Origin of the sequence: Arthrobacter mobilis (genome assembly GCF_012395835.1) — a bacterium.
Taxonomy (GTDB): Bacteria; Actinomycetota; Actinomycetes; order Actinomycetales; family Micrococcaceae; genus Crystallibacter; species Crystallibacter mobilis.
In genome coordinates, this window is sequence record NZ_JAAZSQ010000002.1 from 241,015 (window position 1) to 298,449 (window position 57,435).

General features: G+C 69.5%; 52 protein-coding genes and 1 pseudogene (1 of these 53 only partly in view). 36 read left to right on the forward strand and 17 right to left on the reverse strand.

The window, feature by feature from the left end:
- The 6 genes from HGG74_RS21355 to mgrA form a co-directional block, all read left to right on the forward strand.
- On the forward strand, positions 1-1,267 hold a 1,267-nt coding region (locus HGG74_RS21355; protein WP_246262609.1), incomplete at its 5' end, for a glycogen debranching protein.
- Positions 1,264-3,612 carry a malto-oligosyltrehalose synthase gene (treY, locus tag HGG74_RS03655; protein WP_168484980.1) on the forward strand — a complete coding sequence of 783 codons (2,349 nt, stop codon included), beginning with the start codon at positions 1,264-1,266 and terminating at the stop codon, positions 3,610-3,612. The genes HGG74_RS21355 and treY, both read left to right, overlap by 4 nt.
- Positions 3,609-5,363 carry a malto-oligosyltrehalose trehalohydrolase gene (treZ, locus tag HGG74_RS03660; RefSeq protein ID WP_168484981.1) on the forward strand — a complete coding sequence of 585 codons (1,755 nt, stop codon included), beginning with the start codon at positions 3,609-3,611 and terminating at the stop codon, positions 5,361-5,363. Before treY ends, treZ begins: the two co-directional genes overlap by 4 nt.
- Positions 5,364-5,409: 46 nt before the next feature.
- Positions 5,410-6,945, forward strand: a complete 1,536-nt coding sequence (locus HGG74_RS03665; protein ID WP_168484982.1) for a bifunctional ADP-dependent NAD(P)H-hydrate dehydratase/NAD(P)H-hydrate epimerase — start codon at positions 5,410-5,412, stop codon at positions 6,943-6,945.
- Between the two features lie 103 nt (positions 6,946-7,048).
- Positions 7,049-8,512: an aldehyde dehydrogenase family protein gene (locus tag HGG74_RS03670; RefSeq protein ID WP_168484983.1), complete on the forward strand. Its 1,464-nt coding sequence runs from the start codon at positions 7,049-7,051 to the stop codon at positions 8,510-8,512.
- A gap of 45 nt (positions 8,513-8,557) precedes the next feature.
- Entirely contained in the window at positions 8,558-9,649 is a 1,092-nt protein-coding gene (gene mgrA / locus HGG74_RS03675; protein WP_168484984.1) for an L-glyceraldehyde 3-phosphate reductase, read from the forward strand.
- Here the strand turns inward: mgrA and HGG74_RS03680 are convergent.
- On the reverse strand, positions 9,641-10,102 hold the full coding sequence (locus HGG74_RS03680) for a DUF3817 domain-containing protein (RefSeq protein ID WP_168484985.1): 462 nt from the start codon (positions 10,100-10,102) through the stop codon (positions 9,641-9,643). The genes mgrA and HGG74_RS03680 overlap by 9 nt on opposite strands.
- 121 nt (positions 10,103-10,223) lie before the next feature.
- Here HGG74_RS03680 and HGG74_RS03685 point away from each other — a divergent pair, with 121 nt between their 5' ends.
- From HGG74_RS03685 to argA, 3 genes are all read left to right on the forward strand, one after another.
- Positions 10,224-10,889 carry a TetR family transcriptional regulator gene (locus HGG74_RS03685; protein WP_168484986.1) on the forward strand — a complete coding sequence of 222 codons (666 nt, stop codon included), beginning with the start codon at positions 10,224-10,226 and terminating at the stop codon, positions 10,887-10,889.
- 2 nt (positions 10,890-10,891) lie between these two features.
- Positions 10,892-13,474 (forward strand): MMPL family transporter, encoded by a 2,583-nt coding sequence (locus HGG74_RS03690; RefSeq protein ID WP_168484987.1) that lies wholly within the window; start codon positions 10,892-10,894, stop codon positions 13,472-13,474.
- Positions 13,475-13,617: 143 nt separating this feature from the next.
- The gene (argA, locus tag HGG74_RS03695; protein ID WP_210258740.1) at positions 13,618-14,979 is read left to right on the forward strand and encodes an amino-acid N-acetyltransferase; all 1,362 of its coding nucleotides are present in this window, start codon (positions 13,618-13,620) and stop codon (positions 14,977-14,979) included.
- A 79-nt stretch (positions 14,980-15,058) separates the two neighbouring features.
- On the opposite strand, the gene HGG74_RS03700 is transcribed toward argA, so the two are convergent.
- Positions 15,059-16,402 carry a family 4 glycosyl hydrolase gene (locus tag HGG74_RS03700; protein ID WP_168484988.1) on the reverse strand — a complete coding sequence of 448 codons (1,344 nt, stop codon included), beginning with the start codon at positions 16,400-16,402 and terminating at the stop codon, positions 15,059-15,061.
- Between the two features lie 71 nt (positions 16,403-16,473).
- On the opposite strand from HGG74_RS03700, the gene HGG74_RS03705 reads away from it, so the two are divergent.
- The 6 genes from HGG74_RS03705 to tsaD are packed head-to-tail and all read left to right on the forward strand — an operon-like array spanning position 16,474 to position 21,818.
- Positions 16,474-17,616: a carbohydrate kinase family protein gene (locus HGG74_RS03705; protein WP_168484989.1), complete on the forward strand. Its 1,143-nt coding sequence runs from the start codon at positions 16,474-16,476 to the stop codon at positions 17,614-17,616.
- Entirely contained in the window at positions 17,613-18,839 is a 1,227-nt protein-coding gene (alr, locus tag HGG74_RS03710) for an alanine racemase (protein ID WP_376766115.1), read from the forward strand. The genes HGG74_RS03705 and alr overlap by 4 nt, the downstream gene beginning before the upstream one ends.
- 32 nt (positions 18,840-18,871) lie before the next feature.
- On the forward strand, positions 18,872-19,453 hold the full coding sequence (gene tsaE, locus HGG74_RS03715; RefSeq protein WP_312856744.1) for a tRNA (adenosine(37)-N6)-threonylcarbamoyltransferase complex ATPase subunit type 1 TsaE: 582 nt from the start codon (positions 18,872-18,874) through the stop codon (positions 19,451-19,453).
- A gap of 45 nt (positions 19,454-19,498) precedes the next feature.
- Entirely contained in the window at positions 19,499-20,197 is a 699-nt protein-coding gene (tsaB, locus tag HGG74_RS03720; protein ID WP_168484991.1) for a tRNA (adenosine(37)-N6)-threonylcarbamoyltransferase complex dimerization subunit type 1 TsaB, read from the forward strand.
- 29 nt (positions 20,198-20,226) lie between these two features.
- Positions 20,227-20,742: a ribosomal protein S18-alanine N-acetyltransferase gene (rimI, locus tag HGG74_RS03725; protein WP_168484992.1), complete on the forward strand. Its 516-nt coding sequence runs from the start codon at positions 20,227-20,229 to the stop codon at positions 20,740-20,742.
- Positions 20,739-21,818, forward strand: a complete 1,080-nt coding sequence (tsaD, locus tag HGG74_RS03730) for a tRNA (adenosine(37)-N6)-threonylcarbamoyltransferase complex transferase subunit TsaD (RefSeq protein WP_168484993.1) — start codon at positions 20,739-20,741, stop codon at positions 21,816-21,818. The genes rimI and tsaD overlap by 4 nt, the downstream gene beginning before the upstream one ends.
- Before the next feature lie 132 nt (positions 21,819-21,950).
- Here the strand turns inward: tsaD and HGG74_RS03735 are convergent, their stop codons facing one another.
- Complete coding sequence (locus HGG74_RS03735) at positions 21,951-23,099, reverse strand: glutamate--cysteine ligase (protein WP_168484994.1); 1,149 nt, start codon at positions 23,097-23,099, stop codon at positions 21,951-21,953.
- Between the two features lie 92 nt (positions 23,100-23,191).
- Between HGG74_RS03735 and HGG74_RS03740 the strand changes: the two genes are divergently transcribed.
- Both HGG74_RS03740 and HGG74_RS03745 read left to right on the forward strand, forming a co-directional pair.
- Positions 23,192-24,862 carry a glycoside hydrolase family 3 protein gene (locus tag HGG74_RS03740; protein ID WP_312856724.1) on the forward strand — a complete coding sequence of 557 codons (1,671 nt, stop codon included), beginning with the start codon at positions 23,192-23,194 and terminating at the stop codon, positions 24,860-24,862.
- 279 nt (positions 24,863-25,141) lie between these two features.
- Entirely contained in the window at positions 25,142-25,645 is a 504-nt protein-coding gene (locus HGG74_RS03745; RefSeq protein ID WP_168484996.1) for an LGFP repeat-containing protein, read from the forward strand.
- A 25-nt stretch (positions 25,646-25,670) separates the two neighbouring features.
- Here the strand turns inward: HGG74_RS03745 and HGG74_RS03750 are convergent, their stop codons facing one another.
- Positions 25,671-26,894 carry a class I SAM-dependent methyltransferase gene (locus HGG74_RS03750; RefSeq protein ID WP_168484997.1) on the reverse strand — a complete coding sequence of 408 codons (1,224 nt, stop codon included), beginning with the start codon at positions 26,892-26,894 and terminating at the stop codon, positions 25,671-25,673.
- Positions 26,895-27,079: 185 nt separating this feature from the next.
- On the opposite strand from HGG74_RS03750, the gene HGG74_RS03755 reads away from it, so the two are divergent.
- The 7 genes from HGG74_RS03755 to HGG74_RS03785 all read left to right on the forward strand — a co-directional run bounded on the left by HGG74_RS03755 (position 27,080) and on the right by HGG74_RS03785 (position 33,126).
- Positions 27,080-28,435, forward strand: a complete 1,356-nt coding sequence (locus HGG74_RS03755; RefSeq protein WP_168484998.1) for an MFS transporter — start codon at positions 27,080-27,082, stop codon at positions 28,433-28,435.
- Positions 28,436-28,523: 88 nt separating this feature from the next.
- Complete coding sequence (locus HGG74_RS03760; protein ID WP_168484999.1) at positions 28,524-29,171, forward strand: GntR family transcriptional regulator; 648 nt, start codon at positions 28,524-28,526, stop codon at positions 29,169-29,171.
- A gap of 108 nt (positions 29,172-29,279) precedes the next feature.
- A complete protein-coding gene (locus tag HGG74_RS03765) occupies positions 29,280-30,074 on the forward strand; it encodes a carbon-nitrogen family hydrolase (protein ID WP_168485000.1) in 795 nt (264 codons plus the stop codon).
- 20 nt (positions 30,075-30,094) lie between these two features.
- On the forward strand, positions 30,095-30,772 hold the full coding sequence (locus HGG74_RS03770; RefSeq protein ID WP_168485001.1) for a DUF2848 family protein: 678 nt from the start codon (positions 30,095-30,097) through the stop codon (positions 30,770-30,772).
- A 5-nt stretch (positions 30,773-30,777) separates the two neighbouring features.
- Positions 30,778-32,241, forward strand: coding sequence for a 4-hydroxyphenylacetate 3-hydroxylase family protein (locus HGG74_RS03775; RefSeq protein WP_168485002.1), 1,464 nt, complete (start codon positions 30,778-30,780; stop codon positions 32,239-32,241).
- Positions 32,242-32,243: 2 nt separating this feature from the next.
- Complete coding sequence (locus HGG74_RS03780; protein WP_168485003.1) at positions 32,244-32,609, forward strand: cupin domain-containing protein; 366 nt, start codon at positions 32,244-32,246, stop codon at positions 32,607-32,609.
- A complete protein-coding gene (locus tag HGG74_RS03785; protein WP_205761255.1) occupies positions 32,602-33,126 on the forward strand; it encodes a flavin reductase family protein in 525 nt (174 codons plus the stop codon). The genes HGG74_RS03780 and HGG74_RS03785 overlap by 8 nt, the downstream gene beginning before the upstream one ends.
- Positions 33,127-33,241: 115 nt before the next feature.
- Here HGG74_RS03785 and HGG74_RS03790 read toward each other — a convergent pair whose 3' ends face one another.
- A complete protein-coding gene (locus HGG74_RS03790; RefSeq protein WP_168485004.1) occupies positions 33,242-33,418 on the reverse strand; it encodes a hypothetical protein in 177 nt (58 codons plus the stop codon).
- Between the two features lie 86 nt (positions 33,419-33,504).
- Positions 33,505-33,642, reverse strand: coding sequence for a hypothetical protein (locus tag HGG74_RS03795; protein ID WP_168485005.1), 138 nt, complete (start codon positions 33,640-33,642; stop codon positions 33,505-33,507).
- Positions 33,643-33,880: 238 nt separating this feature from the next.
- Here HGG74_RS03795 and HGG74_RS03800 point away from each other — a divergent pair, with 238 nt between their 5' ends.
- The gene (locus tag HGG74_RS03800) at positions 33,881-34,519 is read left to right on the forward strand and encodes a maleylpyruvate isomerase N-terminal domain-containing protein (RefSeq protein WP_205761257.1); all 639 of its coding nucleotides are present in this window, start codon (positions 33,881-33,883) and stop codon (positions 34,517-34,519) included.
- Here the strand turns inward: HGG74_RS03800 and HGG74_RS22220 are convergent.
- The 4 genes and pseudogenes from HGG74_RS22220 to HGG74_RS03815 form a co-directional block, all read right to left on the reverse strand.
- Positions 34,508-34,879 carry a molybdopterin-binding protein gene (locus HGG74_RS22220; protein WP_376766118.1) on the reverse strand — a complete coding sequence of 124 codons (372 nt, stop codon included), beginning with the start codon at positions 34,877-34,879 and terminating at the stop codon, positions 34,508-34,510. The two genes, HGG74_RS03800 and HGG74_RS22220, sit on opposite strands and share 12 nt — an antisense overlap.
- Positions 34,880-34,954: 75 nt before the next feature.
- Positions 34,955-35,662 (reverse strand): annotated as a pseudogene (locus tag HGG74_RS22225) (molybdopterin-dependent oxidoreductase); the annotation flags it as partial.
- 32 nt (positions 35,663-35,694) lie between these two features.
- Positions 35,695-36,459, reverse strand: coding sequence for a Crp/Fnr family transcriptional regulator (locus HGG74_RS03810; protein ID WP_168485006.1), 765 nt, complete (start codon positions 36,457-36,459; stop codon positions 35,695-35,697).
- Positions 36,456-38,396 carry an aconitate hydratase gene (locus HGG74_RS03815; RefSeq protein WP_168485007.1) on the reverse strand — a complete coding sequence of 647 codons (1,941 nt, stop codon included), beginning with the start codon at positions 38,394-38,396 and terminating at the stop codon, positions 36,456-36,458. The genes HGG74_RS03810 and HGG74_RS03815 overlap by 4 nt, the downstream gene beginning before the upstream one ends.
- A 157-nt stretch (positions 38,397-38,553) precedes the next feature.
- On the opposite strand from HGG74_RS03815, the gene HGG74_RS03820 reads away from it, so the two are divergent.
- Positions 38,554-38,931: a VOC family protein gene (locus HGG74_RS03820; protein WP_168485008.1), complete on the forward strand. Its 378-nt coding sequence runs from the start codon at positions 38,554-38,556 to the stop codon at positions 38,929-38,931.
- A 37-nt stretch (positions 38,932-38,968) separates the two neighbouring features.
- On the opposite strand, the gene HGG74_RS03825 is transcribed toward HGG74_RS03820, so the two are convergent.
- Genes HGG74_RS03825 through HGG74_RS03840 form a run of 4 tightly spaced genes read right to left on the reverse strand, consistent with a single transcriptional unit; the run spans position 38,969 to position 42,759 of the window.
- Positions 38,969-39,727: an iron ABC transporter ATP-binding protein gene (locus tag HGG74_RS03825; RefSeq protein WP_168485009.1), complete on the reverse strand. Its 759-nt coding sequence runs from the start codon at positions 39,725-39,727 to the stop codon at positions 38,969-38,971.
- Complete coding sequence (locus HGG74_RS03830) at positions 39,724-40,737, reverse strand: iron chelate uptake ABC transporter family permease subunit (protein ID WP_312856725.1); 1,014 nt, start codon at positions 40,735-40,737, stop codon at positions 39,724-39,726. Before HGG74_RS03830 ends, HGG74_RS03825 begins: the two co-directional genes overlap by 4 nt.
- Positions 40,730-41,797 carry an ABC transporter permease gene (locus tag HGG74_RS03835; RefSeq protein ID WP_168485011.1) on the reverse strand — a complete coding sequence of 356 codons (1,068 nt, stop codon included), beginning with the start codon at positions 41,795-41,797 and terminating at the stop codon, positions 40,730-40,732. The genes HGG74_RS03830 and HGG74_RS03835 overlap by 8 nt, the downstream gene beginning before the upstream one ends.
- A 20-nt stretch (positions 41,798-41,817) precedes the next feature.
- A complete protein-coding gene (locus HGG74_RS03840; RefSeq protein WP_168485012.1) occupies positions 41,818-42,759 on the reverse strand; it encodes a siderophore ABC transporter substrate-binding protein in 942 nt (313 codons plus the stop codon).
- A 351-nt stretch (positions 42,760-43,110) separates the two neighbouring features.
- Here HGG74_RS03840 and groES point away from each other — a divergent pair, with 351 nt between their 5' ends.
- Both groES and groL read left to right on the forward strand, forming a co-directional pair.
- Complete coding sequence (gene groES / locus HGG74_RS03845) at positions 43,111-43,407, forward strand: co-chaperone GroES (RefSeq protein ID WP_168485013.1); 297 nt, start codon at positions 43,111-43,113, stop codon at positions 43,405-43,407.
- A 60-nt stretch (positions 43,408-43,467) separates the two neighbouring features.
- Complete coding sequence (gene groL / locus HGG74_RS03850; protein WP_168485014.1) at positions 43,468-45,078, forward strand: chaperonin GroEL; 1,611 nt, start codon at positions 43,468-43,470, stop codon at positions 45,076-45,078.
- A gap of 102 nt (positions 45,079-45,180) precedes the next feature.
- Here the strand turns inward: groL and HGG74_RS03855 are convergent, their stop codons facing one another.
- Positions 45,181-45,381, reverse strand: coding sequence for a hypothetical protein (locus HGG74_RS03855; protein ID WP_168485015.1), 201 nt, complete (start codon positions 45,379-45,381; stop codon positions 45,181-45,183).
- 248 nt (positions 45,382-45,629) lie between these two features.
- Between HGG74_RS03855 and guaB the strand changes: the two genes are divergently transcribed.
- Entirely contained in the window at positions 45,630-47,138 is a 1,509-nt protein-coding gene (guaB, locus tag HGG74_RS03860; RefSeq protein WP_168485016.1) for an IMP dehydrogenase, read from the forward strand.
- Positions 47,139-47,224: 86 nt separating this feature from the next.
- Here guaB and HGG74_RS03865 read toward each other — a convergent pair whose 3' ends face one another.
- On the reverse strand, positions 47,225-49,378 hold the full coding sequence (locus HGG74_RS03865; protein ID WP_168485017.1) for a DNA/RNA non-specific endonuclease: 2,154 nt from the start codon (positions 49,376-49,378) through the stop codon (positions 47,225-47,227).
- Positions 49,379-49,413: 35 nt separating this feature from the next.
- Complete coding sequence (locus tag HGG74_RS03870; protein WP_168485018.1) at positions 49,414-50,628, reverse strand: S8 family peptidase; 1,215 nt, start codon at positions 50,626-50,628, stop codon at positions 49,414-49,416.
- 117 nt (positions 50,629-50,745) lie between these two features.
- Here HGG74_RS03870 and HGG74_RS03875 point away from each other — a divergent pair, with 117 nt between their 5' ends.
- The 7 genes from HGG74_RS03875 to guaA all read left to right on the forward strand — a co-directional run.
- Positions 50,746-51,966 carry a BtrH N-terminal domain-containing protein gene (locus tag HGG74_RS03875; protein ID WP_168485019.1) on the forward strand — a complete coding sequence of 407 codons (1,221 nt, stop codon included), beginning with the start codon at positions 50,746-50,748 and terminating at the stop codon, positions 51,964-51,966.
- A 4-nt stretch (positions 51,967-51,970) separates the two neighbouring features.
- The gene (locus HGG74_RS03880) at positions 51,971-53,110 is read left to right on the forward strand and encodes a GuaB3 family IMP dehydrogenase-related protein (RefSeq protein ID WP_168485020.1); all 1,140 of its coding nucleotides are present in this window, start codon (positions 51,971-51,973) and stop codon (positions 53,108-53,110) included.
- 22 nt (positions 53,111-53,132) lie between these two features.
- The gene (locus HGG74_RS03885) at positions 53,133-54,857 is read left to right on the forward strand and encodes a glycerol-3-phosphate dehydrogenase/oxidase (protein ID WP_168485021.1); all 1,725 of its coding nucleotides are present in this window, start codon (positions 53,133-53,135) and stop codon (positions 54,855-54,857) included.
- A 7-nt stretch (positions 54,858-54,864) separates the two neighbouring features.
- A complete protein-coding gene (locus HGG74_RS03890) occupies positions 54,865-55,365 on the forward strand; it encodes a PTS sugar transporter subunit IIA (protein ID WP_168485022.1) in 501 nt (166 codons plus the stop codon).
- 71 nt (positions 55,366-55,436) lie between these two features.
- A complete protein-coding gene (locus HGG74_RS03895) occupies positions 55,437-56,276 on the forward strand; it encodes an SURF1 family protein (RefSeq protein WP_168485023.1) in 840 nt (279 codons plus the stop codon).
- A 20-nt stretch (positions 56,277-56,296) separates the two neighbouring features.
- Positions 56,297-56,782, forward strand: a complete 486-nt coding sequence (locus HGG74_RS03900) for a DUF3817 domain-containing protein (protein ID WP_168485024.1) — start codon at positions 56,297-56,299, stop codon at positions 56,780-56,782.
- Positions 56,783-56,906: 124 nt separating this feature from the next.
- Positions 56,907-57,435 carry the 5' end (the start) of a glutamine-hydrolyzing GMP synthase gene (gene guaA, locus HGG74_RS03905; protein ID WP_168485192.1) on the forward strand. 1,037 nt of this gene lie beyond the right edge of the window, so the window shows 529 of its 1,566 coding nt (coding positions 1-529); the start codon lies at positions 56,907-56,909; the stop codon falls past the right edge of the window.

Here is a 57,435-nt window from a genome sequence, read left to right on the forward strand (position 1 = left end):
CGGCAACTCGCTGAACGTCCGAAGCCCGCATTCGCTGCAGCTGCTGATGGACTCGCTGCGCTACTGGGCCACGGAAATGCATGTGGACGGCTTCCGCTTCGACCTGGCCTCCACCCTGGCCCGCGAGTTCTACGACGTGGACCGGCTCTCGTCCTTCTTTGAAATGGTGCAGCAGGACCCGGTGGTTTCCCAGTGCAAGCTCATTGCCGAGCCCTGGGACGTGGGGCCCGGCGGCTACCAGGTGGGCAACTTCCCGCCGCTGTGGACCGAGTGGAACGGCAAGTACCGGGACACCGTGCGCGACTTCTGGCGCGGCGAGCCTGCAACGCTGGGGGAGTTCGCCTCCCGGATCACCGGCTCCGCGGACCTCTACGAGGACACCGGGCGCCGGCCTTTCGCCTCGATCAACTTCGTCACCGCGCACGACGGTTTCACGCTGCGGGACCTGGTTTCCTACAACGAGAAGCACAACGAGGCCAACGGCGAGGACAACAACGACGGCGAGTCCCACAACCGGTCCTGGAACTGCGGGGCCGAGGGGCCCACCGACGACGAGGCGGTGCTGGCGCTGCGGGCCCGCCAGCAGCGCAACTTCCTGGCCACCCTGCTGCTTTCCCAGGGCGTGCCGATGATCTCCCACGGGGACGAGCTGGGCCGGACCCAGCACGGCAACAACAACGCCTACTGCCAGGACTCGGCACTGACCTGGATCCACTGGGACGAGATGGACCAGCCGCTGCTGGAGTTCGTGGCCGCGGTGAACAAGCTCCGCGCCGAGCACCCCACGTTCCGCCGCCGCCGGTTCTTCGACGGCCGCCCGGTACGGCGCGGCCAGGGCGAGGCCCTGCCGGACATCGACTGGCTGGGCACCGACGGGCTGCCGATGCAGCCCGAGGACTGGGACTCCGGCTTCGGCCGGTGCATCGGGGTCTTCCTCAACGGCCAGGGCATCCGCGGAATGAACGAGCGGGGCGAGCGCATCACGGATGTGAACTTCCTGGCGTACTTCAATGCCCATGACGAGGAAGTGGTCTTCGTGCTGCCGCCCAAGGAGTACTCCCCGAAGTGGGATGCGGTGATTGACACCGCGGGAGAGTATGCCGAGTCGGAGCCGCACCAGGCCGGCCGGAAAATCACCCTCCAGGCCAAGTCCATGGTGGTGCTCCGGGCGTACCAGGAACCCGAAACCGAACCGGACCACTCGGTGGCCGCCTCGCTTGCGGCACTGGCGGGCAACACGGTCGTGACCCCGAAGCCGGCCAAATGAGGACCCCGCGTTCGACCTACCGGCTGCAGATCCGCCCGGAGTTCGACCTGTTCGCCGCCGCCCGGCTGGTGCCCTACCTGCAGCAGCTGGGCGTGGACTGGGTCTACCTGTCCCCGATCCTGACGTCCGAGCCGGGATCGGACCACGGCTACGACGTCACCGACTTCACCACCGTGGATCCGGCCCGCGGCGGTGCGGCGGGACTGCAGGCGCTCTCGGAAGCAGCCCACGCGGCAGGCATGGGCGTGCTCGTGGATATCGTGCCGAACCACATGGGGGTGGCCACTCCGGCGAACAACCGCTGGTGGTGGTCCCTGCTGGCCGAAGGCCGCGGCAGCCGGTATGCCGAGGCCTTCGACGTCGACTGGGACGCCGGCGGCGGCAGGATCCGGCTGCCGGTGCTCGGTGACGGCCCGGACGAGCTGGACCAGCTGGAACTGGTGCGCGACGCCGGCACCGGCGCTGAACTGCGCTACTACGACCACCGGTTCCCGGTGGCCGCAGGTACCGCCGATGACGGCGCCGGCGCCCGCGAGGTGCACGACCGGCAGCACTACGAACTGGTGAACTGGCGCCGGGCCGACGCCGAGCTGAACTACCGACGCTTCTTCGGCGTCAATTCGCTGGCCGGGGTGCGCGTGGAGGTCCCCTGGGTGTTCGAGGAATCCCACGCCGAGATCAAGCGCTGGTTCGACGAGCGCCTGGTCGACGGGCTGCGGATCGACCACCCGGACGGCCTGGCGGATCCTGCCGGGTACCTGGAGCGGCTGCACGAGCTGACCGGCGGCGCCTATGTGCTCGTGGAGAAAATCCTCGAACCGGGCGAGCAGTTGCCCGAACGCTGGCGCTGCCAAGGCACCACCGGCTACGACGCGCTCGCCGACGTGGACCGGCTGTTCACGGACGAGGCCGGCTGCCGGACGCTCACCGATGCGGCACAGCTGATGCCCTACCGGCAGATGATCCACGGCACCAAGCGGATGATCGCGGACGGGCTGCTGCACTCCGAGGTCCAGCGCCTGACCCGGCTGGTACCGGCCTCCGCCGGACTGGACCGGGGAACGGCCGCGGACGCCCTGGCTGAACTGCTGGCCTGCTTCCCGGTCTACCGCAGCTACCTGCCCGACGGCGCCGGCTACCTGGCCGAGGCGGCGGTGGCCGCGCGCATCTACCGCCCGGACCTGGCACCGGCCATCGCGGCCCTGCTGCCGCTGCTGGACCCGATCCACCACGGATCCGGCGCGGAGCCGGGCGGGCTGACGGAACTGGCCGTGCGCTTCCAGCAGACCTCGGGCATGGTGATGGCCAAGGGGGTGGAGGACACCGCGTTCTACCGCTATACCCGGCTGACGTCGCTCAACGAGGTAGGAGCCGACCCGTCCCACTGTGCACTCGAACCCTTCGCGCTGCATGCCGCGCTCATCCGGCGCCAGCAGGAACGGCCGCTGGCCATGACCGCGCTGAGCACGCACGACACCAAGCGCAGCGAGGATACCCGCGCACGGATCAGCGTCCTCTCCGAGATGCCGCAGGACTGGATCGGGACCCTCCGGCAGCTCGAGGACGCCGCGCCGCTGGGGGACCGGCCGCTCGCGGACCTGCTGTGGCAGGCCCTTGCCGGCGCCTGGCCGCTGGACGCGGAGCGTGCGCACGCCTACGCCCTCAAAGCCGCCCGGGAGGCCGGCGACAGCACCCGGTGGACGGACCCGGACGAGGACTTCGAGAAACGGCTGGCCAGCGCCGTCGACGCCGCCTGCGGCGACACGGAGGCGAACCGGATCCTGGCGGAGCTGGCCGCCCGGCTGCAGCAGGCCGGCTGGACCAACTCGCTCTCCGCCAAGCTCGTCCAGCTCGCCATGCCCGGCGTGCCGGATGTCTACCAGGGCACCGAGTTCTGGGACCACTCGCTGGTGGATCCGGACAACCGGCGGCCGGTGGACTTCGAGGCCCGCCGCGAAGCCCTGGCCCGCCTCGACGCCGATGCCGGCACCGGTGCCATTCCCGGGATCGACGCCGGGGCCGCGGCCAAGATGCTGGTGGTCTCGCGCGCGCTGCGGCTGCGCCGCGACCGGCCGGAACTGTTCACCGGCTACGAGGCGGTGGCCGTCCGCGGCCAGGCCGCGGACCATGTCTTCGGCTTCGACCGCGGCGGCGCCGTCGTCCTGGCCACCCGGCTGCCGCTGGGACTGGAACACGGCGGCGGCTGGCACGACACCGCCGTCGTCCTGCCGGCGGGCAGCTGGCGGGATGAGTTGACCGGGCAGGCATTTGCCGGCGGTCACCAGGCAGTATCCGGGATATTCGCGCAGCTGCCGGTGGCGCTGCTGGCCAGGGAGGATGCATGAGCACTGACTTCGCTGTATGGGCACCGAGGGCCGGCCGGGTGGACCTGGCGGTCGGATCGGACGGCCGCAGGCTGCCGCTGGAAGCTTCCGGGGGCGGCTGGTGGCGGCTGCCCGGCGCGGCAGCCGGGGGCCTCCCGGCGGGCGAACTGGATTATGGCTACAGCATCGACGGGTCCGACCCGCTGCCGGATCCGCGCTCGCGCCGCCAGCCCGAGGGCGTGCACAAGCTCTCGCGCACCTTCGACCCGTCGGCGCACCGCTGGCAGGATGCCGGCTGGCGCTCGCCCGGGCTGCACGGCAGCGTCATCTACGAACTGCATGTCGGCACCTTCACCCCGGAAGGGACCTTGGACGCCGCGGCCGGGAAACTGGAGTACCTGGCCGGGCTGGGGGTGGACTTCGTCGAACTGCTGCCGGTGAACGCCTTCAACGGCACCCACAACTGGGGCTACGACGGCGTGCTGTGGTTCGCGGTGCAGGAAACCTACGGCGGTCCGGCGGCGTACCAGCGCTTCGTCGACCAGGCGCACCAGCACGGCATCGGCGTCATCCAGGACGTGGTCTACAACCATCTCGGCCCCAGCGGGAACTACCTGCCGCAGTACGGGCCGTACCTGGCCGCCAACAGCGTGAACACCTGGGGCGACAGCGTGAACCTGGACGGGCCGGGCTCGGACGAGGTGCGTGCCTACATCCTGGACAACCTGCGGATGTGGTTCCACGACTACCACGTGGACGGCCTGCGGCTGGACGCCGTCCACGCCCTGCACGACGAACGTGCCGTGCACCTGCTCGAGGAAGCCGCCGCGGCCACGGACGACTGGGCCCGCCAGCTGGACAAGCCGCTGTTCCTGATAGCCGAATCGGATATGAACAACCCCCGGCTGCTCGAACCCCGCACGGTCAACGGCTACGGGCTGGCCGCCCAGTGGAGCGACGACTTCCACCACGCCGCGCACGTGAACCTGACCGGCGAAACCCAGGGCTACTATGCGGACTTCAATTCGCTGGCGGCGCTGGCCAAGGTGCTGAGCGGGGGGTTCTTCCACGACGGCAGTTATTCCTCCTTCCGCGAACGGCACCACGGCCGGCCGATCAATTCCACGCGGGTCGGCACGCACCAGCTGGTGGTCTGCACGCAGAACCATGACCAGATCGGCAACCGTGCCGCCGGGGACCGGATCACCGCGCACCTGGATTACGGTTCGCTGGCCGTCGCCGCCGTGCTGACCCTGGCCTCCCCGTTCACCCCCATGCTGTTCATGGGGGAGGAGTACGGCGCCTCCACGCCCTGGCAGTTCTTCACGTCCCATCCCGAGCCCGAGCTCGGAGAAGCCACGGCCCAGGGCCGGCTGAAGGAGTTCGAGCGGATGGGCTGGGACCCGGCAACCGTCCCCAACCCGCAGGACCCTGCCACCTTCGCCCGTTCGAAGCTGGACTGGGCCGAGGCCGAACAAGGCGACCACGCCCGGCTGCTGGAGTTGTACCGGGAACTGATCGCGCTGCGCCGCAAGACCCCGGAACTGACGGATCCCGATTTCACCGCCACCACGGTGGACTTCGACGAGGACGCCCGCTGGCTGGCCCTGCACCGCGGGGCCGTCACCGTGTGCCTGAATTTTGGTGCCGGGTCGCAGCACCTGGGGCCCGGGGTCGGCGAGATCCTGCTGGCCACCGATGACGGGATCCAGATGCGGGACGGAGGAGTGCAGCTGCCCGCGAAATCGGCAGCGATCCTGCGCCGGCAGTGACATCCGCCCCGGCCGTCCGACCCACTCGGCCATCTGGAGGAAAACCATGATCAGGGCCTGGACCGGAACCCAGATCCGGGCCGCCGAAGCACCGTTGCTGGCTGCAGGCCAGGGCCCGGACCTGATGCAGCGGGCCGCGCACGGGTTGGCCAATGCCGTCGTCCGCGAACTCATCCGGCGCCGCGGCAAGGTCTACGGCTCCACCGTCGCGGTGCTGGCCGGCAGCGGCAATAACGGCGGTGACGCGCTGTACGCCGCAGCCGCGCTGGCCCGGCGCGGGGCCCGGACGACGGCGGTGCTCACCTCCGTGCGGTGCCATGCCGAGGCGCTGGCCGCCTTCCGGCATGCCGGCGGCAGAATCCTGCCGGCGGGCGGTGACCGTGACGGCCTGGCCCGCGAGTTCGCGACAGCCGACGTGCTGGTCGACGGCATTCTGGGAACCGGTGCTTCCGGCGGGCTGCGCGGCGAGGCCCGCGCGCTCGTTGCCGCCCTGCAGAAGCAGCTGGACAGGGCCGGGACGGCCGGCGGCGGCCCGCTGGTCGTGGCCTGCGATCTGCCCAGCGGTGTGGACGCGGACACCGGACAGCTGCACGAACCGGTGCTGCGCGCCGACCTCACCGTCACCTTCGGCGGCGCCAAGCTCGGACTGCTCGCGGACCCCGGTGCCGGCGCCGGCGGCCGGGTGCGGACGGTGGACATCGGGCTCGGCCCCTGGCTGGATGGACCGGCGCTGTGGCAGCTGGAACCGGAGGACGTTCCCGCGCTGTGGCCGGTCCCGGAACGCGCCGGCCACAAATATACCCGCGGGGTCCTGGGCATCGCCGCCGGTTCGGCCAGTTACCACGGAGCGGCGCTGTTGGCGGCTCAGGCGGCCGTTGCGACCGGCGTCGGCATGGTCCGCTACCTCGGACCCTCCGCCATCTGCAGCCAGCTGAACCTGCTCGTTCCCGAGGTGGTCTGCGGCACCGGGACCGTGGGGCAGAACCGCTCCCAGGCCTGGCTGGTCGGCCCGGGCGCCACCGGGGACCCGGAGCAGGCGCAGCGGGCCCTGGATGCCTTCGGGACCGGTTTGCCGGTGGTGGCCGACGCCGGGGCGCTGGACCTGCTCCCGGACGGGCTGGGGCCGCACGTGGTGCTGACCCCGCACGCCGGGGAACTGGTCAGGATCCTCGGCGCCCAGGGCGTGCAGGCAGCCAGGGAAGACATCGAGGCCTCGCCGGCCGAGTACGCCCAACTCGCCGCCGGGCTGACCGGGGCAACGGTGCTGCTCAAGGGCGCGGCCACGGTGGTTTCCTCGCCCAACGGAACGCTGTTCAGCCAGGACAATGCCACCGCCTGGATGGCCACCGCCGGCAGCGGGGACACGTTGGCCGGCATTCTCGGCGCGCTCGCGGCGACGGTGCGTCCGGAGGCCCTGGACCGGGCCGGCATCGCCGGGCCGGACCATTTCGCGGCGGTCGCGGCACTGGCCGCCCTGGTGCACGGGCTGGCCGGCAGCACAGCGGCCGCCGGCGGGCCGGTTTCGGCAGGGGCCATCGGCAGGTCCGTCCCCGCGGTGGTGCGTGCGCTCCTGGCCGGGTGAAGGCCGGCGGCGTCCGCGGTCTGCCATGAACGGGGCCGCTGGCCACCGGAGGATGCTGCGGCTACTGTGGGTTCCGTCCGTCGACGAACAGCGGAGGTTGTCCATGACCATCACCCGAGACCTGATTATCAACGGCAAGCACGTGCCCGCCGCATCCGGCAAGACCACCGAGGACCTCAACCCCTATACCGGCACCACCTACGCCACCGTGGCCGCTGCCGGCACGGAGGATGTGACCCGCGCGGTGGATGCGGCCGACGCCGCGGCGGAAGCATGGGCTGCGGCCCCGCCGTCGGCCCGGGCCAGGATTTTCCTCAAGGCGGCGGACATCCTCGAGTCCAGGACCGACGAAGGCGCGGCCCTGATGGCCCAGGAGGTCGGCGGTGTCCGGCCGTGGGCCGAGTTCAACCTCCACCTGGCAGCGGACATCATGCGTTCGGCGGCCGCCGCGACCACGGCCCCCCAGGGCGAAGTGCTTGCGACGAACCTGCCGGGCAAGTACTCGCTGGGCCTGCGCCAGCCCTTTGGCGTGGTGGCGGCGATCTCGCCGTGGAACGCCCCGTTCATCCTGGGCACCCGGGCCATCGCGATTCCCCTGGCCGTGGGCAACACCGTGGTGATGAAGCCGAGCGAGGACGCGCCGCTGTCCTGCGGTCTGTTCATCGCGGACGCCCTGCTGGAAGCAGGCATCCCCGAGGGCGTGCTGAACGTGGTGACGAACGCGCGCGAGGACGCGAACGAGGTCGTGGGCGCCCTGATCTCGGACAGCCGCGTCCGCTGCGTGAACTTCACCGGCTCCACCAAGGTCGGCAGGATCATCGGCACGCTGGCGGCGCAGAACCTCAAGCCGGCGGTCCTGGAACTTGGCGGCAAGAACTCCCTGGTGGTACTCAAGGACGCGGACATCGAGTATGCCGCCAGCGCGGCGACCTTCGGCGCCTTTATGAACGCCGGACAGATCTGCATGTCCGTGGACCGCGTGCTCGTGGACCGGGCCGTTGCCGATGACTTCACCGCCCGCTTCACCGAAAAGGTGGCCAAGCTGCCCACCGGGGACCCGAATGATCCCCGGACCTTCATCGGGCCGCAGGTGAACCAGGCAGCGGCGGACCGGCAGTACGGGCTGATCGACGACGCAGTGGCCAAGGGCGCCACCGTCACCACCGGTGGGCAGCGGCTGCAGAACGCGGTGGTGCCGGCCACCGTGCTGACCGGGATCACCGATCAGATGCGGATCTTCGAGGAGGAAATCTTCGGCTCGGCGACCACAGTGCTGCCGGTGGACGGGCCCGAGGAAGCGGTGCAGCTGGCCAACAACACGAACTACGGTCTGACGGCCGGGGTTATTACCGAGAACCTCTCGGAGGGCATCGAAGTGGCCCAGCGGCTGCGTACCGGAATTGTGCACGTCAACGACCAGCCGGTGGCGGATGAGCCGATGGCGCCGTTCGGCGGGATCAAGGAATCCGGCTACGGCAAGTTCGGTGGCCAGGCCGGGATCAACTCCTTCACCGAACTGCGCTGGGTCACGGTCCAGCACAAGGGCCACGCACAGTACCCGTTCTAGGCACCGGCCCGAAAGCCAGGAGCGAACGAAAAACAGGAGGAACGCATGTACCAGGCAGCTCAGGACCGCTACGGACAGATGCCCTACCGTCGGGTGGGCCGCAGCGGCCTGCAGCTGCCGGCGGTGTCGCTGGGACTCTGGCACAACTTCGGGGATGACAAGCCGTTCGAGGTCCAGCGCGCGGTGCTGCGGCGTGCCTTTGACCTGGGCGTGACGCACTTCGATTTGGCCAACAATTATGGTCCGCCCTATGGCTCGGCGGAGCGGAACTTCGGCCGGCACCTGGCGGAGGATTTCCGGCCGTACCGGGACGAGCTGATCATCTCGACGAAGGCCGGGTACGACATGTGGCCGGGCCCGTACGGGAACTGGGGCTCGCGGAAGTACCTGCTGGCCAGCCTGGACCAGTCGCTGGCCCGGATGGGGCTGGACTATGTGGACATCTTCTACAGCCACCGGCCGGATCCGGACACCCCGCTGGAGGAGACCATGGGGGCACTGGATACGGCGGTACGCTCGGGCCGGGCGCTGTATGCGGGCATTTCCACCTACACCCCCGCGCAGACCCGGGAGGCAGCCAGGATCATGCGCGGCCTGGGCACGCCGCTGCTCATCCACCAGCCCTCCTATTCGATGCTCAACCGCTGGGTGGAGGAGGGCAGCCCCAGCCTGCTCGAGGTTGCCGAGGAGGAGGGCATGGGCGTGATCGCCTTCTCCCCGCTGGCGCAGGGCCTGCTGACGGACCGCTACCTCGATGGCGTCCCGGAGGATTCGCGGGCGGCGGCCGACAAGTCCTTCGTCCCGGAGTGGCTCTCCGAACAGAACCTGGGCCGGGTGCGCGGGCTGAATGAGCTGGCGGCCGCCCGCGGGCAGTCGCTGGCCCAGCTGGCCATTGCCTGGACCCTGCGCGGGCTGCGCCGCGGCGTTCCGGTCGCCTCTGCCCTGATCGGCGCCTCCAGCGTGGAGCAGCTGGAGCAGAACCTCGCCGCGGTGCGCAAGCTCGACTTCACGCCGGCCGAGATCGAGGCCATCGACCGGTTTGCCGTCGAGTCCGGTATCGATCTGTGGCGGCAGCCGCCGGACCAGGACGATGCTCGAGGACCCGCTGCCGCGCAGCGGACACAGCCGTTAGGTTAGCCAGGTATCGGGCGGGCCGAGGAACAGCAGGAAGCCGAACACGGCCGCCACCCCGGCGAGCACGACGGCCAGAGCCGGGACGGGATGGCGCAGCACCCACGCCTGCGCCAGCTCGAGCGGGCCGCGCGGCGCCTCGCCGCCGTCGGCCAGCCGCCAGCCGCCGTTGAGCAGGCCCCGCCGGTCCAGCATTTTCTCGACAGGAACAGTGGCGTAGGGGACCACGGCCGAGGCCAGGGCCAGCAGTCCCGTCCCCGCGGACCACTTCTGGTTGACCCAGATGAAGCAGGTGGACGCCACGTAGCAGAGGAAGACGAAACCGTGCAGCCCGCCACCAATGCTGACCCCGGTTTCGGTGGTGTGCGTGACGTACTTGAGGAACAGGCCGAGCAGCAGCAGCGTCCAGGTGGCGGCCTCGGCCAGCGCGACGGCGCGGAACAGGGTGCGGGGAGACATTGACGTCCTCGGATCGGGATCAAGAGCCGCCTCCACGTTACCGGGTGCCGCGCGCATCTGGTAAATCCTTGCATCCGGTGCATCTTTGCATCCAGTGCAAGCTTAGGGCTAGGCTGGCCGCATGCCCGAACCCCAATCTCCGTCCCGGCCCCGCGGACAGCAGGCCGGCGGCCGGCGGGAGCTGAACCGGCGCGCCACCCGTGAGGCGATTTCCGCGGCGGCGCTGCGGCTGTCCCGCGAGCACGGCCCCGGCGGCTACACCGTGGATACCCTCGCGGAGGAGGCGGGCATCTCCCGCCGCACCTTCTTCAACTATTTCCCCTCCATCGAGGCGGCCGTCACCCAGCCGGTGGAGGACTTCCTGGACCGCGCCTTCGCCCGTCTGTACGAGCGCCCCGTCGAGGAGCCGATCATGGACGCGGTGCTCGCTGCCCTGGGCTCGGACGTGGGGCAGGAGGAACTGGCCCTGCTCTGCGAGGTCTACGCCATGGGCTTGGCCGATGAGCAGCTGGAGCGGATGCAGCTGTGGCTGTGGAACAAGGCCCAGCAGAAGCTCGAAGAAGGCCTGCGCGCCCGCCTGCCCCAGGACAGCAGCGGACTGCTCATCGACGCGCTGGCCGGTTCGCTCATCGCCTGCGCGAAGGCCGCCACGCGGCGGGCATCGCTGGACGCCCCTCCCGGCCAGGGGCCTGACCCGGCGGCCTTCCATGACCTGCTCCTGGCCTCGCTCGGTCTGCTCCGGGCCGGCTTCAATACCAACGGATTCACGACCCTCAAGGACATCTGACCATGGCCTCCTGGCTGTATTCCCTCGGCACACTTGCCGCCCGCAAGCGCTGGTGGTTCATTGCCGCCTGGCTGGCCGTGATGGTGGCCGTCGGCGGCTCGGTGGCGGCCTTCGGCGGCACCCTGACCAACAGCTTCACCATTCCCGGCACCCCTGCCCAGCAGGTGCTGGACCGGCTCAAGACGGACCTGCCCGAATCCTCCGGCGGCCTGGGCACCATCGTGTTCAGGACCGAGGACGGCAGGCCCTTCAGCGACCACCACCAAGCCGCCGTCGAAAAGATCGCCGGCCAACTCGCGGACCATGCGGCGGTCAAGTCCGCCACTGATCCGTTCGAACTGCAGTCGGCACTGGATGATGCCCCGGAACAGATCGCCGTCGGCGAAGCGGAACTGAAGCAGGCCAGGCAGCAGCTGGCGGACGGCCGTGCCGCCCTGGACGCAGCCAAGGCCCGGCTGGAGCCGGCCAGGATCCAGCTGCAGACGGCCCGGGCCCAGGCAGCCCAGCTCGAGGCTGCCGGCCAGCCGGCGGTGGCCGAACAGCTCCGGGCCCAGCTGCGCCCTGCAGCCGCCCAGCTGGCGGCCGCGGAGGCCGAGCTGGCCAGGCAGGAGCGCAAGCTTAAGGACGGCCAGGCCGGGTACGACGACGGTGTCGCGGAGCTGGCCTCGGCGAAGACCCGGATGCAGTCCTCGGAGGGCGTCCGCTTCGTGTCTGCCGCCGGCGACGTGGCCTTCATGCAGGTGTCCTTCGAGCAGTCCATGATGGAGGTCTCCAAGGAGGACCGCGCCGCCGTCCAGCACATCGCCGAGGACGGACTGGTGCCGGGGCTGCAGGCCGAGTTCAGCAAGGACATTGTCGAGGACATCTCCCAGCTCTTCGGCGCTGCGGAAATCATCGGCATCGCAGTCGCCGCCGCAGTACTGGTCATCATGCTCGGTACGCTCGTTGCGGCCGGCCTGCCGCTGCTGATGGCGGTCGTCGGCGTGGGCGTCGGGGTGGGCGGCACCATCGCCCTCTCCGGCGTAGTGGAAATGAGCAGCATCTCCCCGGTGCTGGCCCTGATGCTCGGCCTGGCGGTGGGCATCGACTACTCGCTGTTCATCGTCAACCGGCACCGGACCCAGCTGCTGGCGGGCATGCCGCTGGCCGAATCCATCGGCCGTGCCACCGGCACCTCGGGCAATGCGGTGCTGTTCGCCGGCCTGACCGTCATCATTGCCCTGGCCGCGCTCGCGGTGCCCGGGATTCCCTTCCTGACCGTGCTCGGCCTGGCCGGCGCGGCGACCGTGGCCGTGGCGGTCCTGGTGGCCCTGACCCTGACCCCGGCGCTGCTGGCGGTGATCGGCAGCCGCATCCTCTCCCGGCGTGCCTGGGCCAAGGCATCCGCCCGTGCTGCTGCGGCCGCTGGCGACGGCGGTGCTTCCGGCACGGCCGCGCCGAAGCGCAGCTGGGGCCGGGCCATTACCCGGCATCCCTGGCTGGCGCTGCTCGTCGGTGTCGCGCTGCTGGGCGCCATGGCCCTGCCCGCTGCCGAACTGCGGCTGGGGCTGCCCGATGGCAGCTCGGAACCGGCCGATTCCACCGCCTATCGTGCCTACACCCAGCTCGGGGAGAACTTCGGCGAGGGCATCAACGGCCCGCTGATCGTCGTGGCTGACCTGCCCGCGGGGCTGGATGCCGCCGGGCAGGACAGCACGCTGCTGAAGCTGTCCCGGGAACTGCGCGGCATGGAGCACGTCACCGCCGCCATCCCGGTCGGCACCAGCGAGGACGGCACCACCGCGGCGCTGCAGGTGGTCCCCGACGGCGGGCCGGCGGCCGGGAGCACCGAGGAGCTGGTCCACGCGCTGCGGGCCGAGGCTGGCGCCCTCTCTGCGGCCGCCGGCGTCGAATCCGTGGCGGTCACCGGGCAGCCGGCCATGCAGATCGACGTCTCCGACCGCTTGGCCGAGGCCATGCCGGTGTACCTGGCCATCGTCATCGGGCTGTCGCTGGTGCTGCTGCTGCTTGTCTTCCGCTCCATCCTGGTGCCCCTGCTGGCCACCGCCGGGTTCCTGCTCTCGCTCGGGGCCAGCTTCGGCGCTGTCGTGGCCATCTACCAATGGGGCTGGCTCGCGGGCATTTTCGAAGTGCACGATCCGGGCCCGATCCTCAGCTTCCTGCCGATGATCCTGATCGGGGTGCTGTTCGGCCTGGCCATGGACTACCAGATGTTCCTGGTTTCCGGCATGCGCGAGTCCTACGCCCACGGCGAGGACGCCCGGGCCGCGGTGGTCAGCGGCTTCAACCACGGGGCCAGGGTGGTGACGGCGGCTGCGGTCATCATGGTCTCGGTGTTCGCCGGCTTCATCTTCTCGCACCTGACCATGGTCCGGCCCATCGGGTTCGCGCTGGCGCTGGGCGTGCTGCTCGATGCGTTCGTGGTCCGCATGACGCTGATTCCGGCGGCCATGCACCTGTTCGGCAAGGCGGCCTGGTGGATGCCGAAGTGGCTGGACCGGATCCTGCCTGACGTGGATGTGGAAGGGGCAAAGCTGGCGGCTAACGCTCCGCAAGCGCCCGAACCCGTCCTCGCGCACCAGTGACGCAGCAGGGGTCCCCGTCCGAGCCTGCGAGGACGGGGCCGCTGCGGAACGGACGCAGCAGGGGTCCCCGTTCGAGCCTGCGGGGACGGGGCCGCTGCGGAACGGACGCAGCAGGGGACTCCGGACGGAAATATACTGGGCCGGTGGATTCCGCCCCTTTCGTTGCCGACGTCCCCGCCGCCGTGCCTGCCGTGTCTGAGGACAAGGCAGGCTTCGTGGCCTGGCTGCGTGCGGTCGCCCCGTACATCCATGCCTTCCGCGGCCGGACCTTCGTCGTCGGCGTCCCCGGCGAGCTGATCGAAGCCGGCCGGCTCAATGCCCTGGTGCAGGACCTGAGCCTGCTGCACGCGATGGGCATGCGGATCATCGTGGTGCACGGGTCGCGTCCGCAGGTCAACGCGCAGCTGCGGCTGCGTGGACTTCAGACGCAGTACGCGGACGGGCGCCGCATCACCGACGCGGCCGCCCTTGAGTGCGCCAAGGAGGCAGCGGGCGAGCTGCGCCTGGATATGGAAGCGGCGTTTTCCCAAGGCCTGCCGAACACACCGATGGCCCACGCCTCGATCCGCGTGGTCTCAGGCAACTTCGTGGTCGCGCGCCCGGTGGGCATCGTCGGCGGCGTGGATTTCCAGCACACCGGCGTGGTACGCAAGATCGACACCGGCACCGTCCGGCTGGCGATCGACGCCGGAGCCATCGTGCTGCTCTCGCCGCTGGGCTATTCGCCGACCGGCGAGGCCTTCAACCTGAGCATGGAGGACGTGGCCTCCAGCACCGCCGTCGCCCTCGGCGCGGACAAACTGGTCCTGCTTTCCGAGTCGGCAGGCGTCCCGGGGGCTTCCGGCGAGGTGCTGAGCGAAATTTCCGAGGCGGCAGCCCAGGCCCTGGTGGAGGCCGGCGGGCTGCCCGGATCCCTGGCCTTCCAGCTCCGCCACGCCCTGCGCGCCTGCGAAGGCGGGGTGCCCCGCGCCCACATCATTCCCCAGGGGCTCGACGGCAGCGTCCTGCTGGAGCTGTTCCGGCACGAGGGCGTGGGCACCATGCTGGTCAAGGAGACCCTGCAGGCGCTGCGCGAGGCGACCAATGACGACGTCGGCGGCATCCTGGCGCTGATCCGCCCGCTGGAGGAGGACGGCACGCTGGTCCGGCGCGACCGCTCGCTGATCGAGCGGGAGGTGGGGAACTTCACCGTCATTGAGCACGACGGCGTGATCTTCGGCTGCGCGGCGCTGTATTCGTTTCCGGAGGACGGGATCGGCGAAATGGCCTGCCTGGCGGTCAACCCCACGGCCCAAGGCAAAGGCGACGGCGAAATGATCCTGCAGCGCATCGAGCAGCGGGCCCGCGCGGCCGGGCTGAAGCAGCTGTTTGTGCTGACCACCCGCACCATGCACTGGTTCCTCAAGCGCGGCTTCGTGGAGGGTTCCGTGGACCAGCTGCCGCTGGCCCGGCAGAACCTGTACAACTGGCAGCGCCGTTCCCGCGTGCTGATCAAGGACCTTTAGCCCGCTGCCTGCGGCGACGCCGTTGCCGTGCTGTGGCTGTGGACCCGGGTGGGAACACCGGTTGCCGCAGCGCGCCCGGTCACGACCACTGGTAGCCGTGGGCCTGCTCGTAGGCCTCCAGCAGGCGGATGGAAATGTGCGCCGAGGCGACCAGCGGGTGGATCATGAACGCACGCAGGGCCGCGTCCCGGTCCCCGTGGCCGCCCTTGATGACTTCCCGCTCCACCGCCTTGAGCTGGCTCATGTAGCCGGTTTCGTGCAGTCCCAGCGGCTTGGCCGGCAGCGCGCGGGCGCCGCCGCCGTCCACCACGGCGGGAACCTCCACGACGGCGTCGGCCGGCAGCTGCGGGAAGGTGGCCCCGTTGCGCACGTTCAGGATCAGTTCCGTGCGGGCCCCGGTCAGCAGCGCGCGCATGACATCCAGGGCCACCTGCTCGTAGCCGCCTGCGTCGTCCGCGATGTGCCGGGCCTCGCCGTCCACCCTGGCCTCGGCCAGGTAGCCCTCCTCCCGGGCGCGCCGGGCCGCCTCCCACTCGCGGAACGGTTGGTCCGAGCTGCGCAGCCTGGCGTACAGTTCCTGCTGCTGTTCGTGGATGAACTCGCCGCGCGTCCGGGACGCCCCGGCCATCGCCAGCGTCGCCTCGCGGCGGAAGTAGTAATAGAACAGGTACTCGTTGGGGATTGCACCCAGGGACTGCAGCAGCCCGGTGCCGAACACCCGTCCCTCTTCGAAGGATGCCAGCCGGCCCGGATCCGCCAGCAGCCCCGGCAGCCGGTCCGTGCCGTCCTCCACCAGCCCGCGCAACCAGCCCAGATGGTTCAGGCCCACATAGTCCACACCGGCCAGCGACCCGGGCTGCAGCCGCACCCCGGCGGCGCGGGCAGCGCGCCGGACCAGGCCGATGGGGGAGTCGCAGATGCCCACGACCCGTTGGCCGAGCACGGGCATGACCGCCTCGGTCACCACGCCTGCGGGGTTCGTGAAGTTGATCAGCCAGGCCTGCGGGCACAGCTCGCGCATCCGCCGGGCGATCTGCAGCGCGGCCGGAACCGACCGCAGCGCATAGGCAATGCCACCGGCCCCGGTGGTTTCCTGCCCCAGCAGGTTCAGCCGGGTGGCCACCCGCTCGTCCACCGTGCGGCCGGCGGTGCCGCCGGGCCGGATGGCGGAAAAGACGACGTCCGCCCCGGACAGGGCGTCATCCAGGCTTTGCGCGAAGGTCAGCTTCGGCGGTGCGGCCCCGTCCGGCAGCGGCAGGTCGGCCAGGACCCGGGCGATCGCATCCAGCCGGCCGGGGTCCGTGTCGTGCAGCATCAGCTCGTCCACCAGGCCGGCGTCGTTCCCCGCCGCCGGGCCGCCGGCCAGGATCCGGTACACCAGCGGCACGCGGAAGCCGCCGCCGCCCAGTATGGAAAGTTTCACCATGTCGCCCCCTTGTTGATGCCCCCGCTGGCTGCCCTGCGGGCACCGTCCCCAGCTTGTATTCTGCCAGCATGGGCCACTTCCTCAACCAGCCCCACCGGTTCGACCCGCTGGCGGTGGGCCGGACCCCGGACTCACCCGCCATCGATCTGCTGCTGACCGGTCCTGTTTTCCTCGACATCATCTTCACCGGCCTGGAGGCCTTGCCCGTCCCGGGGGAGGAGCTCTGGAGCAAGGGCATGGGGTCCTGTCCCGGCGGTGCGGCCAACCAGGCTGTGGCCGCCAGCCGCCTGGGCCTGCAGACGGCGCTGGCCGCGGCATTCGGCGACGACGTCTACGGCGACTTCAACCAGGACGTCCTTGGCCGGCAGGAAGACGTGGACTTGTCCCTGTCCAGGCGGTTCCCGGGCTGGCATTCCCCGGTCTCGGTCTCGCTGTCCACGGCCGAGGACCGTTCGTTCGTCACCCACGGGCATCCGGCGCCGCTGAGCGCTTCCGAGCTGATCGGCGATCCGCCGAGCTGCCGGGCGGCCATCACCTCGCTCGGGCCGGAGCTGGAGCCGTGGGCGCTGGCCGCCCGGGAGAAGGGGGCCAAGCTCTTCGGCGACGTCGGCTGGGATCCCACCGGCCGCTGGTCGGCGGAAGCGCTGCGGAACCTGGAGAAGTTCCACGCGTTTACGCCCAATGATGCCGAAGCCGTCAAGTACACCCGCACGGAGGATCCGTGGGCTGCGCTCTACGCGCTCGCCGACCGGGTGCCGGTCGCAGTGGTCACCCTCGGGGCCCGCGGGGCCATTGCCATCGATTCGCTCACCGGCGAGGAGGATTGGGCACCGGCGCTGCCGGTGCAGGCCTACGACGCCACCGGCGCCGGGGACTGCTTCGGTGCGGCGTTCCTGATGGGGACCCTGGCGGGCTGGCGGCTGTCGGACCGGCTGGCCTTCGCCAACCTTTGCGCGGCGCTGTCCGTGCAGCAGTTCGGCGGCTCCCTGGCCGCGCCGGGCTGGGGGGACATCGTGGACTGGTGGGAGCGGATGAACACCTCCCGGGACAGCGTCCGCGGGCCGTGGCTGCGCCGCTACGCCTTCCTGGAGCAGCTGATTCCGGCCGTGCCGCAGCAGGCGGTCCGGCGGGCGACGGCGACGGTGGCCCGGCACTCCGACGCCGGCAGCGTTCCCGCACCGGCCCGGCCGGGTGAAAGAATGGGCGGGTGAGTTTGAACCCCGCTTCCAAGACATTCGACCGCCAGGCCCTCATCAATCTGGACGCCATCCGCGACAACGTGCGGCAGTTCCGCAAGGTTGCCGAGCCGGCCCGGGTGATGGCCGTGGTCAAGGCGGACGCGTACGGCCACGGGGCGCTGCCGGTGGCGCGGGCCGCGCTGGAAGCCGGGGCCGCGTGGCTCGGCGTGGCCCACCTTTCCGAAGCGCTGGCCCTGCGCGCGGCGGGCATTGAGGCGCCCTTGCTGGCGTGGCTGCATACCCCGGACAGCGATTTCGCCGCGGCCATCGGGGCCGGCGTGGACATCGGCATTTCCGGCTGGGAACTCGAGCACGTGGTCGCCGCGGCCCATGAGCAGGAGCGTCCCGCCCGCATCCATCTCAAGATCGACACCGGGCTCGGCCGCAACGGCTGTCCGGCCGGCGAGTGGGAGGCCTTGGTCAACCGGGCCCAGGAATTCCAGGAAGAAGGCGTGCTGCGCGTGGTCGGGGTTTTCTCCCACCTGGCCGTGGCCGACGAGCCGCACCGGCCGGAAACGGATGAACAGATCGACAGGTTCCGGGATGCCGTCGCAGTTGCCGAGGATGCCGGGCTGGACCTGGAGGTGCGGCACCTGGCGAACACTCCGGGGACGCTGACCAGGCCGGACGCCCACTTCGATATGGTGCGCGTCGGCCTGGGCCTGTACGGGCTCTCGCCGTTCGGGAACCAGCGCGCCGAAGACCTCAAACTGACGCCGGCCATGACGCTGCGCACCAAGGTGGCCAACTGCAAGAAGGTCCCGGGCGGGCAGGGGGTGTCCTACGGGCTGAACTACCGCACCGAGGCGCCGACGACCCTGGTGCTCGTGCCGATGGGCTACGCGGACGGAGTCCCGCGCAACGCCAGCGGCGCCCAGGTGGCCATCGGCGGCCGACGGTACGACGTCGTCGGCCGTGTTGCCATGGACCAGTTCGTGGTGGACCTGAAGTCGGCCGAGGCCGGTTTCCCCCCGGGGGAGGAGGTCATCCTCTTCGGCCCCGGCGACGACGTGCCGGACGCCGCGGACTGGGCGGCGGCCTCGGGCACCATCAATTACGAGATTGTCACCCGCGTCAGCGGACGCGTCCCGCGGGCCTACGTCGGACAGACCCCGGAACCTGCCGGCACGGCGGACCCCGCAGCCGCGGAAGACACAGCCCTGGACGAAACCGCACCGACGGTGGCTGCGCCGTGAACGGGTCCCGGGAGGAGGCCCCGGTCTGGACCGTGGAACTCAGCGCGGCCAGTGCGGCCGGCACTCAGGCGCTCGCGGCCCGGATCGGCGCGGTGCTGCAGGCCGGTGACCTGCTCGTGCTCACCGGGGAGCTGGGAGCCGGCAAGACCACGTTCACCCAGGGCCTGGGCGAGGGCCTGGGCGTGCGCCCGGGCATCATCTCGCCCACGTTCGTGCTGGTGCGCAGCCACCCCAACCTCGCCGGCGGCCCGGATCTGGTCCACGTCGATGCCTACCGGCTGGGCTCCGCGGCGGAGATCGACGATATCGACCTGGAGAATACCCTGGACTCCGTGGTTACGGTGGTGGAGTGGGGCCGGGGCCGGGTGGAGCACCTGAGCGACAGTTGGCTGGACATCACCCTGGTGCGCGCCACCGGCACCGCACCGGGCGCAGCCGGCCCTGCAGCGGTCGCCGCCGGCCCTGCAGCGGTCGCCGCCGGCCCTGCACCGGGCGCCGCCGGCCCCGCACCGGAGAGCCCCGCGCTGGACTTCGACGAGGCGGAGGAAGACGAACCACGGATCATCCGCATCGCCGCCTACGGGCCGCGCTGGGAGGGCAGGCCGCTGTTCTGAGCCCGCTGTGCGGGATGGGCACGGCCGCAAGCGTAAAATGGTCGGGTGCTGATCCTCTCCGTTGATACCTCCGCCATTGCCAGCGCGGCGCTGCTGACCGGAGAGGGGCAGATCCTGCGGGCCTTCGCCACCGAGGACACCCGGACCCACGCCGAGGTCCTGGCCCCGGGCATCCGCGCCCTGCTCGACGAGGCGGCCGTGGCCCCGGCGGAGCTGGACTCCCTGGTAGTCGGCGTCGGACCGGGACCGTTCACCGGCCTGCGCTCCGGGATCGCGACGGCGCGGGCGCTGGCCTTCGCCTGGGACAAGCCGCTGCACGGGGTGATGAGCCTGGACGCGGTGGCGGCCCAGGCGGCACCGGCAGCGCGCGCGGCCGGGCAGCCCGAATACATCGTGGCCACCGACGCCCGGCGCAAGGAAGTGTACTGGGCCCGCTACGGCACGGCCGGCAGCGCCGTGATGGGTACCGCAGGGGATGCGGTCCTGCCGGAGTTGCTGGACGGCCCGCACGTCGGCCCGGCGTCGGAGGTACCGCCGCTGCCGGCCTACGGCCGCGGGGCCGGGCTCTACCCGGAGCAGCTGGCGGCCGTGGCAGGATTTGAAGGCGTCCAGCCGACGGCCGAGGCGCTCGGACGCACGGCCGCGGCCCGCCTGGCCCGGGGGTTGCCGCTGCTGGACACCACCCCGCTGTACCTGCGCGAATCCGACGCCAAGGTGCCCGGACCCCGGAAGCGCGCACTGTGAAGCCCGGTGCCGCCGGCGGTATCCGGCCCATGACCGAGGCGGACGTCCCGGCTGTGGATGCCCTGGAAAAGGTGCTCTTCCCCGCGGACGCCTGGCCCACCTACATGTTCTACGACGAACTGTCCCAGCCGGACACCCGCACGTACTACGTCGCGGTGGACGCGCTGGGCACCATCATCGGATACGCCGGCGTGATGTGTATTCCGCCGATCGCCGACGTGCAGACCATCGCCGTCGTGCCCGAACGCGAAGGGCAGGGCATCGGCACGGCGCTGCTGACCACGCTGCTGGACGAAGCCCGCGCGTTCGGGGCCCGGGACGTGCTGCTGGAGGTGCGGGCGGACAATCCGCGGGCGCAGCGGCTGTACCGCTGGTTCGGCTTCGAGCAGATCCACGTCCGGCCGAGGTACTACCGGGACGGGGCGGACGCACTGATCATGCAGTTGGCGCTGGCCAACTGGACCGGGGACCCCGGACCTCGGACCGGCGCAGCCCGGGCCGTGCCGCAAGCAAGGATTGAGGAAACCACGGAGGAAACACAGTGAACCGCGAGCGGCCCCTGGTGCTGGGCATCGAGTCGTCCTGCGACGAGACCGGCGTCGGAATTGTCCGCGGGGACGAACTGCTGGCCAACACCGTGTCCTCGTCCATGGACGAGCACGTGCGCTTCGGAGGCGTGATCCCCGAGATCGCCTCCCGCGCGCATCTGGACGCGATGATCCCCACCCTGCGCCAGGCCCTGGACGAAGCCGGTGTCACCCTGGAGGACATCGACGCCCTCGCCGTGACCTCGGGACCCGGGCTGGCAGGGGCACTGATGGTGGGCGTCTGCGCGGCCAAGGCACTGGCCGTGGCCACCGGCAAGCCGCTGTACGCGATCAACCACCTGGTCGCTCATGTCGGCGTCGGCGTGCTCGACGGCGGCACGCTGCCGCAGAACCTCGGTGCGCTGCTGGTCTCCGGCGGCCACACCGAGATCCTGCGCGTCAAATCCCTTACCGACGACGTCGAACTGCTCGGTGCCACGATCGATGATGCCGCGGGCGAGGCGTACGACAAGGTCGCCAGGATCCTCGGGCTGGGCTACCCGGGCGGGCCGGTCATCGACCGGATCGCCCGCGAGGGCAACCCGAAGGCCATCCGCTTCCCGCGCGGGCTCAGCCAGCCCAAGTACATGGGCACCGCCGAGCAGCCGGGCCCGCACCGCTACGACTGGTCCTTCTCCGGGCTGAAGACCGCCGTGGCCCGCTGCGTGGAAGGGTTCGAGGCCGCCGGCCAGCAGGTGCCGGTCGCGGACATTGCCGCCTCGTTCCAGGAAGCGGTGGTGGATGTGATTACGGCCAAGGCCATGCTGGCCTGCACGGAGAACGGCATCAGCAACCTGCTGCTCGGCGGCGGAGTGGCAGCGAACTCGCGGCTGCGTGCGCTGACCGAAGAGCGCTGCGCGGCGCACGGGATCAGCCTGCGGGTGCCGCCGATCAGGCTGTGCACGGACAACGGCGCCATGGTCGCCGCCCTCGGAGCGCAGGTGGTCATGGCCGGGGGAGAACCCAGCGGGATCACCTTCGCGCCGGACTCCTCGATGCCGGTCACCAGCGTCCACCTCCCGCCCGTACGTTGACGACGCGGAAGATACCCTTCCCGACGCTGGAAAGGGCATCTTCCGCGTCGTCAACGTGGCATCGGTCTATGACGCTCCTTCGACGCCGCGCTGCTCGGCCGAAACAGGTGCGGGCCGTTCCACAGGCACGGCCTAGTACCCATTGCGCAGCAGCTGGATCCCGTCCATGACGACGGAGCGCAGGTCGTCCTCGTTTTCGGCGGCAATCCGGCGCTGGCGCTGGTAGCCGGCCCCGCGCTGGATGATGCCCTCGATGTCGGCCAGCTCCTTGCTGCAGCCGAGCCGGCGCGCCACCGGTTCCAGGCGGTTGAGTACATGCTCGCGCAGATGGTCGGTGACCAGCATTTCCCTGCCCGCGGCGTCCAGGATCACGATCGCGTCCAGCCCGTAGCGGGCCGCCCGCCACTTGTTCTCCTGCACGTGCCACGGCGGCATGGTCGGGATCGCCCAGCCCTCGTCCAGCACTGTGGAGAACTCCTCCACCAGGCACTGGGTCAGCGCCGCGATCGCCCCGACCTCCTCCAGCGTGGCCAGGCCGTCGCAGACGCGCATTTCGATGGTGCCCAGGCGCGCCACCGGGCGCACGTCCCAGCGGATCTCGCTGATCACGTCGATCACGCCGGTGGTGAGCATGTCCTGCACATAGTCCTCGTAGGCCGCCCAGGACGGGAACTGGAACGGCAGCCCCGCGGTGGGCAGCTGCTGGAACATCAGCGCCCGCTGCGAGGCGTAGCCGGTGTCCTCCCCGCCCCAGTAGGGCGAGGAGGCGGAGAGCGCCTGGAAGTGCGGGAAGTAGTTGACCAGTCCGTCCAGCACCGGCAGGGCCTTGTCCCGGTGGTCCAGGCCCACGTGCACATGCACTCCGTAGATGACCATCTGCTGGCCCCACCATTGGGTGCGGTCGATCAGCTTGGCATAGCGTTCCTTGTCCGTCACCGGCTGGGAGCGCGGAGCGGCGAAGGGATGGCTGCCGGCGCAGAACAGTTCCACGCCCATTGGATCGGTCACGGCACGCACCGAGTCCAGGCCGCTGGCCAGGTCGTCCTTGGCCTGCTCCACGGTGGTGCACACCCCGGTGACCAGTTCCACGGTGTTCAGCAGCAGCTCCTGCTTCACGTGCGGATGCTCGTCGTCATCCTTCAGCTCCGGGTGGTGGGTCTTCAGATCCTGCAGCACATTTTCGGCCACGGAGACCAGGTCCCCGGTCCTGCGGTCCACCAGGGCCAGCTCCCATTCGACGCCCAGGGTGGAGCGGGCCGATGGTGCGAAGTCGATATTCACTAATGGCTCCTGGGGTGTTTTGCCGGGCCGTGCGGGGTGGGGAGCCCAGAGTGAGCCCAGCTCGATTCTATTGCAGTGGTACCGTCGAAGGCGTGAGTTTTTCCGGTCCCCGGCCATGGCGTGCGGCACTTTCCGTCCTGGCAGCTTCAGCCGCCCTGCTGCTCTCGTCCTGCACCCCGGCCCCGCAGGCGCCCGCGCCGGGCGCCGCAGCGCCGTCGCCGTCCGCTGCACAGGCACAGGAGCAGGCCCTGTCTTGGGGGCCGTCCCGGCAGCATTTCGACGACGCCGCGGCAGCGGTGGCGGACATGTCCCTGGCACAGAAGGCCGGCCAGGTGATGGTCGCCTTCTACGCCGGCACCGACCCGGCCCCGCAGCTGCAGGCCATCGAGGAGCTGCACCTGGGCGGCAGCATCATCATGGGGGACAACGTCCCGAAGTCTGCCGACGGCACGGTGGACGTCGAAGCCATGAAGAGCGTGAACGAGTCGCTGCAGCGAGCGCTCTCGGCCGGCCGCAGCTGGCCCGGGATCATTTCCGTGGACCAGGAGGGCGGGCTCGTGGCCAGGCTTGGGGCGCCGCTGACCGAATGGCCGGCGCCCATGACCTACGGTGCCGCCGGCAGTGCCGAAGTCTCCCGGGAATCCATGCGGGCCCTGGCCACCGAGCTGGCGGCGCTGGGCTTCACCATGGACCATGCCCCGACCGCAGACCTGACCATCGGGGAGCAGGACCCGACCATCGGCGCGCGTTCGCTGGGCAGCAGCCCGTCGGCCGGAGCGCAGCTGGCGCCGCTGCTGGCCGGCTTCGAGGCCGCCGGCGTGATGCCCAGCGTCAAGCACTTCCCCGGCCACGGCTCCGTGACCACCGACTCGCATCTGGCGCTGCCGGTGCAGAAGGCTTCCCTGGCCCGGTTGAAGAAGCGCGACTGGGTGCCGTTCCGCGACGCCATCGCCGCCGGGGCGCCCGTGGTGATGATGGGGCATATCGCCGTGGAAGCACTGGATCCGGGCATGCCGTCCTCGCTTTCGGCGGCCAGCTACCGGCAGCTGCGCGGACTGGGCTTCGAGGGCGTGGCCGTGACCGACGCACTGAACATGGGGGCGATCGAATCCACCTATCCCGGCGGGCAGGCCGCGCCGATGGCGTTGAGGGCCGGGGCGGACCTGCTGCTGATGCCGGCGGACCCGTATGCCGCGCACGCGGCGGTCGTGGCCGCCGTCAAGGACGGGTCCCTGCCGGAGGAGCGGCTGGACGAGGCCGCCACGCGCGTGGTCGCCCTGCAGCTGTGGCAGGCCTCGCTGGCCGGTGGCGTGTCCCTGGACGAGGTCGGGGCACACCAGGAGGAGTCCAAGGCTGCGTCGGCGGCGGCGCTGACGGTGCTGACCGGACAGTGTTCGGGGGATCAGCTGGACGGTGCGCTTACCATCCAGGGAACGGACCCGCGCCACGTGCAGCGGCTCACCGAGGCGGCCCGGGCGCGCGGGCTTCAGCTGGGTGGCGGGCCGGTCGTAACCCTGCTCGACGGCGCGGCGACCGCAGCCGGGGATACCGCTGCGGATATCGCCGTGGCGCTCGATGGCCCGTGGGCCCTGGCAGATGCTGATGCCGGGCTGAAGGCGGCGCTGTACGGGGACACCCCGGCGGCGTTCGAGGCGCTGCTGGACTACCTCACCGGCCAGGCCCCTGCCCCGGGCAAGCTGCCGGCCACGGTGGGCGACTACAGCATCGGCACCGGCTGCAGCACCGGTAACCGCCCTGAGTAGCCGGCCCAAAAGACCCGTAGCTGCTACTCATGCGCCCGGTGGCTCCGTGTTTTTACGCTGGTGGAGAGCCGGCGGCGGTGCCTCCGTCAGGGGGTCTGCCCCAGCCGCCGCCGGCTCTTCGCCTGGCGTTTCCGCCGCTCCTCGGCGGACTCTTGGGACGGTATCCTGCATAGTCATAACGCCGAAGTAACGCCGCCGGTTCAAAATGGACCCGCCGGCTACCGGGCGATTTCCTGCGGCTGCCGTGCTGTTCGGGCGCACTCGAAGGAAGGTTCAGCCATGACCGCAATCGATGACAAGTGGCGCGAAATCCCATGGGTCGGAGCTCCCGTTGACACGGGCGCCGGGAGCGCGGAAATGGCCTTGCCGGACGGCCGCGGGCGGGCACGGGATTTTGAACACGCGACCATTGTCTGGTCGCCACAGACCGGTGCCCACGAGGTGCACGGGGATATCCGGATCAAATGGGCGCAGCTGGGCGGTACGCGCGGGTTTCTCGGCTACCCCTTGACAGACGAGACGGGCTGCCCGGACGGCGTCGGCCGGTTCAACCATTTCGAGGGCGGTTCCATCTACTGGACTCCCCGGACGAGGGCGCACGAGGTGCACGGTGCCATCCGCAGTCACTGGGCGTCGCTGGGCTGGGAACGCAGCGCTCTGCGCTATCCCGTCAGCGATGAGCGGGACATCCCGGGCGGCCGGATGAGCCAGTTCGAGGGCGGCCGGATCGACTGGACACCGGCGGGCGGGCCGGTGGTACGCAAGACCGTTCCGATCGACTGAGCGTTCCGCGGCGGTAAGGTCCGGCTCAGACCGGCTCCACCACAATCGCCACCCGCTCCTCGCCGATCCGCGTCAGCACCAGAGTGGCCTTGTTCGGGCCCTTGCCGGAACCCGTCAGCAGCGTCTTGCGCAGCTCGTCCGGAGCCACCGAGGTGCCGCGCTTTTTGATCTCCAGCACGCCGATCCGGGAAGCCTTCACCCATGCCTTGAGTTTCTTGACGTTGTAGGGCCGGACCTCCAGGACCTTGTAGGCGCGGGCGAAGGGCGTAGCCACCAGCTCCGGGGCACAGATGTAGGCGATGTGCGGATCCAGCAGGTGCCCGCCCAGTTGCCGGGCCACGTCGGCCACCAGGCCCGCCCGGATAACGGCGCCGTCCGGCTCGTACAGGTAGCCCTCCGCCGGGCCAAGGTCCACGTCCTGGTGGTCACGCTCATAATCGGTGCCGCTGGTCAGCTCGGCCGAGCCGCCGTCGCGGATGACCAGCGCGGCGCGCCGGATGCCCGGCCTGGCCAGCGAGTTGAACCAGAGTGCCGCCTCAGCCACCTCCCCGTGGACGGAAACCCACTGCGCCTCGCAGTTGGCCGGCAGCGATTCGTGCGGAATCCCCGGCCCCATCTTCACCCCCACCGGCAGGCCGCGGTCGGCCAGCGACTCGACGAAGGACAGCGGCGGGGAGAAGGCCTCCGGATCGAACAGCCGCGTGGTGCCCGACGTCGTTGTTGTCCGCCGTGCCGGATCCAGCCAGACGCCGTCCACGCCGGCCAGGTCCACCGCGGTGGCATCGGCATTGACCACGGTGGCCTCCGGCCACGGCATCAGGTTGATGGTGGCGACGGCGGCCGTAATTTCGTCGCGTTCGACGGCGGTGACCTTGCGGTCCAGCGTGGCCAGGGCCATCGCATCGGCGCCGATGCCGCAGCCTAGGTCCGCCACATGGGCCAGGCCGGCGGCCGCGAAGCGCTGGGCGTGCAGCGCGGCGATGTTCAGCCGGGTGGCCTGCTCCAAGCCGGCGTGGGTGAAGAGCATCCGCTCGGCGAACGGGCCGAACTTGGCGGCGGCTTTGGCCCGCAGCTTCGCCTGGGTCAGCACGGCGGAGACGAGTTCGGGGGAGTGGCCGGCCTTGCGCAGTTCAAGACTGGTCTTGAGGCTGTCCTTCTCCGAGTAGGGGCCGAGCGAGTTCAGCAGCGCCCAGCCCTCGGAGGTCAGCAGCGGGGCGATGTGTTCGTGTTCAGTGGAGGTCTCGGCCATGCTTCCAGCCTAGCTAACGGCAGGGCCCTTCCGGGGAGCGGGAAACTGCTCCCCGGACTCCTATAGACAATCTGTATACAAGCGGTATAAAGTGAGATGCATCACAATGCGTTGCTGCCTGGCCTCAGGGGCAGCGCATCCGCTGACACAACACCGGACCCCTTCGCATCTAGGAAATACATCCCATGAACGAACTGTCCAAAGACGAGCGCAGGCGCCAGAAGCATTCGCGGATGCCCGTCGTTGCCGGCTCGAGCCTGGCCGGCACCGCCGTCGAATGGTACGACTTCTTCCTCTACGGGACCGCGGCCGCCTTGGTTTTCAACAGGCTTTACTTCCCGACCGATGACCCGCTGATCGGCACCATGCTGGCGCTGGGTACGTTCGCCGCCGGCTTCATCGCGCGTCCGCTCGGCGCCGTCGTGATGGGGCACTTCGGGGACAAGCACGGACGGCGTGCCACCCTGATCGCCAGCCTGCTCATGATGGGTATAGCGACCGCTCTCATTGCAGTGGTCCCCACCTACGCCGTCATCGGCGTCGCTGCACCGCTGCTGCTGCTCCTGCTGCGGCTGGTCCAGGGATTCGCCCTCGGCGGGGAATGGGGCGGGGCAGTGCTTCTGGTCTCCGAACATGGCGATGAAAGCGCCCGGCGCGCCTTCTGGGCATCCTGGCCCAACATCGGACCGCCGCTGGGCAACCTGATGGCAGCAGGCGTCCTGGCGCTGCTGGCCGCAATGATGCCCGAAGAATCGTTCCTGGCCTGGGGCTGGAGAATTGCCTTCGGTTTGTCAGCCATCCTTGTCTTCATCGGCCTCTTCCTCCGCCTGTACGTCCAGGAGACACCGCTCTTCAAGGAAGCCCAGAAGCGGCGGGAAGAGCAGGAGCATCGCGAAGTCAAGCTGCCGCTGACCAAGCTCGTCCGGCGCAACTGGCGGCAGATCCTGATTGCTGCGGGAACCCGCATGGGCGAAAATGCAGGTTTCTACATCTACTCCCTCTTCATCATCACCTATGTGACCGAGATCCTGGGTATGGAGCGGCAGACCGGACTGACGGCCGTCATGATCGGCCAGGCCGCGGCAGTCATCGCCATCCCGCTCCTCGCGCTCCAGGCCGACAGGATCGGACGCCGGCCGCTGATCATCGCGGCCTCCATCGCCACCATGATCTGGGCCTTCGGCTTCTTCTTCTTCCTGGACATGGGCACCCTTCTGAGCGTGACGATTGCGGCCGTCGTCGGCCTGCTGATCTTCGCGACCTACAGTGCAGTGATCGGCGCGTTCTTCTCCGAACTGTTCCCCACCGATGTCCGCTACAGCGGAACCTCGGTTTCCTACAATCTGGCATCGGTCGTGGCAGGCGCCCTGTCTCCGGTCATCGCACTGGCGCTCTACACGCAGTTCGGAACCGGCTACGCCATCGGCATCTACCTCGCCGGGATGGGACTCATCTCGCTGATTTCCGCGCTGGTTGCCAAGGAAACCAGGCATCTGCGGCTCAGCGACCTGGACGAGCCTTCGGTCCGGCCCGGACTGTAGGAGGAAGGGCAGGCAGCTTTCTTCGGTGTCGGCCGCGTGGAAACCTGAGAGGATGCTTTCGCGCCGACGAGTCAAGGAGTAACCGACCATGAACGTACTGAAGAAGCCGGTCCAGCCCACGGCCCCGGAAGTTGCCTATCTGTGGCTGCGGGACGCGATCACCTCGCTGCCGTGGGACGAGGAGGCCTTCCTGAGCGAGAACGCAGTGGCGGAAGCTTCGGGGACTTCGCGGACTCCCGTCCGCGAAGCCCTGCTGCGGCTCGAGGCCGAAGGCCTGCTCCGCCGGGTCCCGCGCCGGGGCGCCTATGTGCCGGCACTGTCGGAGAAGGACATCGACGCGATGATGGAGGCCCGGCGGGTCATTGAGGAATGGGCGGTCCGCAAGGTCACCGGGTCCTCCTACTCGACGCGGAACCTTGAGGACCTGCTGGCCAGGCAGTCCGAGATCATCTCCGACCCGGTCCAGTTCATTCAGTGCGACATCGACTTCCACAAGGACATCGTGACCGCCGCCGGCAACCCGGTGCTCGCGGAAGTCTACGGATCCCTCAGGTACAAACAGCTGCGGATGGGCGTCCGCGCCATCCGGGACAGCCAGGGGCGCAGCGACCATGTCCTGGCGGAGCACCGGTCGATCGTGGAAGCGATCCAGTCGGGTGATCCCCTGCAGGCCGCGCAGGCCACCGGGGAGCACCTGGCCTCCACGTTGGCGGCACTCAAGGCACCGGGCAGCTAGCGCCGCGGGCCCCGCTGCGAGCGAAGCGGGCAGTGGGAACGTGCGACGAACTAGCCCGGGCCTGCACACGGCAGAACCTGCATCATCGCTACGAACAGAGGAATGAGTATGAAAGTGGCCCTTGTCCAGGTGGCCAGCCCGGATGGGGAAACCCAGGCGGAGCGGATCGCCCGGGTGGAACAGACCCTCCGCGGGCTCAACGGAGTGGACCTCATTGTCCTTCCCGAGCTCTGGAGCGCCGGGTACTTCCATTTCGATGACTATGCCAGCCTGGCCGAAACCATGGACGGCCCCACCGTTACCATGTGCTCCCGGGTGGCCAGGGACCTGCAGGCGCACGTCCACCTGGGCAGCATCGTCGAGACCTCCGGGAACGGCCAGCTGAAGAACACCTCGATCCTGTTGAGCCCGGAGGGCAGGGTGATCCACTCCTACAGCAAGGTCCATGTCTTCGGCTACCAGTCGCTGGAGTCCAAGTTGCTGACCCCCGGTTCCGCGCTTCCGGTGGTCCAAACACCGTTCGGCCGCGTCACCGGCACCACCTGCTACGACCTGCGGTTCCCCGGCCTGTGGATGGAGTTGAGCAAGCGGGGAGTGGAACTGGTCATCGTGCCGGCGGCCTGGCCTGCGGCCCGCCGCGAACACTGGCGGCTGCTGACCTCCGCCCGCGCCCTCGAACACCAGATCTTCGTGCTGGCCTGCAATGCCGTCGGCGAGCAGGCAGGAGTCACGCTCGGAGGCCACAGCCGGGTGGTCGATCCTTCCGGCGTTGTGCTGGCGGAAGCCGGCGACGAGGAGGAAGTGCTGATCGTGGACATTGATCCGGACCAGGTCCGCGCTACCCGCGAGGAATTCCCGGTCCTGGCCGACAGGCTCCCGGCATACGACCACCTCACCAACTAGCTCACCTACCAGGAGGAGCAATGAACGCTGCTGCGGACAAACCGCTGGCCTTCAGTGTTGACGGAACAGGCGAAGAAATCGTCCTGTCCGGTTTCACCGCCGTCGTGGCCGGCTATACCGGACGCGACCTGGCAGCGGTCCAGCACCACATTGACGAACTGGCCGCCATCGGCGTGGCACCGCCGCCGGAAATCCCGATGTTCTACCCCATGCCGCCGGAACTGTTCGACACCTCGGGCAGGCATACCGGGTCCGAACACCTCACCTCGGGCGAAGTGGAGCCGGTCTATATCCGCCACGCCGGCAGGTACTTCCTCGGCATTGGCTCCGACCACACCGACCGTGACCTGGAAACCCAGGACGTCGCAGCCTCCAAGCGGGCCTGCCCCAAGCCGGTCTCCCGCACGGTGATCGCTGTCGACGACCTGGCCGCCTTGTCCCTGGACGAGTGCGTGGCCCGCTGCTGGGTGGACGGGGACCGTTACCAGGAGGGCACCCTGTCCGGGCTGCGCACACCCAAGGAGATTGTGGACCTCTTCCTCGAGCGGACCGGGCTTGGCGACGACGACTTCGTCTGCCTGGGCGGAACCCTTCCGCTGCTGGACGGGAAGTTCAGGGCCGGAACGCGCTGGCGCGTCCGCCTGGACCTGCCCGGCGGGCGGTTTCTTGAACACGAGTACACCATGGAGAAAGGCTGACTCACATGCGCACTGGAAAAGAATATTTGGAATCGCTCAAGGACGGGCGGACGGTCCTCCTCGACGGCGACGTTGTCGACGACGTGACAGTGCATCCGGCCTTCGCCCGGGTGGCGCGGACCATGGCCGAGCTCTTTGACCTGGCGGCAGATCCGGCCAACGGCATGCAGGCGCACTCCGACGACATCGGCGGTACCGCCAACCGTGTCTTTATGGCGCCGCGCACAGCCGGGGAATTGACCGAGCGCCGCCGGGCCATCGAAGTCTGGGCCAAGCACACCCACGGGTGGGTAGGGCGCAGCCCGGATCATGTGGGAACATTTTTCGCGGCTTTCGGCACCCACCCGGAGGTGTTCAGGACCGAGACGCACGATTTCTCGGAGAACATCGCCAACTACTACAAGCGGATTCTCAGCGAAAACCTTTACGTGTCCTACGCCATCATCCCGCCGCAGGTTTCGCGTGCGACGACGGCATCCGGCTGGGAAGGCGACTTCCTGCAGGTGGGCGTGGTCCGCGAAACGGACGAAGGCATCATCGTGCGCGGCTCGCAGATGCTGGCCACCGGCGGGGCGATTGCCGACGAAGTGTTCGTCACCTGCATCAAGCCCCTCGGACCCGACGATGTGGACTTCGCCGTCAGCTTCGCCCTGCCGGCCGCGACGGAGGGCCTGAAGTTCTACTGCCGCAGGCCGTATGCGCCGGCGGCGACGAGCGAGTTCGACTATCCGCTGACCACCCGCTATGACGAGCCGGACGCTCTGGTGGTCTTCGACGATGTCCTTGTGCCCTGGGAGCGGGTCTTCGTGGACCGGGATGTGGACACCCTGCGGCGCCAGTTCTTCGACACCGGCGCCCATGCGCTGGGCAACTGGCAGGCGCAGATCCGCTTCATGACCAAGCTGAAGTTCATTGCCGCCGTGGCCCGCAAGGTCACCCAGGTCAACGGCACGGACAAGATCCCGGGTGTCCAGGAGAAACTAGGCGAACTGGCGGCGCTGGTCTCCGGCGTGGAGTCCGGTGTGCTGGCGGCTGAGTACACGGCCGAAGCCGACGGCGCCGGGGTCATGATTCCCGGGAAGCGTGCCCTGTACGGCGCTATGGGACTGCAGTTCGAGACATACCCGCGAATCATCTCCATCCTGCGCGACCTGGTGGGCGGGGGCGTGCTGCAGCTGCCTTCCAGCGTCGCGGACCTGAAGAGCGATGTGACCCGGGGGGACATGGAGCACTACGTCCAGTCGCCGGGCGTGCCCAGCGAGGAGCGGGTCAAGCTGTTCAAGCTTGCCTGGGACATCGTCGGGTCCGAATTCGCCGGCCGGCACCAGCAGTACGAGATGTTCTATGCGGGTGCGCCCTTTGTGGTCAAGGGGGCCTACACGTTCCGCAACTTCGGCTATGAAGGAGTCGTGGAAGAATTGGATGAATTCCTCTCCCAGTACGGCGTCAGCGGCAGGAAGGAGCACTGACCATGGCCAAGCCCGAGGTGGAATTCACCCCCGTCAGTTCCGTCGAATTCACCCCCTGCGATCCGCCGATCGAGGGTCTGTCCGAGGCGATCCTCGCGCGGGACGATGAAAGCGACGCCGTGACCCGGATCCTGAAATTCGAACCGGGCACCGACACCTCGCCGAACGGTCCGCTCCGGCACGACTTCTGGGAGGAAGTCTTCATCTTCGAAGGCTCGTTCGTGGACCAGCGCCTGAACAAGACCTTCAAGGCCGGCGACTGGGCCACCCGGCCGCCGGGCATGGAGCACGGGCCGTGGATCTCCGAGACCGGGGCCAAGATGTTCGAAGTCAGGTACTACAGCAGGGACGGGGCCGGCCATGAGTAGGCAGAGCCAGTTCCAGGTTCCCGACAGCCTGGCAATGCGCCGCACCATGGGCAGGTTCCTGACCGGCGTTGCCGTCGTCACCACGCGCAGCGGCGATGAACTGCACGGAATGACGATCAACTCGCTGACCTCCATCAGCCTCGACCCGCCCATCCTGATGGTGTCGCTGACGTTCGGAGCCCGGACCACCGACGCCCTGCTCGAATCCGGCAGGTTCGCCATCTCGATCCTGGGCGCCAAACAGGAGGCGATTGCGCGCAAGTTCGCCACCCGCGGCGGCGAACGCTTCGAAGTCGGTGAGTTCGACTACACGGACAACGGACTGCCGGTGGTCAAGGACGCCCTGTCCCAGGCCGACTGCACCGTGGTGAACCAGTACGAAATCGGGGACCACCAGGTCTTCTTCGGGCAGGTCACCGGCTGCCGCGACCGCAATGGAGCGGCGCTCGCTTTCAATGCCGGAAAATTCGGGTCGTTCCATGACTTCCACCACGCGGAGCTGCCCTGGTTCTTCTGACCCGGGGAAGGGAATTGCCCCGGCCCCTGCACAGCGGGATGGGGTGGCCGCAGCCGCGGCCACCCCATCCCGCTGTTGCTCTACAGCGACTGCCTGTTTGCCGTATTTGCGGCAGTCATAGCGGTCCTTGTTGCTGTAGTCCCAGCCATCTGCCTTTGTAGCTGGCGGCAATGTAGGTCCGTCCGCACTTCAGGCCGTGGTCGGTGAACTTGAAATCGTTGTACTTGTTGGTCTTGACCCACCGGTCATCGACGACGCGGTGCTTCTTCTTCGAGATGTCAATGACCCACACGTGCACGAACTTGGCTTTGCAGTCCTTTCCCTCGACACGGTAATGACCGTTCTTCTTGATATCCAGATACAGGTACGAAGTGTCCTTTAGACGGCAACGGCGCTGTCCGGAGCCGCCTCGACGCTCGCCCCGGCCGGAGCCGGCATGCCCAGGCCTGCGGGCAGACCCAGGACTATGCCTGCGATGAGGAGCAGCAGGCGCCGCATCGCTGACCTTTTCATCATGGCAGTGCCTCCGAGAAGATGCCGGTCGTAGGACGCAGGCGGTGCGTCCGCCGGAAGTCTGGCCGGATGCGGTACGGCCGGGCACCGGCAGACCCGCCCGCGTGTTCCGCTCCCCCGGGATGGCGCCAGGGCAGCGGACTGCCCGCGCCGGACCGGCGCCACAAGGTGACGATTGACCGTTGCCAATTGCACGTTTTTTCAGAGCAGGCCCGGGCAGTGGATACATTAGGCTCCTGCCATGGGAGAAACTGCCATGGCGGCAAGCCATCGCCGGAACCTGCGCGAGGAAATCGCCCTGTACCTGACCGCGGCCCGCTGCTTCCGTGACCTGCTGGCGCGGCTGCCCGTCGACGGCTGGGACCGTCCCGGACTCGGGGAGTGGAGTATACGGACCCTCGCCGGGCACACCAGCCGGGCCCTGTCTACCGTGCTGACCTACCTGGACCGGCCGGCCGACCGCGTGGAGGTGGAGTCCGCAGCCGCCTACTACCGCACCCCCGGCCTGGCCAGTTCCCCGGAGGTCACCCCGCGGGCGGTGCAGGCAGGGGAACAGTTGGGCGATGAGCCGGTGGCGGCGGTGGACGCGATGCTGGCCAGGCTCGAGGCACGGCTGCCGCAGGAAACCGACCGCGTCATCAGCACCGTGGCCGGCGGCATGCGCCTGGGCGATTACCTGCCCACCCGGATCTTCGAGCTGGCGGTCCATTCGCTGGACCTGGCGGCCGCCTGCGGGACCGAGGTCCGCCTGCCGGCGGACGTGGAACTGGCCGCCGGGGAACTGGCGCTGCGCATCGCCGTCGGACGGGGCGACGGCGCGGCGCTGCTGCTGGCGCTCACCGGCCGCCGGTCCCTGCCGCAGGGTTTCTCAGTGGTCTGACGCCGGGCCGGCCACGGTCACGGCCACCCGCTGCACGGCGTTGTTGCCCATGCCCAGGCAGTTCCATTCCGGCTCCAGCGGCTGGAGCTGGCCCAGGCCGTCCATCGCCCGGCACATCAGCAGATGTTCGCCGGCTTCGGCCTGCCAGCTGAAGGACCAGCCGCGCCACGCGAACTCGCCGTCGGGCGCATCCAGCTGCGCCTCGGACCACACGCCGTCCACGGCCACCTGGACCCGCTGGATGGGCGCCCTGCCCGACCAGGCCCGCCCGCGCAGCAGCACCGGTCCCGCCTGCACCAGCCGGTGCCGGGTGAGGAAGTCCGGGATGCCCGGTGGGACCATCAGCGAACGGACCTTCATCCGGGTGACCGGCTCGCCCCGTTCCTCCTCGTCCTGCTTGTACCGGTAGGAACCGATCTGCTGGAACCCCTCGAAGGGCGCGGTGGCGGCCTCGATGCCGGTCAGCCATTTCACGCTCGCCATGCCGTACCAGCCCGGCACCAGCAGTCGCACCGGGAAACCGTGCTGCGGGGGCAGCGGGGCCCCGTTCATCGCCCAAGCCAGCAGCACATCCGGGGAGAGCGCCTCGGACAGCGGCAGGCTGCGGGCGTAGTTGTGCTCCTGGCCGCCCTAGATGCCCCGGTCGGCACCGGTGAAGACGATTTCCACCGCCTCCGGTTCCAGCCCGGCCTCCTCAAGCAGCGGAGCCAGCGGGGTGCCCGTCCACGCGGCGGTGCCGATGCCGCCAAGTATCCAAGGCTGGCTGACCGGCCGCGGGTGCAGCAGGCTGCGCCCGTTGCCGGCGCATTCCAGCGTGACGGCCAGTGTGCGCCGGCCGCGGGCCTGCAGCTCGGGCAGGGACACTTCCAGCGGGCGCCGGACAGCACCGCCGATGCGCAGGCGCCAGCCTCCGGCATCGATCGCAGGGACATCGAAGTGGATCAGCAGGTAGTGCAGGCCTGCCGGGGTGCGGTCGAAACCGAGCATCTCCAGCGGCATCGCATGGTTGCGGGAGGCCAGCTGAAGCTCTTCGGCGGTCAGCGGGGGGTCTGCCACCGGGAGCTGGCCGGCCAGGCTGGCGGCTTCCGGAGCGGGATGCACGGCCGATGCGCCAGGGGCGCCGGGCCGTCGTCGCGTCGTCATGCCTTCAGTGTTCACCGCGGTGCGGACCGCTGTCAGGAACTTGGGTTCCACACGGCCAGTTCCGCGAGCCGGCCGGGCTCGACGACGACGATGCGGTCCCGTTCCGTGCGGACGACGCCGGCTTCGCGCAGCTCGCGCAGGATCCGCACCACCACTTCCCGGACCGAGCCGACCGCCTCGGCGAGTTCCTGCTGGGTGGTATGCACGGCCAGCTCGGGCCCGGCCCCCGGCCAGGCCGCCGGCAGGACCGGCTGGCCGCCGTCGTCATTGCCGGCGGCCAGGTCCAGCAGGTGCCGGGCCACGCGCTGGCGCACCGAGGTGAAGGCGCTGCCCGGGATTTCGGCCATGAACCCGAGCACTCGCTCGCTGAGCTCGCGCAGGAACGCATGGGCCACCGGCAGTTCGCGCGCGGCCGCGGCCCGGGCCCGGCCGGCCGCCAGCTGCAGCAGGCTCGTGTCGGTCAGCGCCACCGCGCTCGCCGGCAGGGCAAAATGTGGGGCAAACAGGGACACCACGCCGATCAGGGCGCCGCGGCGGCAGTAGCGCACGGTGATCGTCCGGCCGTCCGGGGCGGTGGCATAGAACTTCAGCAGTCCGGAGACCACCAGTTCCAGGTGCGCCGCGGTATCGCCCTCGCGGTGGGTCATGGTGCCCGCCGGGACCAGGATGCGCGTAGTACCGTACAGGAGCTCATCCAGCAGCGGTTCGGGAAGCCCGCCCAGTTGCGACGCAGCCACGGCCTGGCGCGTCAGGCTGTCCGCGGACCAGACCCGGCCCGGGCCGGCCTCCGCCGTCATCGCCGGGCCGCCGTATATGGAATTCTGCCCCCTGCCAGCACCATGGCCACCTGGCGCTCCGAGAGTCGGTGCTTCAGCACGATCGCCTGCCCGTCCAGCTCTGCGCCGATGTCCGTGCCCGGCCGCAGGGCACGCAGGCCCCTGAACGCCAGCACGCTGCCGGGACGGAGGGCGTTGTAGTCTGCCGGCCGGGCGAACTCCAGCGGAAGGATGCCGAAGTTGGCCAGGTTCTGCCAATGGATCCGGGCAAAGGATCTGGCGACGACGACCCGCAGCCCCAGATAGCGCGGGGCGATTACGGCGTGCTCGCGCGACGATCCCTGCCCGTAATTCTCCCCGCCCACGACGGCGTGCCCCGCCCCCGCTGCCCGGGCCCGCTCCGGGTAGTCGGCGGCGATCCTGCTGAAGCTGAACTCGGCGATTTTGGGAATGTTGCTGCGGTAGGGCAGCACCTGGGCGCCGGCGGGCATGATCTCGTCGGTGGACACATTGTCGCCCATCTTCAGCAGCACCGGCAGTTCCAGCTCGTCCGGCAGCGGGTCGAAGTCCGGCAGCGAGGAGATATTGGCGCCCTTCACCAGTTCCACGTCCCGGGCCTGGTCCCGGGGCAGCGGCGGCTGCAGCATGGCGGTGTTGCTGCTGTAGCGGCCCGGCAGGTCCGGCCGCGGGTAGCCGAGCCCCAAATCGCGGCCCAGGTCCCTCGGGTCCGTGATCACCCCGGTCAGCGCCGCGGCGGCGGCTGTCTCCGGGGAGCAGAGCCAGACGGCGTCTTCCCGGGTGCCCGAGCGGCCCGGAAAATTGCGCGGCACGGTGCGCAGGCTGTTGCGTCCGGTGGCCGGGGCCTGTCCCATGCCGATGCAGCCCATGCAGCCGGCCTGGTGGATGCGTGCGCCGGCCTGGATGAGCTGGAAGAGCCAGCCGCCCTTGGCCAGGTCCTGCAGCAGCTCCCGCGACGTGGGATTCACATCGACGGAGACCTGCGGGTGGGTCTGCCGGCCGGCCAGGATCTCGGCCACCACCGCGAAGTCCCTCAGCCCCGGATTGGCCGAGGAGCCGACGACCACCTGGAAGACCTCCTCCCCGGCCGCCTCGCGCACCGGCACCACGTTGCCGGGGGAGGAGGGCCGGGCGATCAGCGGTTCCAGGCCGGACAGGTCGATAGTCTCGGTGTCGTCGTAGCCGGCGTCCGGATCGGCCGCCAGCTCGCGGAAGTCCTGCGGGCGGCCCACTGCCCGCAGATAGTCCCGAACGGCGCCGTCGGCCGGGAAGACGCTCGTGGTGGCACCAAGCTCCGCGCCCATGTTCGCGATCACGTGCCGGTCCATCGCCGTCAGGTGCGCCAGCCCGGGGCCGTAGTATTCGATGATGCGGCCGGTCCCGCCCTTGACGTCGTGGCGGCGCAGCAGCTCCAGGATCACGTCCTTGGCCGAGACCCAGTCCGGCAGCTTCCCGGTCAGCTCCACGCCCCAGATCCGGGGCATGGCCAGGTACAGCGGGTCGCCGGCCATGGCCATCGCCACCTCCAGACCGCCGACGCCGATGGCCAGCATGCCCAGGGCGCCGGCGGCGCAGGTATGCGAATCGGAGCCGGCCAACGAGGCCCCGGGCCGGCCGAAGCGGGCCTGGTGCACCGGGTGCGAGACGCCGTTGCCGGGTTTGGAGAACCAGAGGCCGAAGCGCTGGGCGGCCGAAAGCAGGAAGAGGTGGTCTTCGGGGTTCTTTTCGTCGGTCTGCAGCAGGTTGTGGTCCACGTACTGGGCGGACAGCTCGGTCCTGACCTGGTCCAGGCCGAGCGCTTCCAGCTCCAGCATCACCATAGTGCCGGTGGCGTCCTGGGTCAGGGTCTGGTCGATCCGGAGCCCGATCTCGGTTCCCGGCGTCATCCCGCCGCTGACCAGGTGCTCGCTGATGAGTTTTTGCGCAAGGTTTTGTCCCATGGCCTTCTCCGTCCAGGCCCGGGGCCGTCACCGGCAGCGGGCCCTGTTCCCATGCTAGGCCTGCAGGAACGATGGCGCGAGGGGCCTCTGGCGGGTGCGGCACGTCCGTGCCATCGTGGAACGTGTTCATCCGGCCGGTCCGTCAAAGGAGAGCACCATGTTCGTTGCCAAAGGCGCCCTGAGCAGTTTCAGCGTCAATGACATCCCTGCCGCAAGACAGTTCTATGGCCGCACCCTCGGGCTCACGGTGGCCGACGGCGGCATGGGTACCTTGGACCTCACGTTGCCCGGCGGCGGGAAGGTCCTGGTCTATCCCAAGGACAATCATGAACCGGCCACCTTCACCGTCCTGAATTTTTTGGTGGAGGATGTGGACGCAGCTGTCCAGCAGCTCAACGACCTGGGAGTGCAGACCAAGATTTACGACGACCCCGGCCTGCCCACCGATGACCGCGGCATCATGCGCGCTGAAGGACTGGAAATTGCCTGGTTCAAGGACCCGGCCGGCAATGTGCTCGCGGTCCTGAAGGACTAAGGCCCGGGAGGGAATCCCAGCCGCCGCGGGCCCGGCCTCAGGCGAAGTAGACGCCGATCCGGTTGCCGGCGATTTCCTCGATCCGGATGTCGATGTCGTAGACCTCCCGCAGTACCTCCGGCTGCATGATCTGCCCCGGCGTGCCCTGGTGCAGCAGCCGGCCGCCGCGCATGGCCAGGATGGTGTCCGAGTAGCAGGACGCGAAGTTGATGTCGTGGATGACCACCACCACCGTCTTGCCCAGCTCGTCAGCCAGCCGGCGCAGCAGGCGCATCATCTCCACCGAATGCTTCATGTCCAGGTTGTTCAGCGGCTCGTCCAGCAGCAGGTACTCGGTGTCCTGCGCCAGGACCATGGCGATGAAGGCCCGCTGGCGCTGGCCCCCGGAGAGTTCGTCGACGAACTTGTCCGCCAGCGGCAGCAGGTCCAGTTGTTCCAAGGCGCGCTCGATATGCCCGCGGTCCTCGACAGTGGGCCGGCCGCCCGAGTGGGGGAAACGGCCGAAGGCCACAAGGTCCCGGACCTTCAGGCGCATGGTCAGGTGGTTTTCCTGCCGCAGGATCGCCATGGTCCTGGCCAGCTGCCGGCTCGGGGTTGCGGCCACGTCCAGGCCGCCCACGGCCACGGTGCCGGCATCCATCGGCTGCAGCCGGGAGATCAGCGACAACAGCGTGGACTTGCCGGCGCCGTTGGGGCCGATGATGGAGGTGACGCCGCCGGAGGGGATGCCGGCGGTGACATCGTCCACCACCCGGGCGGTGCCGTAGGACTTGCAGACGCCGGAGAGCCGGATCACTTCAGGTAACCCTTCAGCAGCAGGAACAGGAACAGGATGCCGCCGGCGAATTCGATCAGGATGCTCAGCGCGGTATCGAAGCCGAACACCTTCTCCAGCACCAGCTGGCCGCCGATCAGCGCCACCGCGCCCAGCAGGGACACGGCCGGCAGCAGCCAGCGGTGGGAGTAGTCGCGGCAGAGCTGGTACCCGAGGGTCACCACCAGCAGGCCGAAGAACGTCACCGGACCTACCAGCGCGGTGGAGACGGCCACCAGGACCGAGCACATCACCAGCACCCAGGTGACGATGCGCCGGTGGTTCACACCCAGGTTCACGGCGGTTTCCCGGCCCAGCGCCAGCACGTCCAGGGTGTGGCGCAGCCGCCAGGCCGCCGCCGCGACCGTTCCGACCACGGCCGCCGAGACCCACAACAGGACCGGATCCACCTGGTTGAAGGAGGCAAAGAACAAATCCTGCAGGATGATGAATTCGCTGGGGTCCATCAGTCGCTGCAGCAGGGAGGATGCCCCGCGCAGGAGCGTGCCGAGCACGATCCCGACCAGCAGCATCAGGTGCAGCGACTGGGTGCCGCCGGTGAACAGCCAGCGGTAGAGCAGTCCGGAGCAGAGCACCATCAGCAGCACCTCGACGGCGAACTTGCCTGCCGCCGGTGCCGTGGCCAGCGCGCTGCCTCCCACGGCGAAGACAACGGCCGTCTGGATGAACAGGTACAGGGCGTCGAAGCCCATGATGGAGGGGGTGAGGATCCGGTTGGCCGTCACGGTCTGGAACATCAGGGTGGACAGGCCCACGGCCACCGCCACCAGCAGCATCGCCCCGACCTTCACTGCGCGCAGGGGCAGGATGTAGCCGAGGTTGCCGCGCAGGTCCACGGTCATGAAGAGCACGACGGCGGCGAGCGTTGCCGCGGCGAGTACGGCGAGCACGACGGCGGGGGAGGGGGTGCGCCGCAGCGGGCCCCGGCGGCGCAGCTCTGCCGGGGACGGCAGGCCGGTAGCGTCAGCCACGTCCGGCTCCCTTGCGTTTCGGGCGGCCGCGCAGCAGCAGGAGGAGGAAAACCGCCGCGCCGGCCACCGACATGACCATGCCGACCGGGACCTCATAGGGGTAGCGGATGGTGCGCCCGAGGATGTCGCAGACGAGCACGAAGCCGGCTCCGAAGACGGCCGTCCACGGTACGGCCCGGCGCAGGTTGTCCCCGAAGAGCAGCGAGACGAGGTTGGGCACCACCAGACCCAGGAACGGCACGGCGCCGACGGTGGTGACCACGATGGCGGAGATCAGCGCGACCAGCACCAGGCCCAGGCGCATGGTCGCCTTGTAGTTCATGCCCAGGTTGGTGGTGAAGTCTGCACCCATGCCCGCGACAGTGAAGCGGTCCGCGGCGATGTAGCCGGCGACGGTGAGCGCGGCGACGATCCAGAGCAGTTCGTAGCGCCCGCGCAGCACCCCCGAAAAGTCCCCGATCATCCAGTTGTTCAGCGTCTGCAGCAGGTCGAAGCGGTAGGCGAAGAAGGTGGTAACGGACCCGGTCACCCCGCCGAGCATGATGCCGGTCAGCGGCACCAGCAAGGTGCTGCGGGCCGGGAGCCGGCGCAGCACCGCCAGGAACAGCGCCGTCCCGGCCAGGGCGAAGCCGCCGGCGACGCCCATCTTGGCCATCAGCGGGGCGGCCGGGGCGAGCACGGTGACCACCAGGATGCCCAAGGTGGCGGACTCGACCGTGCCCACTGTCGAAGGTTCGACAAAGCGGTTGCGCGCCATCAGCTGCATGATCAGCCCGGCCACCGCGACGGCGGTACCGGCCAGGATCACGGCGAGGGTGCGCGGTACGCGGGAAATCCAGAAAATATCCCAGGTGTCCTGGTGCCCTGCCAGCATGGCAGGCAGGGAGACATCGGATACGCCGATGAACATGCTGGCTGCCGCGAGGACAACAATCCCCAGGCCGGCGGCCACCAGCAGGACGGCCTCGCGCCGCGGCCCGCTGCGCGCGGCTGCGCGGCCGGCCGCAGCGGACGCCGGTGCGTCCGCTGTGGCCGGCCGGTTGACGGCGGGGGCTGCCATGACGTGTTCCGGCAGCCGGGCTAGAGGGCGGCCTCGACGTCGCCGACCATCGCCGGGAGGTTGTTCAGGCCGTAGCCGACGTTGTACCAGGAGGTGGCGTCCAGGGGGACGATCCTGCCGTTCCTGACCGCATTGGTGGACTTGACCAGGTCATTGTCCAGGACGGCGGCGGCGGCCTCGCCCTCGGTGCCCATCGCGGCATCGCGGTCGACAACGAAGAGCAGGTCCGGGTTGGTCTCCTTCACGAACTCGAAGGAGACGGACTCGCCGTGCGCACCGTCGGCCTTGACCTCGGCAGCGGTCGGGACGCCGAGCACGTCATGGACCAGGCCGAAGCGGGAGCCGGCGCCGTAGGCGGTGACCTCGCCGCCGGAGGTCAGCAGGATCAGGCCCTTGCCGGCATCGGCGGCCTTGGCCCTGGTCTCTTCGATCTGCGCGTCGATGGCCGCCAGCTTTTCGCTGACGAGGTCCTCGGCCTCGAAGATCCTGCCCAGGTTTTCTGCCTGCCCGGTGAAGGACTCCAGCGCCCTGGCCTGGTCGATGGACAGGTCGATGGTGGGGGCGATCTTGCTCAGTTCCTCGTAGGCGCCGGCGGTGCGGCCGGAGATGATGATCAGGTCCGGGGCGCCGGCGGAGATGGCCTCGAAGTCAGGTTCCTTCATCGAGCCGATCTTGGTGTACTTCCCGTCCTCGTACTTGGACAGGGACTCGGGGAACACTGCTTCCGGCACCCCGTCGGCCTCCAGGCCCAGGGCGTCGAGGGAATCCAGCACGCCCAGATCGAAGGAGTAGACAGTCTCCGGGTTGACCGGAACGGCGGTGGAGCCTTGCGCATGCTCGATCGTCACGGTTTCGCCCGCGGCCGCGGCGGAGGCCCCTGCCTCCTGGCCGCAGGCGCTCAGGGCGAGCAGGGAGAAAGCAGCCGATGCGGCCAGCAGGCGGGACTTGACTGTCGTATTCACGGTGGACTCCGTAGCAGGTCGGGTCCGGAGGCCAACTGCCCACCCCCGGCATTAGATGACAAGAATGTGATTTATTTCCGCGCGCTCCTTGAAGCTATCCGTTAGGTAAGCCTTACCGCAAATCCTGCATTCGTGAGGTAAACCATGGCCCGGGCGGCTGTCGTACCGCGGCCGGACGGGCTCCGCTGGCACTCACCTTGACCGAGTGCTAATCCTTCTCATAGAGTCGCTGTTAGCACTCTCCCCGCGAGGGTGCTAACCCCCTTCAAGGAAGCCCGCCGGCACCGCGACGACGGCAGGACGTCCTTGGCAACTGAACCTATTCGTAGCTCATGCAAAGGAGAGAGCCGAGTGTCGGTCTCCATCAAGCCTCTTGAGGATCGTATTGTTGTCCAGCCGCTCGAAGCAGAGCAGACCACGGCCTCCGGCCTGGTCATCCCGGACACCGCCAAGGAGAAGCCGCAGGAAGGCAAGGTTGTCGCAGTAGGACCGGGCCGTGTCGATGACAACGGCAACCGCGTGCCGGTCGACGTGGCCGAAGGCGACGTCGTCATCTACTCCAAGTACGGTGGAACCGAGGTCAAGTTCGGCGGCGAGGAGTACCTCGTGCTGTCCGCCCGCGACGTGCTGGCCGTCGTCACCAAGTAGTTTTCCTCGTAACCCCGGCCGGACCATCCGGCCGGGGTTTTCGCCCATAAGGAGCAATACATGGCAAAGCAGTTGGAGTTCAGCGACTCTGCCCGCCAGGCCCTCGAGGCCGGCGTCGACAAGCTGGCCAACACCGTCAAGGTCACTCTCGGCCCGCGCGGCCGCAACGTGGTCCTGGACAAGAAGTGGGGCGCGCCCACCATCACCAACGACGGCGTGACCATCGCCCGCGAGGTGGAGCTGGACGATCCGTACGAGAACCTCGGCGCCCAGCTGGCCAAGGAAGTGGCCACCAAGACCAATGACGTCGCCGGCGACGGCACCACCACCGCCACCGTGCTGGCCCAGGCCCTGGTCAAGGAAGGCCTGCGCAACGTAGCCGCCGGCGCCGCACCGGGCGAGATCAAGCGCGGCATCGAGGTCGCGGTCGAGGCCGTGGCCGCCCGCCTGCTGGAGAACGCCCGCGAGGTTGAGGACAAGGTTGCCGAGGTGGCCACCATCTCCGCCCAGAGTGAGGAGATCGGCCGCCTGCTGGCCGAGGCCTTCGACAAGGTCGGCAAGGACGGCGTCATCACCATCGAGGAAGCCTCCGGCATCAGCACCGAACTGGTGCTGACCGAGGGCATGCAGTTCGACAAGGGCTACCTCTCCCCGTACTTCGTCACCGACCCCGAGCGCCAGGAAGCCGTCCTCGAGGACGCGCTCATCCTGATCAACCAGGGCAAGATCTCCTCCATCCAGGAGTTCCTGCCGCTGCTGGAGAAGGCGCTGCAGGCCGGCAAGCCGCTGTTCATCATCGCCGAGGACGTCGAGGGCGAGGCCCTCTCGACCCTGGTGGTCAACAAGATCCGCGGCACCCTGAACGCCGTGGCCGTCAAGGCACCGGGCTTCGGCGACCGCCGCAAGGCCATGCTGCAGGACATCGCGATCCTGACCGGCGCCGAGGTCGTTTCCCCGGACCTGGGCCTGAAGCTGGACCAGGTCGGCCTGGAGGTGCTGGGCTCCGCCCGCCGGATCACCGTCACCAAGGACAACACCACCATCGTCGACGGCGCCGGCTCCGAGTCCGACGTGGCCGACCGCGTGGCCCAGATCCGGGCCGAGATCGAGCGCACCGACTCCGACTGGGACCGCGAGAAGCTGCAGGAGCGCCTGGCCAAGCTGGCCGGCGGCATCGGCGTGATCAAGGTCGGCGCCGCCACCGAGGTGGAGCTGAAGGAGAAGAAGCACCGCATCGAGGACGCTGTCTCCGCCACCCGCGCCGCCCTGGAGGAGGGCATCGTGGCCGGCGGCGGTTCCGCCCTGGTCCACGCCGCCAAGGTTCTGGACACGGATCCGGAGGTCCTCAAGCTCGAGGGCGATGCCGCCACCGCGGTGAACCTGGTCCGCCGCGCGCTGGCCCAGCCGCTGCGCTGGATCGCCGAGAACGCCGGCTTCGAGGGCATGGTCGTTGTGTCCAAGGTGAACGAGCAGGAGAACAACTCCGGCTTCAATGCCCTGACCGGCGATTACGAGGACCTGATCGCCGCCGGCATCATCGACCCGGTCAAGGTCACCCGCTCGGCGCTGCGCAATGCCGCGTCGATCGCAGCCCTGGTGCTGACCACCGAGACCCTGGTCGCGGAGAAGCCGGCCGAGGACGAGGACGCCCACGCAGGCCACAAGCACTAGCAGGGCCGCCGACGGCGGGAACTGCGCCGCGTGCGCGACGGGAGGGGATCCGGCAGATGCCGGGTCCCCTCCCGGCATTAACCGTCTCCGCGGCGTGCCGGTTCAGTCGGTTTCCGGCTGGGCGTCCTGCAGCCACACATGCCCGGGACCGGCCCGCGGCGGACTCCACGGCGCGTCGTCGGGCCCTTCGGAGGCATCCTGCGAGTGTGCGCGGATGTCGATCCCCGGCCAGGGATCGTCGCCTTCGGCGGGATCTTCCGTGTGGAGGCGGATGTCGTTGCTGTAATTCTGGTCAGTGTCCATCACTGCTTCTTTCGCCGCACCTGAAAGGGTCCGTGCGTATCCAGCGTAGCGCCGCTTGCCTGCCGGAGGGGAGGCCCTGCCGGCCCGGCCGGAACACCGGCGGAACCAGGCCGTTATTTGTGCCACATCGGCTCCGGGCGGAAATAGTGGCTGGTGGCGAATGGTTCTACGATGTACTTATACCCCCACGCAGAACCGGCTTCGAAGCGACTTTCGCCGCCGCCCGGTGTTTCCCGAAAGGCATCCCCGTGACCGACGCTGAATTCAATCCGTTTGCCTTCGAGGGCCTGACGTACGACGACGTACTGCTGCTGCCCGGGCCCACCGACGTCATCCCGTCCGAGGCGGATACCAGTTCCCGGCTCTCCAAGCGCATCACGGTCCAGACGCCGTTGATCTCGGCAGCCATGGACACCGTGACCGAGTCCCGCATGGCGATCGCCATGGCGCGCGAAGGTGGCCTGGGCGTCATCCACCGCAACCTGTCCATCCAGGACCAGGCCGAGCACGTGGACCGGGTCAAGCGCAGCGAGTCCGGCATGATCACCAACCCGGTGACCATCGCCCCGGAGGCCACCCTGGCCGAACTGGATGACCTGTGCCGCAACTACCGGGTGTCCGGCCTGCCCGTGGTGGACCCGCGCGGCAAGCTGCTGGGCATCGTGACCAACCGCGACACCCGTTTTGTTCCGCGGGCGGCCTACCCCACCACCAAGGTGGACGAGGTCATGACCAGGATGCCGCTGATCACCGGCAAGGTGGGCATCAGCCGCGAGCAGACCATCGAACTGCTGGGCAGGAACCGCATCGAGAAGCTGCCGCTGGTCGATGACGAGGGCTACCTGCGCGGCCTGATCACGGTCAAGGACTTCGACAAGGCCGAGCAGTACCCGCTGGCCACCAAGGACGACGAGGGACGCCTGCGCGTGGGCGCGGCCATCGGCTTCTTCGGCGACGGCTACGAGCGCGGCATGACCATGATCGAGGCCGGCGTGGACGTGCTGGTGGTGGACACCGCCAACGGCCACAGCCGCGGCGTGCTGGACATGATCGCCCGGCTGAAGAAGGACCCGGCAGCGGCCCACGTGGACATCATTGGCGGCCAGGCGGCCACCCGCGAGGGTGCCCAGGCCCTGATCGACGCCGGCGCCGACGCCATCAAGGTCGGCGTCGGCCCCGGCTCCATCTGCACCACCCGCGTGGTCGCCGGCGTCGGCGTGCCGCAGGTCACCGCCATCTACGAAGCTGCCAAGGCAGCCATCCCGGCCGGCGTGCCGGTCATCGCCGACGGCGGCCTGCAGTATTCCGGCGACATCGGCAAGGCCCTGGTGGCCGGCGCGGACACGGTCATGCTCGGTTCGCTGCTGGCCGGTGCCGCCGAAAGCCCGGGGGACCTGGTCTTCGTCAACGGCAAGCAGTTCAAGACCTACCGCGGCATGGGCTCGCTCGGGGCCATGCAGACCCGCGGCAAGAACACCTCCTACTCCAAGGACCGCTACTTCCAGGCGGATGTCCCGGACGACGAGAAGCTGATCCCCGAGGGCATCGAGGGCCAGGTGCCCTACCGCGGCCCGGTCTCCGCCGTTGCGCACCAGCTGGCCGGCGGCCTGCGCCAGACCATGTTCTACACCGGCGCGCACTCCATCGCGGAACTGAAGGCCAAGGGCAAGTTCGTGCGGATCACCTCCGCAGGCCTGAAGGAGTCCCACCCGCACGACATCATGATTACCGCCGAGGCGCCGAACTACCGCCGGTAGGACCGAAGGCACGGCGCGGCGGGCGCGCACGGACAGCGGGCGGGTTCCCCGAAGGGGGACCCGCCCGCTGCGTGTTCCGGGGTCCGTCAGAGCTGCAGGTCAGCGTAGCTGCGCAGCTGCCGCCCGGGGATGCCGGTGCCCAGCGACTCCAGCGAACCGGGGGCTTCCTCGAAGCGGTCGTTGAGCGGATCGAGGGCGAACAGGCCGGCAAAGTCCAGCCCGGTCAGTTCGCTGACCTTGCGCACGGGCACCTGGAAGGTCTCCGGGACGAAGGCCTCGGTCAGGATTCCCTCCACCAGCTTCCGCTGGCTGATCAGGTAGGCCGTGGCCGACTGCCCGCCGTCCGGCCGGTCGAAGACGGCGATCTTCCAGAAGGCCAGCGGGATCGGCACGCCCCGGTACACCGGGTCCGCGGCAGCGAACACCGGTCCGGTGAAGACGCTGATCCGCTGCCTGGCCGCCCGGGCATTCTCCAGCAGGAAGTCCTCCAGGCCCGCCCACAGGGATTCGTCCTGGTTGAAGAACTTGTGCTGCGGGGAGCTGTTGGTGAAATGGAAGGTGTCGTCGTTGGCGACCTTCGCCGTCTGCTCGTCGGGGCCCCAGGCCGGGTCGAGGCGGCGCACCAGGTGCCCGCGGTCGAAGTCGTTGCGCGAGTACAGCTCGTTGCCGACCTGCTCGTCCCGGCCCAGCCGGGGATCGAAGAACCAGACGTCGCGGTCCCGGCGCAGGGTGCGGCTGAGGGCACCGTCGATATTGACGGCGGTGTACCAGGCCAGCCGGCGGCTCCGTTCCACCACCAGGCTGAAATGGTGGTAGGGCAGCACGGCCGGATCCTGCCCGGGCCCGGCCTGCCGGTTCTGCGCCGCATTGGCCCGTTGGGCGGCGCTGAGTACCGGAAGCGGGACCGGTGCGGCCAGGAACTGCTCGTCGTAGCCCTGCCGTTTGCTGTAGTCCGGGTCGATGCTGATGGCTTCCTCGGCGCTGACGCTGCCGGGTGCGGCGCCGCCGGCCGCGGCTGCTCCCGCAGCGGCGCCCAGCCGGATGCTGATCTCCAGTGGAACCGTAATCCGGACGACGCCGTCCGTGCCGTCGCCGCCAGTGCCGACGACGGCGGCCGCTGCCTGCTGCGGCGCGGGGTCGTGCCCGGAGACCGGAACTTGTTCCCCGGGCGGCAGCGGAGCCGGGTCCAGCACCTCGGCCAGCAGCTGCCGCTGCGCAGCCTCCAGCCCGCCCGACGCCCGGTCGAGCCAGTGCAGGATGCTGCTGATCCGCACGCCCTCGTTGGCCTTCCACCGGATCCGCATCTCGCCCTGCTCGGGTGTCCAGACCGTTCCGTCCACGGCCAGGATGTCCCCGTTGTCGTTGCGGTCCGGGACCCCCGAGTGGTGCAGCCCCACGATTTCCCACTGGTTGTTGTACAGCGGTGATCCGGACGAGCCCGGCGAGGTGTCCGTGTGATAGTGCAGGAAGTTCTCCAGCCGGTCGACCAGTTCGTTCTGCTGCAGCGCGAGTTGCTTGGGCCGGCCTTCGGGGTGCTGGATGATGTTGATGGATTCGCCCAGCAGGATCTTGCCCTGTTCCCCGGACGTCCGGTTGAAACCGAAATCGTCCAGCGCGGCCGGGCCGCCGTTGCCGCTCCGGCCGGCGGCGGCGACGGCAACCAGTGAAAAGTCCAGGCCGGCGTCGGTCAGGAACAGGACCTGGGGCTCCAGTCCGAACAGGTAGGCGGTGCGGGCCAGCCCATCCTCACCGATCTGGTAGTTGAATTCCAGCCTTGAGGAGGCGGCCGTGCCCGCATCCGGCAGCACGTGGTTGTTGGTGAGCAGCAGGCGCGGGGAGACCATGAAGCCGGTGCCAAAGCCGCGGCCGCCGAAGCTGTCGCGGACATGGATCCGGCCCACCGTCCGGGCGGCCCGGACCCCGGTCTCCAGGAAGGAAACCCCGAGGAAGTTATTGCCGCCGATCAGCCGCTCGAGCAGGCCGTCCTCCGCTCCGGCAGCGGCCTCCGGCGGCAGTCCGGGCAGCCGGCCCGCGGAGGCCGCCGCGATGGCCTCGCGGACGGCCGGATCGCGCATGATCCGGCGGCTGCGCAGGACCACGCGGGCCGGATCGTCCACGTCAAGGATGCTGCGGCGGTGTTCCCCGGCCTCCTTGATTTTCTCTTCCGTGGCCTGCCGCTCCCCGGCGTGCTGCCGGTACCGCGCCTCGGTGGCCTCGATGACGTCCTGCGGAACGATCATGGGAATTCCTTCTCTGCAAGTGCCGGAGTGCGATGTTAGGCGGGGGCCTGGACCAGTCCCGCTCCGATGTCCAGCGGATCCGTGCCCGCATCCAGGCCCTGGCGTGTGCCGGAGGCGACCAGCCTGGCCGTCAGGAGCACCGGGTTGAGTGAGCCGAGCTGGGCCAGCTGCTCCGCCCAGAGCGCGGCCACGCCGGCGACGTGCGGGGTGGCCATGCTGGTGCCGCTGATGGTCTTGAGCCCGCCGCCGCGCCAGGCACTGGTGACCTTGACGCCGGGAGCGGCCACAGTGGCCCGGGTGTTGGAGAACGGGGCGACGGCCAGCCCGTCGGGCCCCTGGCCGAGTGCGGCGACCGAGATGACGCCGTAGGAGGCAGCGGGCGGGGCCACATTGATCTTGAACGGCGGGTTTTCGTCCATGCCGCTCTCGTTCCCGGCGGCGGCTACCACCACCACCGTCTGGGCCACTGCCGCCTTGGCGTTGAGCAGGTTCACCAGTTGCTCGAAGAGCCTGATGTTCGCCCGGTAGCCTTCCAGGGCGATCGAGGTGGCCGCCGGGATGCGCAGCCCGTGGGTCTGCACCAGTTCCTCGACCCAGCCGGGAAAGTCGATGCCCAGGGACATGGAAATGACGTTGGCCCCGTTGTCCGCGGCCCAGATCATGGCCTCGCTCAGGGTGTCGCTGCCGCCGCCCTGCGGCCCGCCGAGCACCTTGCCGATCAAGGCCCCGGATACGCCGCGGGCGACACCGATCCGCTGGCCGTTGATGTCCTGGCCGAAGATGGTTCCCGCACAGTGCGTCCCGTGGCCGTTGTCGTCGCCGGCGCTGCCGGAGCCGGTGAAGTCCCGGGTGGTCAGCGTCACGCCCGCGAAGGCAGGATGGGCGGCGTCGATCCCGGTGTCCAGGACCGCGACCTTCACGCCCGCACCGGTGAAGGGTGACGTGTCCGCCCCGACCGCGTCCACGCCCCAGGTAGCCCCGGCAGCAGCCTCCTCCGCGGCCGGCTCGTCGAAGGGCTCCACCAGCTTCATCGGCATGACCGGCGCGTAGCCGAGCACCGTGGGATCGGCCTGGAGTGTTCGGACCGTGCCGCTGTCCGCCCGCGGCTCCACCTCCACCTGGACATTGGCGGCAATTTCCGCCATTGATTCCAGGGCCGCCGAGGCCCCCGGTCCCGCGAAGGGGTCCCGGGTGGCTCCCAGGCCCGGTGCCCGCAGGATGACGATTTTTCCGGTGATTGGATCGGTCATGGCCATGTTCCTTTTGCTCCGAGTGGCAAACCGGCTCAAGTGTCGAATACCGCCGTTACAGCTCCGTTACAGCTCCGTTACAGCCCGGGCCGGGGCGCGGCGCGCTAGCATGAACCGGTGAGCGCAGACCTTCCAGCCGGGATCCTGCCCGGTTATGCAGGGCAGGCCCCGGTGGAACAGGCTCCGCGGGACGTGGGCATCTGGCAGCGCGTGCTGGCCCAGTCCGGCACCCTTGCCCCCGCTGGCAGGGAGGACAGGCTGAACCCCGGGCACCCCCTGGACGCCGGCATGCTCTTCGGCCTGGCCGGCGGCATCGGCTTCATGGTCTTCACTTTCGAATACGCCGAGGTCACCACCGCCACCATCGTGCCGAGGTTCCACCCGGGTCCGTTCGTGGGCAACCTGCTGCGCCGCTGCGGCGCCGAGGTCCGCCAGGCGGAGACCACCAGCGCCAAGGTGGCGCAGCGGAACCTGGACGAGGCGCTCGACGCCGGCCGCGCCGTCGTCGTGCGCGTCACCCGCGGCGCCCTGCCCTGGTCAGGCGGCGGGCTGGCGGACCAGGACCCGGTGGACCTGGCGGTCGCCGGCCGCGGCAGTGGCGGATACATTGTCGACGACGCCAGCGGATTGCTGCGCACCTTGGCACCCGGGCAGCTGGCCCAGGCCAGGGCCCGGCGCAGGCAGGACCGGAACTGGCAGGCGCACGTGGCCGCGCCCGGCGCCCTGACCCGTGAGGAACTGGCCGGCCGGGTCCGCGAAGCCATCACCGAAACCTGTGCGGCGCTGCTGGCCGTGGAGGCGCCGGCCGGAATCCCCGCCCGCTTCGCGAAGAACTTCGGCCTTGCCGGCCTGCGGACCTGGATTGAGCGGCTGCGGGACACCCGGACGAAAAAGGGCTGGACCGCCATGTTCGCGGACCCGGCACGGCTGTTCTGCGGGCTGCGCCGGGTGCACGAGAGCCTGGAACAGGACTGGGGGCCGATGGGCGGGGCGCTGCGCACCGACTATGCCGCATTCCTGGCCGCAGCCCGGGACCTGCCGGGACTGCACCGGGTGGACCCCGGGGACTACTACCGGCTGGGGGAGCGCTGGTCGGCGTTCGCGGACCTGGTGCTCGGCAACGGGCAGGTGCCGCTGCTTGAGCAATACCGCAGCTCCCTCGGGCAGGCTGCCGGCAGGGGGTTCGATACGGCTGATCCGGACTTTCAGGAGTTCACCGGCTGGGCCGAAACGCACCGGGCCGGACACTTCGCCGCGCTCGCCGATGCGCTCGAGCCGATCCTTGAGGCCGAGCAGGCCGCCGCTCGCAGGCTCGCCGGTGCCGTTGGGATAACCTAGATCCGTGACTTACGAGATTGAGATTGGCCGTGGCAAACGTGGGCGCCGAGCCTACTCCCTGGACGATGTAGCCATCGTCCCGTCCCGCCGGACGCGGGACCCGAAGGACGTCTCCGTCTCCTGGCAGATCGATGCCTACAAGTTCGAGGCGCCGGTCATCGCCGCGCCGATGGACTCGGTCATGTCCCCGGCCACCGCCATCGCCATGGGCAAGCTCGGCGGGCTCGGCGTGCTCAACCTCGAGGGCCTGTGGACCCGCTACGAGGACCCCCAGCCGCTGCTGGACGAGATCGTGGGCCTGAGCGAGGAGAACTTCAGCCCTGCCGCCACGCGGCGCATGCAGGAAATCTACGAGGCCCCGGTCCAGGCCGGCCTGATCACCTCGCGCCTGGCCGAAATCCGCGAGGCCGGCGTCACGGTGGCCGGGTCGCTGACCCCGCAGCGCACGCAGGAGTTCTACAAAACGGTGCTGGCCGCCGGCGTCGACATCTTCGTCATCCGCGGCACCACCGTTTCGGCCGAACATGTCTCCAAGGAGCACGAACCGCTGAACCTCAAGCAGTTCATCTACGAGCTGGACGTTCCCGTCATTGTCGGCGGTGCCGCCGGCTACACCCCCGCCCTGCACCTGATGCGCACCGGCGCGGCCGGCGTGCTGGTCGGCTTCGGCGGCGGGGCGACGACGACGACCCGGCGCGCACTGGGCATCCACTCGCCGATGGCATCGGCCATTTCCGACATCGCTGCGGCCCGGCGCGACTACATGGACGAGTCCGGCGGCCGCTATGTGCACGTGATTGCCGACGGCGGCATGGGCTACAGCGGCGACATCGTCAAGGCGGTGGCCATGGGAGCGGACGCCGTCATGCTCGGCTCGGCGCTGGCCCGCGCCGAAGAGGCACCCGGCCGCGGCTGGCACTGGGGCATGGAGGCCCACCACAGCGAGCTGCCGCGCGGGGACCGCGTCCGCGTGGGCACCGTGGGTCCGCTCTCCGAAGTGCTGCACGGTCCGTCCCACCACACCGACGGCACCTCCAACCTGATCGGTGCCCTGCGCCGTTCCATGGCCACGACCGGCTATTCGGACCTGAAGGAGTTCCAACGCTGCGAAGTTGTGCTCTCCCCGCTGCAGGGCCTCGGCTGAGCCGGCCGGAGGCAGCTTCCGCATGGATACCGGTGCGCTGAGCCCGCAGGACCGCGAAGAGGCCCTGGCCGCCCTGCGGGCCACCGCCGGCCGCGGCCGGGAACTGGACGTGCTGATCGTCGGCGGCGGCGTGGTCGGTGCCGGGGCGGCCCTGGACGCGGCCACCCGCGGTCTGGACACCGGCATCGTGGAGGCCCGGGACTGGGCCTCCGGGACCTCCTCGCGTTCCTCCAAGCTCATCCACGGCGGCCTGCGCTACCTGGAGATGCTCGACTTCGCGCTCGTGCGCGAGGCCCTGCAGGAACGCGGCCTGCTGCTGGAACGGATCGCCCCGCACCTGGTCCGGCCCGTGCCGTTCATGTACCCGCTGACCAAGCGGTTCATCGAACGCCCCTATGTCGGCGCCGGCGTCGCGCTCTATGACGCCATGTCCGCGGCCCAGGACCACGGCAGGGGAGTGCCCTTCCACCGGCACCTGTCCCGGCGGGCCACCCTGCGCGCGGCCCCGAGCCTGAAGGACCATGCGTTCGTCGGTTCCATCCGCTACTACGACGCACAGGTGGACGACGCCCGGTTCGTCGTGAACCTGGTCCGCACCGCCGCAGCCTACGGGGCGCGGGCGGCGAACCGGCTGAAGGTGGTCAGTTTCCTGCGCGAGGGCGAACGCGTGGTCGGGGCCCGGGTGAGCAACCAGGAGGACGGCAGCGAATTCGACATCCGCGCCAAGCAGGTGGTCAATGCCACCGGCGTCTGGACGGACGAAACCCAGGCCATGGTCACCGACCGCGGCCAGCTGAAGGTGCGCGCTTCCAAGGGCATCCACCTGGTGGTGCCGCGGGACCGCTTCCAGTCCACGGTCGGCCTGATCCTGCGCACCGAGAAGTCGGTGCTCTTTGTGATCCCGTGGGGCCGGCACTGGATCATCGGCACCACCGACACCGACTGGAACCTGGACAAGGCCCATCCGGCGGCCTCCTCCAAGGACATCGACTACCTGCTGGAGCACGTCAACCAGGTGCTCAAGCGCCCCCTGACGCGGGAGGACGTCGAAGGCGTCTACGCGGGGCTGCGGCCGCTGCTGGCCGGCGAAAGCGACTCCACGGCCAAGCTCTCCCGCGAGCACGTGGTGGCGCACCCGGTGCCCGGGCTCGTCGTCGTCGCCGGCGGCAAGTACACCACCTACCGGCTCATGGCCAGGGACGCAGTCGACGAGGCGGTGCGCGCCCTGGACGAGCGGGTGGCCCCCAGCTGCACGGAGTCCATCCCGTTGCTGGGCGCGGAGGGATTCAAGGCCAAGTGGAACAAGCGCAGCCGCCTGGCCGAACGCGCCGGCGTGCACGTGGCCCGGGTGGAGCACCTGCTCAACCGCTACGGCTCGCTCGCCGACGAAGTGCTCGCCCTGATTTCCGCGGACCCGGCGCTGGCCGAACCGCTGCCCGGGGCAGACGACTACCTGCGCGCCGAGGTGGTCTATGCGGCCACGCACGAAGGGGCCCGGCACATCCACGACGTGCTCACCCGCCGCACCCGGATCTCGATCGAGGCCTGGGACCGCGGCGTCTCCGCGGCACCGGTGGTGGCCGAGCTGATGGCCCCCCTGCTGGGCTGGAGCGGCGCCCAGGTCGAGCGCGAGGTGCGGCACTACCTGGCCCGCGTGGACGCCGAGCGGCTGAGCCAGGAACAGCCCGACGACGTCTCCGCGGACAGTGCCCGGCTGGGCGTGGACGACATCGTCCCGCTGGCATGAGGCGCCCGTGAGCGGCGCCGGTGCCCCGGACCCGGCCGGCGGCAGCACCGCGCTGACCACGCCGGAACTGGTCATCCTGGAGCTGGAAGCGGCGGATAAGGCCGATGCCGCCGCCCGGCTGGCCGCGCGGCTGCACGAACAGGGCCGGGTCTCGGACCTGGCCGGTTTCCTCGAACAGGTGAATGCCCGCGAGAGCCAGCTGGCCACCGGGCTGCCCGGGGGAGTGGGGCTGCCGCACGCGCGCAGCACCTTCGTGGACCGGCCCTCGATCGCCGTCGGCATCACCCGCTTCGGCCATGCCGTGGACTTCGGCGCCGCCGACGGTCCGGCGGACCTGATCCTGCTGATGGCCACACCGGCGGTGTCCTATGCCGAGCACCTGCAGGTACTGGCCCGGCTGGCCAGGTCGCTGGCGAAGGACGCCTTCCGCGAGTCGCTGCGCCGGGCCCGGGACCCCGAAGTCATCGCCGGGCTGGTCGAGTCCACGGTTGATTTCTCCGACGTCTGAAACCCGCGCATCGGCCGTGCCCGGCCGGGCCCTGATTCGTTTTCTACCAACGCACGAAGTAGGGTTAATGGGTGCTCAAAACCGCCCTCAAGCCCCGGTGGATCGCGGCGCTGGTCTTTGCGCTTGCCGTTTCCTGGGTGTTTGTGCTGCTGAGCCAGTGGCAGTTTTCCGCCTCCCGGAGCGAGGGCCCGCCGCCGCCGGCGGCCACCGAAACCGTCCGGCCGCTCACCGAGGTCTTCACCCCCGCAGTGCCGATGAAGGCGTCGACGGCGGACCAAATGGTCTCCTTCCGCGGCAGCTTTGTCCCGGGCAAGCAGGTCCTGGTCGGCCACCGCCTGAACGAGGGCAGGGAAGGCTACTGGGTGGTGGCCGCCTTCGCCGTCGACGGCGTGAAGACCCAGGCCGGCGAGCAGGTGATGATCCCGGTGGTGCGCGGCTGGGTGGCTTCGCCCGGTGATGCCGCACCCGCCCCCGCAGGCCGGGCCGACGTCGTCGGACGCCTGCTGCCCACCGAGGCGCCCGAAGCCGGCCCCGCCGCGCCCGGCCAGGTGGCCACCCTCTCCGCGGCCCAGCTGATCAACCTCTGGGACATGCCCGGTTACTCCGGCTTCGTCGCCGGCATCCAGCTGGGCCTGGACGGCGCCGCCCCGGATGCCGGGACCGCCGGCACGAAGATGGTTCCGGTCACCGTCGGCCCGCAGCCGCAGGAAACCCCGGTGAACTGGCTGAACATCTTCTACGCCGTAGAGTGGATCGTCTTCGCCGGCTTTGCCGTCTTCCTCTGGTGGCGCCTGGTCGCGGACGACTACCGGCGCCAGCAGGAGGCACTCGAGGATGCGGCGCACGCCGCCGCGGGTGGTGTGCAGCCGGGCGCCGGAGCCGGTACCGACCAGAACCCGACCAATTCCTAAAGAACAGCAGAGGTAGTCACGTGAGCGAAACCGCCCCGAACCAGGCCCGCCCGGCCGGCAAACGGCGCTATGGCGGAACCCACGCCCAGATCCGGTCCGCCCTGACCTTCTACAAGGTCGCCTCCTACATCACGGGTGTGATGTTGCTCCTGTTGTGCGCGGAGATGGTGCTGCGCTACGGCTTCAATCTCTTCCTGTTCGCCGGCGGCACCAACACGGTCACCGGGCAGCCTTTCGGGTTCGGCCTGGCCCAGGCCGAGCCGGCCGCCGTGGCCGGCGGAGCGAACCTCTCCATCGCGGTGCTGATTGCCCATGGCTGGCTCTACGTGGTGTACCTGCTGGCCGATTTCCGCCTGTGGTCGCTGATGCGCTGGCCGTTCCCGCGCTTTGTCCTGATTGCACTGGGCGGCGTTATCCCGTTCCTGTCCTTCTTCCTGGAGCGGCGGGTGCACCGCCAGGTGGAGGAGGACCTGGCCAGCCACCCCGAGGCAGCCAAGCGGTACTGACCGGCCGCCGCCGGGCCGCAGTACTGCCGTTCTGCCGCAGCGCTGCCGTTTTGCCGCGGTGCTGCCCAAGGTGCGAGCACCTGCGCGCGCCGACTATTCTGTATGGGTGACTAATCCCCCCGCCATGGACCACAGGCCCGTTCTTGTTGTGGACTACGGGGCCCAGTACGCGCAGCTGATTGCCCGGCGCGTGCGCGAGGCCAACGTCTACTCCGAAATCGTTCCCCACACCTACACCACCGAGCAGCTGCTGGCCAAGAACCCCGCAGCCATCATCCTCTCCGGCGGCCCCTCCAGCGTGTACGCCGAGGGCGCCCCGGGCGTCGGAGCCGATCTGTTCGAGGCCCGCGTGCCGGTGCTGGGCATCTGCTACGGCTTCCAGGCCATGGCCGCGGCCCTGGGCGGCAAGGTGGCCCGGACGGGCCTGCGTGAATACGGCTCCACGGAGACGGCGACGGTCGGCGAGGCCCGTTCGATCCTCGCCGGCATGCCGGCCACCCAGACTACCTGGATGAGCCACGGGGACTCGGTGCACGAGGCTCCGGAGGGCTTCGACGTGCTGGCCAGCACCGCCGGCGCCCCGGTGGCAGCCTTCGCCAATGAGGACAAGGCGCTCTACGGCGTGCAGTGGCACCCGGAAGTCAAGCATTCGG

Coding starts and splice junctions, on each gene's coding strand:
- HGG74_RS03800 (WP_205761257.1), top strand. CDS start 33,881: ATGGGAGAAACTGCCATGGCGGCAAGCCATCGCCGGAACCTGCGCGAG.
- HGG74_RS03670 (WP_168484983.1), top strand. CDS start 7,049: ATGACCATCACCCGAGACCTGATTATCAACGGCAAGCACGTGCCCGCC.
- HGG74_RS22220 (WP_376766118.1), bottom strand. CDS start 34,879: ATGAAGGTCCGTTCGCTGATGGTCCCACCGGGCATCCCGGACTTCCTC.
- HGG74_RS03885 (WP_168485021.1), top strand. CDS start 53,133: ATGGATACCGGTGCGCTGAGCCCGCAGGACCGCGAAGAGGCCCTGGCC.
- HGG74_RS03680 (WP_168484985.1), bottom strand. CDS start 10,102: ATGTCTCCCCGCACCCTGTTCCGCGCCGTCGCGCTGGCCGAGGCCGCC.
- HGG74_RS03835 (WP_168485011.1), bottom strand. CDS start 41,797: ATGGCAGCCCCCGCCGTCAACCGGCCGGCCACAGCGGACGCACCGGCG.
- rimI (WP_168484992.1), top strand. CDS start 20,227: ATGACCGAGGCGGACGTCCCGGCTGTGGATGCCCTGGAAAAGGTGCTC.
- HGG74_RS03795 (WP_168485005.1), bottom strand. CDS start 33,642: ATGATGAAAAGGTCAGCGATGCGGCGCCTGCTGCTCCTCATCGCAGGC.
- HGG74_RS03855 (WP_168485015.1), bottom strand. CDS start 45,381: ATGGACACTGACCAGAATTACAGCAACGACATCCGCCTCCACACGGAA.
- HGG74_RS03690 (WP_168484987.1), top strand. CDS start 10,892: ATGGCCTCCTGGCTGTATTCCCTCGGCACACTTGCCGCCCGCAAGCGC.
- groL (WP_168485014.1), top strand. CDS start 43,468: ATGGCAAAGCAGTTGGAGTTCAGCGACTCTGCCCGCCAGGCCCTCGAG.
- HGG74_RS03770 (WP_168485001.1), top strand. CDS start 30,095: ATGAACGCTGCTGCGGACAAACCGCTGGCCTTCAGTGTTGACGGAACA.
- HGG74_RS03755 (WP_168484998.1), top strand. CDS start 27,080: ATGAACGAACTGTCCAAAGACGAGCGCAGGCGCCAGAAGCATTCGCGG.
- HGG74_RS03785 (WP_205761255.1), top strand. CDS start 32,602: ATGAGTAGGCAGAGCCAGTTCCAGGTTCCCGACAGCCTGGCAATGCGC.
- HGG74_RS03820 (WP_168485008.1), top strand. CDS start 38,554: ATGTTCGTTGCCAAAGGCGCCCTGAGCAGTTTCAGCGTCAATGACATC.
- mgrA (WP_168484984.1), top strand. CDS start 8,558: ATGTACCAGGCAGCTCAGGACCGCTACGGACAGATGCCCTACCGTCGG.
- HGG74_RS03760 (WP_168484999.1), top strand. CDS start 28,524: ATGAACGTACTGAAGAAGCCGGTCCAGCCCACGGCCCCGGAAGTTGCC.
- HGG74_RS03815 (WP_168485007.1), bottom strand. CDS start 38,396: ATGGGACAAAACCTTGCGCAAAAACTCATCAGCGAGCACCTGGTCAGC.
- treY (WP_168484980.1), top strand. CDS start 1,264: ATGAGGACCCCGCGTTCGACCTACCGGCTGCAGATCCGCCCGGAGTTC.
- HGG74_RS03810 (WP_168485006.1), bottom strand. CDS start 36,459: ATGACGGCGGAGGCCGGCCCGGGCCGGGTCTGGTCCGCGGACAGCCTG.
- HGG74_RS03780 (WP_168485003.1), top strand. CDS start 32,244: ATGGCCAAGCCCGAGGTGGAATTCACCCCCGTCAGTTCCGTCGAATTC.
- HGG74_RS03745 (WP_168484996.1), top strand. CDS start 25,142: ATGACCGCAATCGATGACAAGTGGCGCGAAATCCCATGGGTCGGAGCT.
- HGG74_RS03870 (WP_168485018.1), bottom strand. CDS start 50,628: ATGACCGATCCAATCACCGGAAAAATCGTCATCCTGCGGGCACCGGGC.
- HGG74_RS03775 (WP_168485002.1), top strand. CDS start 30,778: ATGCGCACTGGAAAAGAATATTTGGAATCGCTCAAGGACGGGCGGACG.
- HGG74_RS03705 (WP_168484989.1), top strand. CDS start 16,474: ATGGGCCACTTCCTCAACCAGCCCCACCGGTTCGACCCGCTGGCGGTG.
- HGG74_RS03765 (WP_168485000.1), top strand. CDS start 29,280: ATGAAAGTGGCCCTTGTCCAGGTGGCCAGCCCGGATGGGGAAACCCAG.
- treZ (WP_168484981.1), top strand. CDS start 3,609: ATGAGCACTGACTTCGCTGTATGGGCACCGAGGGCCGGCCGGGTGGAC.
- HGG74_RS03665 (WP_168484982.1), top strand. CDS start 5,410: ATGATCAGGGCCTGGACCGGAACCCAGATCCGGGCCGCCGAAGCACCG.
- HGG74_RS03685 (WP_168484986.1), top strand. CDS start 10,224: ATGCCCGAACCCCAATCTCCGTCCCGGCCCCGCGGACAGCAGGCCGGC.
- HGG74_RS03750 (WP_168484997.1), bottom strand. CDS start 26,894: ATGGCCGAGACCTCCACTGAACACGAACACATCGCCCCGCTGCTGACC.
- HGG74_RS03865 (WP_168485017.1), bottom strand. CDS start 49,378: ATGATCGTTCCGCAGGACGTCATCGAGGCCACCGAGGCGCGGTACCGG.